The organism is Microbacterium sp. NIBRBAC000506063 (assembly GCF_017968845.1).
GTDB lineage: Bacteria > Actinomycetota > Actinomycetes > Actinomycetales > Microbacteriaceae > Microbacterium.
The window spans coordinates 508,494-565,415 of sequence record NZ_CP072876.1; the positions used below are offsets into that span (position 1 = coordinate 508,494).

Annotated in this window: 40 protein-coding genes, 1 tRNA gene, 1 other RNA gene and 21 pseudogenes (2 of these 63 running past the window's edge); 20 read left to right on the forward strand and 43 right to left on the reverse strand. The window is 70.2% G+C overall.

The genetic code is table 11. From position 1 onward, the window contains the following. Window positions 1–381: pseudogene (locus KAE78_RS02860) on the reverse strand (RidA family protein) (it extends 79 nt beyond the left edge of the window). Then, window positions 378–605 carry a DUF4177 domain-containing protein gene (locus KAE78_RS02865; protein ID WP_223171705.1) on the reverse strand — a complete coding sequence of 76 codons (228 nt, stop codon included), beginning with the start codon at window positions 603–605 and terminating at the stop codon, window positions 378–380. Before KAE78_RS02865 ends, KAE78_RS02860 begins: the two are co-directional and overlap by 4 nt. Before the next feature lie 391 nt (window positions 606–996). On the opposite strand from KAE78_RS02865, the gene KAE78_RS02870 reads away from it, so the two are divergent. The 3 genes and pseudogenes from KAE78_RS02870 (at window position 997) to KAE78_RS02880 (ending at window position 4,339) form a co-directional block, all read left to right on the forward strand. Then, a complete protein-coding gene (locus KAE78_RS02870) occupies window positions 997–3,309 on the forward strand; it encodes a transglycosylase domain-containing protein (protein WP_262927723.1) in 2,313 nt (770 codons plus the stop codon). Window positions 3,310–3,349: 40 nt separating this feature from the next. Then, a pseudogene (locus tag KAE78_RS02875) lies at window positions 3,350–4,249 on the forward strand (metallophosphoesterase). 16 nt (window positions 4,250–4,265) lie between these two features. Then, window positions 4,266–4,339 (forward strand) — tRNA-Pro (locus tag KAE78_RS02880). Window positions 4,340–4,631: 292 nt separating this feature from the next. Here the strand turns inward: KAE78_RS02880 and KAE78_RS19215 are convergent. Further along, window positions 4,632–4,946, reverse strand: a pseudogene (locus KAE78_RS19215) (response regulator transcription factor); the annotation flags it as partial. 869 nt (window positions 4,947–5,815) lie between these two features. On the opposite strand from KAE78_RS19215, the pseudogene KAE78_RS02890 reads away from it, so the two are divergent. Then, window positions 5,816–6,569 (forward strand): annotated as a pseudogene (locus KAE78_RS02890) (HAD-IIB family hydrolase). Here KAE78_RS02890 and KAE78_RS02895 read toward each other — a convergent pair. From KAE78_RS02895 to KAE78_RS02910, 4 genes and pseudogenes are all read right to left on the reverse strand, one after another. Continuing rightward, on the reverse strand, window positions 6,562–7,236 hold the full coding sequence (locus KAE78_RS02895) for a thymidine kinase (protein WP_223171708.1): 675 nt from the start codon (window positions 7,234–7,236) through the stop codon (window positions 6,562–6,564). The pseudogene KAE78_RS02890 and the gene KAE78_RS02895 sit on opposite strands and share 8 nt — an antisense overlap. Before the next feature lie 7 nt (window positions 7,237–7,243). Further along, entirely contained in the window at window positions 7,244–8,728 is a 1,485-nt protein-coding gene (gene mqo, locus KAE78_RS02900) for a malate dehydrogenase (quinone) (protein WP_223171710.1), read from the reverse strand. 33 nt (window positions 8,729–8,761) lie between these two features. Then, window positions 8,762–9,826: an aspartate-semialdehyde dehydrogenase gene (locus tag KAE78_RS02905; protein ID WP_223171716.1), complete on the reverse strand. Its 1,065-nt coding sequence runs from the start codon at window positions 9,824–9,826 to the stop codon at window positions 8,762–8,764. Window positions 9,827–9,924: 98 nt separating this feature from the next. Further along, window positions 9,925–11,208: pseudogene (locus tag KAE78_RS02910) on the reverse strand (aspartate kinase). Between the two features lie 115 nt (window positions 11,209–11,323). On the opposite strand from KAE78_RS02910, the gene KAE78_RS17205 reads away from it, so the two are divergent. Next, the gene (locus KAE78_RS17205) at window positions 11,324–11,452 is read left to right on the forward strand and encodes a hypothetical protein (RefSeq protein ID WP_262927724.1); all 129 of its coding nucleotides are present in this window, start codon (window positions 11,324–11,326) and stop codon (window positions 11,450–11,452) included. Between the two features lie 73 nt (window positions 11,453–11,525). Here the strand turns inward: KAE78_RS17205 and KAE78_RS02915 are convergent, their stop codons facing one another. The 12 genes and pseudogenes from KAE78_RS02915 to ffs form a co-directional block, all read right to left on the reverse strand. Next, window positions 11,526–12,686, reverse strand: a complete 1,161-nt coding sequence (locus tag KAE78_RS02915) for a DMT family transporter (RefSeq protein ID WP_223171717.1) — start codon at window positions 12,684–12,686, stop codon at window positions 11,526–11,528. Further along, window positions 12,683–13,275 (reverse strand): annotated as a pseudogene (recR, locus tag KAE78_RS02920) (recombination mediator RecR). Before recR ends, KAE78_RS02915 begins: the two are co-directional and overlap by 4 nt. Then, a complete protein-coding gene (locus KAE78_RS02925) occupies window positions 13,275–13,628 on the reverse strand; it encodes a hypothetical protein (RefSeq protein ID WP_223171718.1) in 354 nt (117 codons plus the stop codon). The pseudogene recR and the gene KAE78_RS02925 overlap by 1 nt, the downstream one beginning before the upstream one ends. A gap of 187 nt (window positions 13,629–13,815) precedes the next feature. Next, window positions 13,816–15,412 (reverse strand): annotated as a pseudogene (locus KAE78_RS19220) (DNA polymerase III subunit gamma and tau); the annotation flags it as partial. Next, entirely contained in the window at window positions 15,409–15,840 is a 432-nt protein-coding gene (locus KAE78_RS19225) for a glycosyl hydrolase family 65 protein (RefSeq protein WP_411155974.1), read from the reverse strand. The gene KAE78_RS19225 and the pseudogene KAE78_RS19220, both read right to left, overlap by 4 nt. Further along, window positions 15,777–17,323 (reverse strand): annotated as a pseudogene (locus tag KAE78_RS19230) (glycoside hydrolase family 65 protein). Before KAE78_RS19230 ends, KAE78_RS19225 begins: the two are co-directional and overlap by 64 nt. Further along, window positions 17,281–17,963 (reverse strand): annotated as a pseudogene (locus KAE78_RS19235) (hypothetical protein). The pseudogenes KAE78_RS19230 and KAE78_RS19235 overlap by 43 nt, the downstream one beginning before the upstream one ends. Continuing rightward, window positions 17,960–18,707, reverse strand: a pseudogene (locus KAE78_RS02950) (HAD family hydrolase). Before KAE78_RS02950 ends, KAE78_RS19235 begins: the two co-directional pseudogenes overlap by 4 nt. A gap of 129 nt (window positions 18,708–18,836) precedes the next feature. Further along, window positions 18,837–20,073: pseudogene (locus KAE78_RS02955) on the reverse strand (acetate/propionate family kinase). Next, window positions 20,070–22,178, reverse strand: a pseudogene (pta, locus tag KAE78_RS02960) (phosphate acetyltransferase). The pseudogenes KAE78_RS02955 and pta overlap by 4 nt, the downstream one beginning before the upstream one ends. Window positions 22,179–22,207: 29 nt before the next feature. Beyond that, window positions 22,208–22,645 carry a TA system VapC family ribonuclease toxin gene (locus KAE78_RS02965; protein ID WP_223171728.1) on the reverse strand — a complete coding sequence of 146 codons (438 nt, stop codon included), beginning with the start codon at window positions 22,643–22,645 and terminating at the stop codon, window positions 22,208–22,210. Between the two features lie 275 nt (window positions 22,646–22,920). Beyond that, window positions 22,921–23,016: signal recognition particle sRNA small type (ffs, locus tag KAE78_RS02970), an RNA gene on the reverse strand. Between the two features lie 182 nt (window positions 23,017–23,198). Here ffs and KAE78_RS02975 point away from each other — a divergent pair. The 6 genes and pseudogenes from KAE78_RS02975 to KAE78_RS03000 all read left to right on the forward strand — a co-directional run bounded on the left by KAE78_RS02975 (window position 23,199) and on the right by KAE78_RS03000 (window position 27,541). Continuing rightward, window positions 23,199–24,174: pseudogene (locus KAE78_RS02975) on the forward strand (AAA family ATPase). A gap of 1 nt (window position 24,175) precedes the next feature. Continuing rightward, window positions 24,176–24,598, forward strand: a complete 423-nt coding sequence (locus KAE78_RS02980; protein WP_223171729.1) for a hypothetical protein — start codon at window positions 24,176–24,178, stop codon at window positions 24,596–24,598. Between the two features lie 29 nt (window positions 24,599–24,627). Then, a complete protein-coding gene (locus KAE78_RS02985) occupies window positions 24,628–24,909 on the forward strand; it encodes a hypothetical protein (RefSeq protein ID WP_223172530.1) in 282 nt (93 codons plus the stop codon). Then, on the forward strand, window positions 24,807–25,229 hold the full coding sequence (locus tag KAE78_RS02990) for a DUF58 domain-containing protein (RefSeq protein WP_223171730.1): 423 nt from the start codon (window positions 24,807–24,809) through the stop codon (window positions 25,227–25,229). The genes KAE78_RS02985 and KAE78_RS02990 overlap by 103 nt, the downstream gene beginning before the upstream one ends. Before the next feature lie 96 nt (window positions 25,230–25,325). Further along, a pseudogene (locus tag KAE78_RS02995) lies at window positions 25,326–26,393 on the forward strand (DUF3488 domain-containing protein); the annotation flags it as partial. Further along, a complete protein-coding gene (locus tag KAE78_RS03000) occupies window positions 26,357–27,541 on the forward strand; it encodes a transglutaminase-like domain-containing protein (RefSeq protein ID WP_223171731.1) in 1,185 nt (394 codons plus the stop codon). The pseudogene KAE78_RS02995 and the gene KAE78_RS03000, both read left to right, overlap by 37 nt. A 13-nt stretch (window positions 27,542–27,554) precedes the next feature. Here KAE78_RS03000 and KAE78_RS03005 read toward each other — a convergent pair whose 3' ends face one another. Further along, entirely contained in the window at window positions 27,555–28,442 is an 888-nt protein-coding gene (locus KAE78_RS03005; protein ID WP_223171733.1) for a rhodanese-related sulfurtransferase, read from the reverse strand. 115 nt (window positions 28,443–28,557) lie between these two features. Here KAE78_RS03005 and KAE78_RS03010 point away from each other — a divergent pair, with 115 nt between their 5' ends. Continuing rightward, complete coding sequence (locus KAE78_RS03010) at window positions 28,558–29,826, forward strand: ATP-binding protein (protein ID WP_223171735.1); 1,269 nt, start codon at window positions 28,558–28,560, stop codon at window positions 29,824–29,826. Between the two features lie 10 nt (window positions 29,827–29,836). On the opposite strand, the gene KAE78_RS18255 is transcribed toward KAE78_RS03010, so the two are convergent. The 6 genes from KAE78_RS18255 to KAE78_RS03030 all read right to left on the reverse strand — a co-directional run bounded on the left by KAE78_RS18255 (window position 29,837) and on the right by KAE78_RS03030 (window position 33,274). Continuing rightward, window positions 29,837–30,118: a M20/M25/M40 family metallo-hydrolase gene (locus KAE78_RS18255; protein WP_317451836.1), complete on the reverse strand. Its 282-nt coding sequence runs from the start codon at window positions 30,116–30,118 to the stop codon at window positions 29,837–29,839. Beyond that, the gene (locus KAE78_RS18260; RefSeq protein WP_317451837.1) at window positions 30,115–30,447 is read right to left on the reverse strand and encodes a peptidase dimerization domain-containing protein; all 333 of its coding nucleotides are present in this window, start codon (window positions 30,445–30,447) and stop codon (window positions 30,115–30,117) included. Before KAE78_RS18260 ends, KAE78_RS18255 begins: the two co-directional genes overlap by 4 nt. 23 nt (window positions 30,448–30,470) lie before the next feature. Next, window positions 30,471–31,025 carry a M20/M25/M40 family metallo-hydrolase gene (locus KAE78_RS18265; RefSeq protein WP_317451838.1) on the reverse strand — a complete coding sequence of 185 codons (555 nt, stop codon included), beginning with the start codon at window positions 31,023–31,025 and terminating at the stop codon, window positions 30,471–30,473. Further along, window positions 31,018–31,767, reverse strand: a complete 750-nt coding sequence (locus tag KAE78_RS03020; protein ID WP_317451907.1) for an ATP-binding cassette domain-containing protein — start codon at window positions 31,765–31,767, stop codon at window positions 31,018–31,020. The genes KAE78_RS18265 and KAE78_RS03020 overlap by 8 nt, the downstream gene beginning before the upstream one ends. Window positions 31,768–31,832: 65 nt before the next feature. After that, window positions 31,833–32,591, reverse strand: coding sequence for an ABC transporter ATP-binding protein (locus KAE78_RS03025; RefSeq protein ID WP_223171736.1), 759 nt, complete (start codon window positions 32,589–32,591; stop codon window positions 31,833–31,835). Further along, complete coding sequence (locus KAE78_RS03030; RefSeq protein ID WP_223172381.1) at window positions 32,549–33,274, reverse strand: ABC transporter permease subunit; 726 nt, start codon at window positions 33,272–33,274, stop codon at window positions 32,549–32,551. Before KAE78_RS03030 ends, KAE78_RS03025 begins: the two co-directional genes overlap by 43 nt. On the opposite strand from KAE78_RS03030, the gene KAE78_RS03035 reads away from it, so the two are divergent. Further along, window positions 33,260–33,709 carry a hypothetical protein gene (locus KAE78_RS03035; RefSeq protein WP_223172531.1) on the forward strand — a complete coding sequence of 150 codons (450 nt, stop codon included), beginning with the start codon at window positions 33,260–33,262 and terminating at the stop codon, window positions 33,707–33,709. The two genes, KAE78_RS03030 and KAE78_RS03035, sit on opposite strands and share 15 nt — an antisense overlap. On the opposite strand, the gene KAE78_RS03040 is transcribed toward KAE78_RS03035, so the two are convergent. From KAE78_RS03040 to KAE78_RS03055, 5 genes and pseudogenes are all read right to left on the reverse strand, one after another. After that, a complete protein-coding gene (locus KAE78_RS03040; protein ID WP_262927726.1) occupies window positions 33,672–34,469 on the reverse strand; it encodes an ABC transporter permease in 798 nt (265 codons plus the stop codon). The genes KAE78_RS03035 and KAE78_RS03040 overlap by 38 nt on opposite strands. Before the next feature lie 234 nt (window positions 34,470–34,703). After that, window positions 34,704–35,711 carry an ABC transporter substrate-binding protein gene (locus KAE78_RS03045; protein WP_262927822.1) on the reverse strand — a complete coding sequence of 336 codons (1,008 nt, stop codon included), beginning with the start codon at window positions 35,709–35,711 and terminating at the stop codon, window positions 34,704–34,706. A 149-nt stretch (window positions 35,712–35,860) separates the two neighbouring features. Continuing rightward, window positions 35,861–36,295: pseudogene (locus KAE78_RS18270) on the reverse strand (ABC transporter substrate-binding protein); the annotation flags it as partial. 42 nt (window positions 36,296–36,337) lie between these two features. Beyond that, window positions 36,338–37,921: a hydantoinase/oxoprolinase N-terminal domain-containing protein gene (locus KAE78_RS03050; protein ID WP_223171738.1), complete on the reverse strand. Its 1,584-nt coding sequence runs from the start codon at window positions 37,919–37,921 to the stop codon at window positions 36,338–36,340. After that, entirely contained in the window at window positions 37,918–38,964 is a 1,047-nt protein-coding gene (locus KAE78_RS03055; protein ID WP_262927727.1) for a DUF917 domain-containing protein, read from the reverse strand. The genes KAE78_RS03050 and KAE78_RS03055 overlap by 4 nt, the downstream gene beginning before the upstream one ends. Before the next feature lie 142 nt (window positions 38,965–39,106). On the opposite strand from KAE78_RS03055, the gene KAE78_RS03060 reads away from it, so the two are divergent. From KAE78_RS03060 to KAE78_RS03070, 3 genes are all read left to right on the forward strand, one after another. Then, on the forward strand, window positions 39,107–40,183 hold the full coding sequence (locus KAE78_RS03060) for a hypothetical protein (RefSeq protein WP_223171741.1): 1,077 nt from the start codon (window positions 39,107–39,109) through the stop codon (window positions 40,181–40,183). Between the two features lie 29 nt (window positions 40,184–40,212). Beyond that, window positions 40,213–40,578 (forward strand): helix-turn-helix domain-containing protein, encoded by a 366-nt coding sequence (locus KAE78_RS03065; protein WP_223171744.1) that lies wholly within the window; start codon window positions 40,213–40,215, stop codon window positions 40,576–40,578. A 105-nt stretch (window positions 40,579–40,683) separates the two neighbouring features. Continuing rightward, the gene (locus KAE78_RS03070) at window positions 40,684–41,202 is read left to right on the forward strand and encodes a type II toxin-antitoxin system PemK/MazF family toxin (RefSeq protein WP_223171746.1); all 519 of its coding nucleotides are present in this window, start codon (window positions 40,684–40,686) and stop codon (window positions 41,200–41,202) included. A gap of 91 nt (window positions 41,203–41,293) precedes the next feature. Here KAE78_RS03070 and KAE78_RS17215 read toward each other — a convergent pair whose 3' ends face one another. Then, complete coding sequence (locus tag KAE78_RS17215) at window positions 41,294–42,184, reverse strand: amidohydrolase family protein (RefSeq protein WP_262927728.1); 891 nt, start codon at window positions 42,182–42,184, stop codon at window positions 41,294–41,296. Between the two features lie 185 nt (window positions 42,185–42,369). After that, window positions 42,370–42,876 (reverse strand): annotated as a pseudogene (locus KAE78_RS17220) (amidohydrolase family protein); the annotation flags it as partial. Window positions 42,877–43,067: 191 nt separating this feature from the next. Between KAE78_RS17220 and KAE78_RS19240 the strand changes: the two are divergent. Together KAE78_RS19240 and KAE78_RS19245 are read left to right on the forward strand one after the other, a co-directional pair. Then, window positions 43,068–43,637 (forward strand): annotated as a pseudogene (locus KAE78_RS19240) (CoA transferase); the annotation flags it as partial. A gap of 115 nt (window positions 43,638–43,752) precedes the next feature. Beyond that, a complete protein-coding gene (locus KAE78_RS19245; protein WP_411156008.1) occupies window positions 43,753–44,187 on the forward strand; it encodes a CoA transferase in 435 nt (144 codons plus the stop codon). On the opposite strand, the gene KAE78_RS17225 is transcribed toward KAE78_RS19245, so the two are convergent. The 6 genes and pseudogenes from KAE78_RS17225 to KAE78_RS03100 form a co-directional block, all read right to left on the reverse strand. After that, window positions 44,108–44,701 (reverse strand): amidohydrolase family protein, encoded by a 594-nt coding sequence (locus KAE78_RS17225; protein WP_262927730.1) that lies wholly within the window; start codon window positions 44,699–44,701, stop codon window positions 44,108–44,110. The two genes, KAE78_RS19245 and KAE78_RS17225, sit on opposite strands and share 80 nt — an antisense overlap. Next, window positions 44,674–45,222, reverse strand: a complete 549-nt coding sequence (locus tag KAE78_RS19250) for an amidohydrolase family protein (protein WP_411156009.1) — start codon at window positions 45,220–45,222, stop codon at window positions 44,674–44,676. The genes KAE78_RS17225 and KAE78_RS19250 overlap by 28 nt, the downstream gene beginning before the upstream one ends. Continuing rightward, complete coding sequence (locus KAE78_RS19255) at window positions 45,111–45,968, reverse strand: amidohydrolase family protein (RefSeq protein WP_411156010.1); 858 nt, start codon at window positions 45,966–45,968, stop codon at window positions 45,111–45,113. The genes KAE78_RS19250 and KAE78_RS19255 overlap by 112 nt, the downstream gene beginning before the upstream one ends. A gap of 25 nt (window positions 45,969–45,993) precedes the next feature. Beyond that, window positions 45,994–47,169, reverse strand: a pseudogene (locus KAE78_RS19260) (amidohydrolase family protein); the annotation flags it as partial. Window positions 47,170–47,185: 16 nt separating this feature from the next. Beyond that, window positions 47,186–47,830 (reverse strand): FMN-binding negative transcriptional regulator, encoded by a 645-nt coding sequence (locus KAE78_RS03095; protein ID WP_223171747.1) that lies wholly within the window; start codon window positions 47,828–47,830, stop codon window positions 47,186–47,188. After that, window positions 47,827–51,263: pseudogene (locus KAE78_RS03100) on the reverse strand (bifunctional proline dehydrogenase/L-glutamate gamma-semialdehyde dehydrogenase). Before KAE78_RS03100 ends, KAE78_RS03095 begins: the two are co-directional and overlap by 4 nt. Before the next feature lie 119 nt (window positions 51,264–51,382). On the opposite strand from KAE78_RS03100, the pseudogene KAE78_RS03105 reads away from it, so the two are divergent. Next, window positions 51,383–52,156 (forward strand): annotated as a pseudogene (locus tag KAE78_RS03105) (LysR family transcriptional regulator); the annotation flags it as partial. 132 nt (window positions 52,157–52,288) lie between these two features. On the opposite strand, the gene KAE78_RS03110 reads toward KAE78_RS03105, so the two are convergent. The 4 genes and pseudogenes from KAE78_RS03110 to KAE78_RS03125 form a co-directional block, all read right to left on the reverse strand. After that, window positions 52,289–52,807 (reverse strand): hypothetical protein, encoded by a 519-nt coding sequence (locus KAE78_RS03110; RefSeq protein ID WP_223172532.1) that lies wholly within the window; start codon window positions 52,805–52,807, stop codon window positions 52,289–52,291. Window positions 52,808–53,101: 294 nt separating this feature from the next. Further along, a pseudogene (locus KAE78_RS03115) lies at window positions 53,102–54,210 on the reverse strand (CaiB/BaiF CoA transferase family protein). 123 nt (window positions 54,211–54,333) lie between these two features. Then, the gene (locus tag KAE78_RS03120; protein WP_223171749.1) at window positions 54,334–55,254 is read right to left on the reverse strand and encodes a hydroxymethylglutaryl-CoA lyase; all 921 of its coding nucleotides are present in this window, start codon (window positions 55,252–55,254) and stop codon (window positions 54,334–54,336) included. Between the two features lie 51 nt (window positions 55,255–55,305). Next, entirely contained in the window at window positions 55,306–56,586 is a 1,281-nt protein-coding gene (locus KAE78_RS03125) for a hydroxymethylglutaryl-CoA reductase, degradative (RefSeq protein ID WP_223171750.1), read from the reverse strand. Between the two features lie 188 nt (window positions 56,587–56,774). On the opposite strand from KAE78_RS03125, the gene KAE78_RS03130 reads away from it, so the two are divergent. After that, window positions 56,775–56,922, forward strand: the 5' end (the start) of a protein-coding gene (locus tag KAE78_RS03130; RefSeq protein ID WP_223171751.1) for an alpha/beta fold hydrolase. The gene runs 173 nt beyond the window's last position; only the first 148 of its 321 coding nucleotides appear in the window; its start codon is at window positions 56,775–56,777; its stop codon lies off the right edge, out of view.

A 56,922-nucleotide genomic window follows, 5' to 3' on the forward strand; every position in this document is an offset into this window, starting at 1 on the left:
GCGTGCACGCCCGCCTCGCCGAAGACCTCGCCGAGCAGCTCGCTCGCGCCGTTGATGACGCCGGGCTGCCCTGTGAAGGAGGGGTCGGATGCGACGAACCCGCCGACCCGCAGGACACCGCCCAGCCGGTCGACGCCGCCCGCGGCATCCGCCGCCGCCGCGATCGCGTTCAGGGCGCACAGCCGCGCGTACTCCTTGGCGTCGTCGGCGCCGACCCCGGCGCCGACCTTGCCGGTCGCCGGCAGCGCCCCTCGACGAAGGGGAGCTGGCCGGAGGTGATGACCAGGCCGCCGTGCACGACCGCGGGGACATAGGCGGCCACGGGGCCGCGACGGCGGGAAGCGTGATCCCCAGCTCGCTCAGACGTGCGGAGACGCTCATGCGGAGCCCTCCTCGAACTGGCGGGCGGCCTGGGCCGCGGCGGCGAGGCCGGTGTTCTCCCCGGCCGAGGCGCCGCCGACGGGGCGCTTGAAGTAGGCGACGAGGCCGCCCTCGGGTCCGGTGACGACCTGGACGAGCTCCCACCCCTGCTTTCCCCAGTTGTTCAGGATGGCTGCCGTGTTGTGGATCAGCAGCGGAGTGGTCAGGTACTCCCAGGTGGTCATGGCTCTCCCGTTTTCAGCAGATCGTCAGGTTTCGAGGCGCGGAAACGAGCGCCCGCGTCAGTCCTCTCTCAGGGACTTCCCTTACGATCTAGCGTATGCCCCAAACGAATCGAACGGCGAGAGGTGTGCTCGGCGGTCTGCTCGGGATCGTCGCGCTGAGCGCCGTCGCCGGTGTACTCGTGACCGCCACCGTCACCCCCGCGATCGCCGTCTCCGGCGCCGCCGCGAAGCAGGCGATCGAGCTCTTCGACGACCTGCCGGCGTATCTGCATGTGGATGCTCCCATGGAGTCGTACAACTTCCACGCGAAGAACACCGATGACGAGTGGGTTCAGATCGCCACGTTCTACGACCAGAACCGCAAGCCGCTGACCTTCAATCAGCTCTCCCCGTGGTCATCGACGCGATTCTGTCCAGCGAGGACAAGCTCTTCTACGAGCACAGCGGAATCAACATCGGAGCGACGGCGAAGGCGCTCATCGACAACGTTCGGGGCACCTCCTCTCGCGGCGCCTCGACGATCAGTCAGCAGTTCGTGAAGAACGTGCTCATCCAGCAGTGCGAGCAGCGCGCCGTTCCCGGCGAGGAGGACTACGCCGAGAAGCTCGAGCAGTGCTGGCTCGATGCCACGAACCCCGAAGGCAATGAGGGCATCCAGCGCAAGCTGCAGGAGATGCGCTACGCCCTGCAGATCGAGAAGGACTACTCGAAGAACGACATCCTCCTCGGCTACCTGAACATCGCGAACTTCGGCGGCACCACCTACGGCATCGAGGCCGCCGCGAACCTCTACTTCGGCAAGAAGCAGTCCCGGCTGACCGTCGCCGAGGCCGCAACGCTTGCCGGCATCGTGCAGAACCCGAACACCTACCGGATCGACAAGCCGGAAGGCTCGTCGATCGACAGGGACGGCAACCCCCGCAACAGCAAAGAGGACGGCTACGCGCTGGCGAAGGAGCGCCGTGACTACGTGATCGGCCGCATGTTCGAGGACGGCAAGATCACGAAGGAGCAGTACGACGAGGCACTGGCCACCCCGGTCGAGCCGAAGATCAAGCGGGAGACCGCCGGCTGCGTGGCGGCCAAGGGCAGGGAGTACTTCTGCCAGTACGTGAAGTCGATCGTGGAGACCGATCCCGCATTCGGCGCGACCCGCGAGGAGCGGATGGAGAATCTGCGCCTCGGCGGATTCGACGTCTACACCACGCTCGACCCGCACGTTCAGAAGGCCGCGGTCGACGCGATGGCCGAGTGGGTGCCCGCCTCCTACGACGGCATGGAGCTCGGCGGCGCCGCCGTCACGCTCGAGGCCTCCACCGGGCGCGTTCTCGCGATGGCGCAGAACACGAAGTTCACCGAGCGCGCGGATCTGGGCGCGAAGGAAGGCTATTCCGGCCTCGTGTACGCGGCCGACTACGCGCACGGAAAGTCCGGTGGCTTCCCGGTCGGCTCGACCTACAAGCTCTTCACACTGATCGACTGGCTGGAGAAGGGCCGCTCGATCAACGAGGTGCTCAACGGCAGGAAGCAGGTCTTCAAGAGCTGGACCTGCAATGGTGCGCCGCAGAGCAACTCCACCATGATCGAGAACTACAACGACACCGGAGGAAGCGTCAGCACGGTGAAGCGCTTCACCGCGCAGTCGCTCAACACCGGCTACCTGGCGATGGCGACCCAGTTGGATGTCTGTGAGATCAACTCCGTGGCGGAGCGCATGGGCGTCCACCTCGCCTCCGGTGTGGGCCTCAACGCGCCAGAGCGCACCGACGGACCGGCTCTCTACGACGTGCTCGGCTCTGCCAGCATCGCCCCGATGGACATCGCCGCGGCCTATGCCACTGTGGCCAACAAGGGCATCTACTGCACGCCGCGTGCGATCGACAGGATCGTAGACCGCAACGGTGATGAGCTGCCTCTTCCCGAGTCCTCCTGCAGCCAGGTGATCTCTCCCGAGGTCGCCGCCACCGCCGCGTTCACGCTCCGTGACGTCATGGCGGCCGGCGGCACCGGTGCCGCTTCTCATCCTCGCGACGGCGTGCCTATCATCGGCAAGACCGGAACCCACAACAGCATCCAGACCATGATGGTCGCCTCGACCACCAAGACCACGACGGCCGTCTGGGTCGGGAACTCGAAGGGCGAGGTACGGCTGAACCGGCAGTACTACAAGGGGGTGCAGCTCTCCGACCTGCGTCACCGCATCACCCCGGTGATTCAGCGCGCGGCCAACGCGATCTACGGCGGCGACTCCTTCCCCAGCCCCGACAGCCACCTCACACGAGTCGTCTACGCAGAGCTGCCCGATGTGATCGGCATGACCATCGACGAGGCGACCAGAGAGCTGACGAACGCAGGCTTCCAGGTGAACGTCGGCAGCCCCGTCGACTCCGACATCGCCGCGGGCCTCGTGGCCGCACAGGACCCCGCCGCCGGCAGGGTGGCAGGCGGCGCCATGGTCACGATCTCGCCGAGCACCGGCGAGGGCGTGGCGGTGCCCAACGTGGCCGGCATGGCGCCGGCCGCGGCACTGGACGAGTTGCACGCCCACGGTTACAGCAACGCGACCCTGGGACGATGCCGAACCGATGACGGCATGGACGAGAACTCGCCCGGCGAGGTCACCGGGACCTCACCGGGTGCCGGAGAGGTCGTCAACAAGAACGCCCGCATCCGCGTGGACTACCGCGCGCCCTCGTGCCGCTAGCTCGACGCCGCCGGCACCCCGCCTCGTCGCGCTCGGCGCGATGGGGGCGGCCGGTGCCGCCGCGGCGGTGTGGGGAATCGGGATCGAACGGCACCTGTACACGGTGCGCGAGGTGACCGCCGCGGCTCTTCCGGAGGGCTCGGCGCCACTGCGGGTCCTGCATATCTCGGATGCGCACATGGCGCCCTGGCAGCACCGACGCCAGGAGTGGATGGCCTCCCTCGCCACGCTGTCACCCGACCTCGTGATCAACACCGGCGACAACCTCGGCCACCGAGACGGACTCACCGGCATCCGACGCGCCCTCGCCCCTTCGCGGGTGTTCCCGGTGCCTTCGTGCACGGCTCCAACGACCTGCACGCGCCGACTCCCCGCAACCCCTTCCGGTACCTCGGCGGCCCCTCCCGGCGCCCCGCCGCGCGGAGCCGAACCTGGACACGGCGGCCATGGACCGCTTCTTCACGGATGAACTGGGCTGGGTCGACCTGAACAACGACGCCACGCGGATGACGGTGGCCGGGCAGACGCTCGATCTCTTCGGCGTGAGCGATGCGCACCGCGACTGGGACGACCTCGAGGTGCTTCCCGAGCGCCTCCGGGCTCTGGGCTCGGATGCGGCGCGCCTGGGCGTGACGCACGCCCCCTATCGGCGCGTGCTCGATGCCTTCGTGGACCTGGGGGCGGACGCGATCTTCGCCGGTCACACCCATGGCGGTCAGGTGTGCCTCCCCGGCTTCGGGACGCTCGTGGCCAACTGCGACATCCCCTGAAGCAGGCGAAGGGGCTGAGCACATGGGGCCACGGGGACCGTCGTGTTCCGCTCAACGTCAGCGCCGGTATCGGGCACTCGATCTACTCGCCGGTGCGATTCGCCTGCCGCCCGGAGGCGACCCTGCTGACGCTGACGGCTCGATTCGGCCGTTCGCCCTCTTCGATGTAGACTCGGAGGGTTGCCACGGGGTGTGGCGCAGCTTGGTAGCGCGCGTCGTTCGGGACGACGAGGTCGCAGGTTCAAATCCTGTCACCCCGACATTTGCAAAGAGGGTTCCGCCGATGGCGGGGCCCTCTTTGCAAATTCGCGGTGCCAGGACGGCCCCACGCGCCGAGGCTCCAGTCAACGCGCAGCGTTGTCTGGAGAAGCGCGAGGGACGCACCCCTGGTGGGACAATCTCCAGGGGTCGCCGATGGCGAGCCCGTAACGGCTCGCGGTGCGAAGCCCGCGGCCCCACCTCTGCAACACGTTCCTTGAGGAGATAGGCACGACCCGCCGCCCTCGGTTCAAAGAGTCGGGCCGCCCACTCTGGTTCGACGTACTGCGAGAGCACCACCACGCCGACCTCCGGATGCGTCTTCGCGATCGCTTCCGCGGCACGAATCCCCTCATCGGTATGCTCCGGTGGCATCCGCACATCGGTCAGCACGACGTCGGGATCGTGCTCCTTCACCGCCGTCAGCAAGTCCGGAAGTGACCCGACAACATCGACCACACGCCAGTCGCGCTGTGTTTCGATGATCATCCGGACGCCCTCGCGCAGCAGGAAGCTGTCTTCGGCGATCACGAGCCTTCTCGTCATGCCGGGGAGTCTATCCCTGGTGCGGCTGACCTCCCCTCTGGCATACGGTCCGCCCCTCGACATGACCACACGCGAAGCGCATACTGATGCCCATGTCTGCTGAGGTGTCGACCGGGAGAGCAGAGCCCGCACCGGTGCACGCCGCGATCGAAGTCCTGCTCCGCATGCCGGGCCTGCTCATCCTCGGCGCCGTCATAGGTCTCACGTGGTCGGCGGCACTGCGCGCTTACATGGTGTCTCTCGCCGGCCATGCATCGGCCTTCAGCTGGTGGGGCACGTTCGGATCGATCCTCTTTCCGGGCGCGCTCAGCGGCGCCCTGCTCGCGCTTGCGTGGCGTCGCGGTTGGCAGGCCCGCCCTCGACCTGGTTCGCGTTCGCGCCCACGCCCTTGGCCCTCGTCCCGCTCTTGGAGCCCGGCGCTCTGGCCGCACTTGTGACAACCGCTTTCGGCGGCGGAGCGGCCGGCGTCGTGGCCACCGGGCTGATCGGTGGCTTCGCTCTCGGTGCGCGCGGGGCGCTCTGGATGCGCACCGTCTGCGCAGCGGTGTGGATCGCATTGATCACCGGTTTCGCACTGAGGCCTGCCCTCGACCAGCCCCGAGAGCATGTGGCTCGCCGTGCTGGTCGTCGGCCTCATGGCGGCGTTCAGCCTTGCCTGCGCTGCACCGTTTCTCGCCAAAGGCCGTGACACGCCGGGGTGAAACGATCCGCCTGATCGAAGGTTTCTCACCGCGTGCAGGCGGTCTGTTCACGAAGGGAGTTCGCGCCGATGCGCTCGGAAGGTTCAGGAACTTCGGCGAGACCCGTGTTCAACCAAGCGACTGCACTGCACCCATCCCGCAGACAGAGCACGATCTCGTATACTGGGATCTTCCGGAGGCTCCGCGCAGAGCGGGGCCTTTCCCATGAGCAGTGTTCACACAGGGAGGTCCATGGGCATCCGTCTCGTCGCCTTCGACCTCGACGACACCCTCGCCCCGTCCAAGGGGCTCATCTCGGCGCGCACCGCGCAGCTCCTGCGCGCTCTGGCGCAACGCGTCGAGGTCGCGATCATCTCGGGCGGAAACGAGCAGCAGTTCCGCGACCAGGTGCTCACCCAGCTCGACGACGCGACGCCGGACGAGCTCGACCGCATCCACCTCCTGCCCACGTGCGGCACCCGGTACCTGCGGCACCAGGACGGCGAGTTCCGCCTCCTCTACGCTCTCGACCTCTCCCCGAGCAGACGACCGCGGCGTTCACGGCCCTGCGCGAAGAGGCCGAGCGGCTCGGGCTCTGGGAGACGGAGACCTGGGGCGAGATCCTCGAGGATCGTGGCTCTCAGGTGACGTTCTCGGCTCTCGGGCAGCGTGCGCCCGTCGAGGCGAAGCACGCCTGGGACCCCGACGGCCGCAAGCGCGCCCTGCTCCGCGATGCCGTGGCCGCGCGCCTGCCGGGCCTGGAGGTGCGTTCGGGGGATCCACCTCGATCGACATCACCCGGGCGGGAATCGACAAGGCCTTCGGCATGCGCGAGCTGGCCGAACGCACCGGCATCCGCTTCGAAGACATGCTCTTCTACGGCGACCGGCTGGACGAGGGCGGGAACGACTACCCGGTCAAGGCGATCGGCATCCCTTCGATCGAGGTGACCGGCTGGGAGGACACGGCCGACAAGGTCGAGGCGCTGCTGCCGACGCTCAGCTGAGGCGTCCGTCGGACTCCCGCAGATAGCAGGTGCCGCAGAGCGACTCGTACGTCACCAGATCCGGTCCCTGTGCTTCGACACGCTCAGCAACCGGTCTGTCGGCGGCCCCGTCGATCGCGACCTGATCGCCGTCGAAGACGAAGCGCCCGCCGATGCGGCGCCCGTTGAAGACGGCCTTGCGCCCGCACCGGCAGATCGTCTTGAGCTCCTCGAGCGCGTGCGAGATCGCGAGAAGGCGTGCCGAACCCGGGAAGGCCTGCGTGAGGAAATCGTTGCGGATGCCGTAGGCCAGAACCGGGATGCCGTCCTCGACCGCGATGCGGAAGAGGTCGTCGATCTGCTCAGCGGTGAGGAACTGCGCCTCGTCGACGAGGAGGCAGGCGACGTCTTCGGGGTCGCCGGGGATCAGTCCCTCCTCGCTCTCGCGCCGGATGCGCTCGCGCTCCCGGCGGAAGAGCTCGCGGGCATCCGCATCGGGGTCGATGAGGAAGTCGACCTGCCGCGTCATGCCCAGGCGGCTCTCGATCTGATCGGCGCCCTTGGTGTCGAGGGCCGGCTTGGCCAGCAGCACCCGCTGACCGCGCTCCTCATAGTTGTAGGCGGCCTGGAGCAGAGCGGTGGACTTCCCCGAGTTCATCGCCCCGTAGCGGAAGTACAGCTTCGCCACGGCGCCGCTATCGCGCGATGCCGAGCGTGGCGGCGGTGGCAGACATGGAGGAGTCGGCGGCCGAGGGGTCGTCGTTGAGCGTTCCGCCCGCGGTCGGGATGAGCTCGCGCAGCGCGGGCTCCCAGTCTGCGTACTTTTCCGGGAAGCAGCGCTGCAGAAGACCGAGCATGATGGATGCGGCCGTCGACGCACCCGGCGAGGCGCCCAGCAGACCGGCGATCGACCCGTCGGCGGAGGCGACGACCTCGGTGCCGAACTGGAGCACGCCGCCCTTCTCCGGGTCCTTCTTCATGACCTGGGCGCGCTGGCCGGCGTTGATGAGCTCCCAGTCCTCGTCCTTCGCGGTCGGGACGAAGGTGCGCAGGCTCTCGACCTTCTTGCGGTGGTTCTTCATGAGCTCGCCGACGAGATAGGTGATCAGATCGGGGTTGGCGAAGGCGACGCGCAGCATGGGCCACAGGTTGTGCGTGCGCACCTGGCTGACGATGTCGAGCATCGAGCCCTTCTTGAGGAACTTGGGGCTGAAGGTCGCGAACGGCCCGAAGAGCAGCGATGCCTCGCCGTCGACGACACGGGTGTCCAGGTGCGGCACCGACATGGGCGGTGCGCCCACGGATGCCTGCGAGTACACCTTGGCCTTGTGCTGGGCGACGACGGCGGGGTTGGTGGTCTTGAGGAACTGCCCGCCGATCGGGAAGACGCCGTATCCCTTGATCTCCGGGATGCCAGAGTTCTGCAGGAGCTTGAGCGCCCATCCGCCGGCGCCGACGAAGACGAAGCGCGCGCGGACCTCGTTCGGCGTACGGCCGTTGACGTTGCGGTAGCGGACGAGCCAGGTGCCGTCCTTCTGCTTCTTGAGCGAGCGCACCTCGTGGTTGACGTGGAGCGTCGCACCGCCCTCGACGAGGTTGTCGAAGAGCTGCCGGGTCAGGGCGCCGAAGTCGACATCGGTGCCCGCCGGGACGCGCGTGGCCGCGAAGGGCTCGTCGCTCTTCAGGCGCTTCTGCATGAGCAGGGGCGCCCACTGGTTGATGACCCTGGAGTCCTCGCTGTACTCGATTCCCTCGAAGAGCGGCTGCCGCTTCAGCACCTCGTAGCGCTCCTTGAGGTAGGCGACGTCCTTCTCGCCGCGCACGAAGGTCATGTGCGGGGTGGCGTTGATGAAGGTCTCGGGTGCGTCCAGAACCCCGCGCTCGACGAGCGTCGACCACAGCTGACGGCTCTGTTGGAACTGCTCGTTGATGCCGACGGCCTTGGCCGGGTCCAGCGGCGCATCCCCGCTCTTGGGCATGTAGTTGAGCTCGCACAGCGCCGCATGGCCGGTGCCGGCGTTGTTCCAGGCGTTGGAACTCTCCTGCGCGACGTCGCCGAGGCGCTCGAAGGCCACGATCTTCCAATCGGGCTGCACTTCACGGAGCAGCGTGCCCAGGGTGGCGCTCATGACGCCCCCACCGATCAGGACGACATCGACGGTTTCACTCACACGCCCCATTCTAGTTGCCCGCGGCGGGCCGCCGAGCACCCGCTACACGGTCACGCGCTCAGCGACGAGCTCCGCGATCTGCACGGCGTTCAGCGCCGCACCCTTGCGGAGGTTGTCATTGCTGATGAAGAGCACCAGACCCTTGCCCTCCGGGGCGGACTGGTCCGCGCGGATGCGGCCCACGAAGCTCGGGTCCTTGCCGGCGGCGTGCAGCGGGGTCGGGACGTCGGCGAGGGCGACGCCCGCGGCATCCGACAGCACCTCGCGGGCACGGTCCGGCGTGATCTCGCGCGCGAACTCGGCGTTGATCGACAGCGAGTGCCCGGTGAACACCGGCACGCGCACGCAGGTTCCGGCGACGCGGAGGTCGGGGAGCTCGAGGATCTTGCGGCTCTCGTTGCGCAGCTTCTTCTCCTCGTCGGTCTCCTCCTCGCCGTCGTCGACGATCGAGCCCGCCAGCGGGATGACGTCGAAGGCGATGGGCGCGACGTACTTCACCGGCTCCGGGAACTCCACGGCCGAGCCGTCGTGCACGAGGCGCAGGGTGTCGCCCTGGTCGATCACGCTCTGCACCTGGCCGAGCAGTTCCTCGGCTCCGGCGAGACCCGAGCCGCTGACGGCCTGATAGGTGCTGACGATGAGGCGCTCGAGGCCCGCCTCGGCATGCAGCGCCTTGAGCACCGGCATCGCGGCCATCGTCGTGCAGTTGGGGTTGGCGATGATCCCGCGCGGACGGTCATCGATCGCATGCGGGTTGACCTCGCTGACCACGAGCGGCACCTCGGGGTCGTTCCGCCAGGCGCTGGAGTTGTCGATGACGACGGCGCCGGCCTCGGCGAAGCGCGGCGCGTGCGCGCGGCTGCCGGTGGCCCCGGCGGAGAACAGCGCGATGTCGATGCCTGCGGGGTCGGCCGTGGCGACATCCTCGATCTCGACCTCGTGCCCCTGGAAGTCGATCGTCCTGCCGGTCGAACGCGCGGTGGCGAACAGCCGCAGCTCACCGATCGGGAAGGACCGCTCGATGAGGATGTCGCGCATGACGGTGCCGACCTGTCCGGTCGCGCCGACGATGGCGAGGGAGATTCCGGAATCGGAGATGCGGGTCATGGTGGTCCTCGGCGTCATTCGGGATCGGATGCCGGCGCCGGACGCGACGAGAACGCCACGCCCGGCGCCACTGTCAGGGTTTCGGAGAGTCTAGCGGCTCAGCGACCGGTGCCGGCGTGCACGGTCGCCTCGACCTCGCCGTCCAGACCGTAGGCGGTGTGCACGACGCGGGCGGCCTCGATGAGCTCGTCGCCGGAGACCACGACCGAGATGCGGATCTCGGAGGTGGAGATCATCTCGATGTTGACGCCTGCCTCGCTCAGCGCCTCGAACAGCGTCGCCGAGACGCCCGAGTGCGTGCGCATGCCCGCGCCGACGACCGAGAGCTTGCCGATCTGGTCGTCGTGCACGAGGCTCTCGAAGCCGACGTCGGCCTGCTCGGCGGCGAGCGCCTTCATCGCCCTGCGGCATCGGCCTTGGGCAGGGTGAAGGAGATGTCGGTGCGCCCGGTGGCCGCCGCCGACACGTTCTGCACGATCATGTCGACGTTCGCCCCGGAGTTCGCGACGATCTTGAAGATCTCGGCGGCCTTGCCGGGCACGTCCGGCACGCCGATGATGGTGATCTTGGCCTGGCTGAGATCGGTGGCGACCCCGGCGACGATCGGCTCTTCCATGGTTGCTCCCTCGGATTCGCGGGGTCTGTCATGCCCTCGCCCAGAACATAGGTGCCCTCGGTCGCGGTGAACGACGAGCGGGCGTGGATCAGCACCCCGTGCCGGCGGGCGAACTCGACGGCACGGATGTAGAGGACCTTGGCGCCGTTGGCGGCGAGCTCGAGCATCTCCTCGGCGCCGATCGTGTCGAGCTTGCGCGCGTGCGGGACGACTCGCGGGTCGGCGGTGAAGATGCCGTCGACGTCGCTGTAGATCTCGCAGACGTCGGCGTCGAGGGCGGATGCCAGCGCCACCGCCGTCGTGTCGGAACCGCCGCGGCCGAGCGTGGTGATGTCCTGCGTGTCGTCGTTGAGCCCCTGGAAGCCGGCGACGATGACGATCGCGCCCTCGTCGAGGGCGCCCCGCACCCGGGTCGGCTCGACCTCGACGATGCGGGCGGAGCCGTAGCGGCTGTCGGTGCGCATGCCGGCCTGCGGCCCGGTGTACGAGCGCGCCTCGAAGCCCATCGAGTGGATCGCCATGGCCAGCAGCGCCATCGAGATGCGCTCACCGCTGGAGAGGAGCATGTCCATCTCGCGCGGGCGGGGATGGGTGTCACCTCGCGGGCGAGGTCGAGAAGCTCGTCGGTCGTATCGCCCATGGCGCTCACCGCGACGACGACATCGTGCCCGGCGCGGCGCGTGTCGACGATGCGCTTCGCGACGCGCTTGATGCTCTCGGCATCCGCCACGGACGAGCCGCCGTACTTCTGGACGATCAGTGCCACGTGTTCCACTCCCGGCAGGAATCTTCGGGACAGGTCGCCCAAGGTTCAATCTTAGGGAGAGGTCCATTCCCTCCGCGCCATGTGACAAGCGGCGTCGCAACGCTACGATGACGGCATGTCCATCCCACAGGAGACGATCGACCTGGTCTGGAACCGCGCACTGGAACTGGACTCCCCGACGACGCCGCGGCATCCGGCGACGGCGCACTGCACACGCTCATGGTGTTCCACGGCACGGTCATGAACGGCGGGCTGCTGAACGCCGTCGAGTCGCATGCCGCCGATGAGACCTACCCGATCGACGCGGTCGCCGAGGCCTACCGCTTCTTCGATCTGGAATCCGCGGCGGCCGTCATCGAGCGCGCCGCGACCGAGCAGGAGGCGCTCGAGGCGAACGAGAACGACGATATCGACGACGACGCGCTCGAAGAAGCCGAGGAGCGCATCAACGAGATGTACCACCTGGAGGACTCGGACATCGAGGATGCCCTGGTGATGCTGCTGCAGCGCGATCCAGAGGCCTTCGCGCCGACCGGGTGACCCTCAGCCGGTCGCGATCGGAGGCAGCTCCCCGGAGGTTTGCGCACGCGCAGCGTGCCGCCGGTGGCGGCCAGCCAACATCCGACGATGACGAGCGGGAAGCCGATGAGCAGGCCGCCGGTGATGCTCTCATCGAGGATGAGCGCACCGAGCACGATCGCGACGACCGGGTTGACGTAGGTGAACAGCGGCGCGCGCACGGGCCCGACCTCGGCGATGAGGGCGAAGAAGGCGATGAAGGCCACCGCTGTGCAGAGGACTCCGAGCAGGACGAGCGAGATCGTGCTGCGGACGCTGGGCACTTCGTGCTGGGTGAGTGCGGCGATCGGGGAGTAGAAGATGCCGACGGCGAAGAGGGCGACGGTGATCGTTCCGATCGAAGGCACGCCCTGCAGCTTGCTCGCGATGATGAACGGGGCGATCGCGTAGAGGAGAGCGGTGAGCATGACCTCGCCGATGGCGAGAAGCGCCGTGGGCCCGTCTGCGACCATGCCCGGCCCCGCGACGATCACGGCCACGCCCGCGAAGCCGATCGCAAGACCCGCCAGTCGCGCGGGCCCCAGCACCGAGCGGTTGCCGCCGAGCACGGCGATGAGCGCGGCGAACAGTGGCACGGTGGCGACGAGAAGACCCGTGAGACCCGAGGGAAGCGTCTGCTCTGCGTGCCCCAGGAGCAGGAAGGGTCCGGCCATCTCGACCGCGCCGAAGGCGAGCACCCAGCGCCACTGGATGAGCGCGGGGCGCAGCGCCTTCATCCGCAGCGCGAACGGCAGAAGGAGGAGTCCGCCCAGGAGCGTGCGCCCGGCGACGACGGCCGCCGGAGAGATCGTCTCGACGGCCTCCTTGATGAACAGGTACGGCACGCCCCACAGCAGCGCCATGGCCGCGAACAGCAGCCAGCCCCGCAACGAGATGGGGTTCGTCTGTGCGGCGTTCACAGCCGCCGGCGCCCCTCGAAGGCGCGGCCGAGGGTCACCTCATCAGCGTACTCGAGGTCTCCGCCGACAGGGAGGCCGGAGGCCAGGCGCGACACGGCGATCTCGAGCGTGCCCAGCAGACGGCTGAGGTAGGTCGCCGTCGCCTCCCCTCGAGGTTCGGATTGGTCGCGAGGATGACCTCCTGCACCGTGCCATCGGCCAGTCGTGTCATGAGCTGAGCGATGCGCAGGTCTTCCGGGCCGATGCCGGCGATCGGGCTGATCGCGCCGCCGAGCACATGGTAGAGCCCGCGGAACTCGCGGGTACGCTCGATCGCCGAAACGTCCTTGGCGTCTTCGACGACGCAGATGAGTGCGGGATTGCGTCGCGGGTCGCGGCAGATCGCGCAGCGCTCCTGCTCGGACACGTTGCCGCACACCTCGCAGAACCGCACGCGCTGTCGGATGTCGGTGAGCAGCTCGGCGAGGCGCGCGACGTCGAAGTTCGGCGTCTGCAGGATGTGGAACGTGATGCGCTGCGCCGACTTCGGCCCGATCCCGGGAAGACGGCCGAACTCGTCGATGAGCTCCTGGACGATGCCGTCGTACATCAGCTGAACCTCGTGGGCGGCTCATAGGGCTCTTCACGCACGAAGCTGGCGCCGAGCACCTGACGCACGACCGCCTCGCCGTAGCGCTCGCCGCCGCCGACGGGCTGACGACTCGGGGCGGCGGATGCCGGATCCTGCGGCACCCCGGACTGCGCGCGCGGAGGCGAGGGCTGCGGAGGCGCGTACGGCGGCTCGTCGTCGGGATAGGGCGGCTCGTCGTCGGGGAGCGGAGGCTCGGTGACGTCGATCGCGCCGTCCGTCGGCGGGTCGGACCGCTCGCCTCGACCTCGGCGGGTTCGTCGTCGACCGCGAGCGGCGGCACCTCGGCGGCGGGGATCTTGGCGACGGCCCACTCCGCGACGCGCGGTGCCGCGGCATCCGACGTCTTCGGCGCGCGCGACGGCGCGTCCGCGAGGGCGGCTCCTCGTCGTCCGGAGGCTCGGGCGGCGGCGCATCCGAGACGGCAGGGTTCGCGGGCGCGGTCTTCGACGGAAGCGGCGCCGGCATGTACTTCACCCGCACGCCGAGCTCGGCCTCGATGGCCGTGCGCAGGTGGTCGGAGGGTCCCGAGCCGGGCGTGGTGCCCTTGAAGGTGTCGAGGTCGCTCTTGGCGGCGAAGCCGACCGTCAGCACCTCGGTGTCGGTGTCGTAGGCGAGCGGCTGCGCGACGGTGACGGCGATCCAGGCGCCGCGGCTGAGCGACTCGAGCCGTGTGAGGATCGCGGGCCAGGCGGCCGTGAGGCGATCGAAGGTGACGGGACCGACGGGGCAGGTTCGGGCTCCGGGGTCGGCTGAGAAGTCGGCGCGGCGGCGGGTGCCGGAGGCGGCACATGGTGGCCGACTGCGGCATCGTCGCCGCGTTTCGACTCGGTCGCTTCGCGGCCTCGCTCAACGACCGGTGGTTGCGGGGTGACCGGGTCGGGTTTCGCCGTGCTCGGCGCGGCGACGGAGGGTGGGACCGCCGGGCCGCGACGGCGGAAGGGGCGGTGCCCTGCGCCGCCGGGGTGGATGCCGACGATGCCGCAGCGGCGGCCGAGGCGAGCACGCGGGCCACCATGAGCTCGAGCTGCAGACGCGGAGAGGTGGCGCCGGTCATGTCGTCGAGGGCGGCGCTGACGATGTCGGCGGTGCGCGAGAGCCGGTCGGCGCCGAAGAGATCGGCCTGCCCCGCATCCGCTCCAGCTCGTCTTCGGTGCGACCGCGCAGCACCGCGGCGGCCTCGTCTCCGACCGCGGCGATCACGATGAGATCGCGCAGGCGCTCGAGCAGGTCGTCGACGAAACGACGGGGGTCCTGCCCGGTCTGCACGACGCGGTCGACCGCGGGGAATGCCTCGGCCGGGTTCGCGCCCGCCAGGGCATCGACGATCTCGTCGAGGAGCGCGGTGTGGGTGTAGCCCAGCAGCGCGACGGCGCGCTCGTAGCGGACCTTCACCGCGTCGCCCTCGGGGTCGGACCCGGCGATCAGCTGGTCCAAGAGCGACAGTGTGTCTCGCGGCGATCCTCCGCCGGCGCGGACGACGAGCGGCAGCACACCCGTCTCGACCTGCACGCCCTCCTCGCCGCAGAGCTTCTCGACGTACTCGAGCATGGCCGCGGGCGGCACGAGCCGGAACGGATAGTGATGCGTGCGCGAGCGGATGGTGCCCAGCACCTTCTCGGGCTCGGTCGTCGCGAAGATGAACTTCACATGCGCCGGGGTTCTTCGACGAGCTTGAGCAGGGCGTTGAAGCCCTGCGGCGTGACCATGTGCGCCTCGTCGAGGATGAAGATCTTGAACCGGTCGCGGCTGGGGCGAAGGTCGCCCGCTCGCGCAGGTCGCGGGCGTCGTCGACGCCGTTGTGACTGGCCGCGTCGATCTCGACGACGTCGAGCGAGCCGCCGCCGGCCCGCGACAGCTCGACGCAGCTCGGGCAGGTGCCGCACGGGGTGTCGGTGGGCCCCTCTGCGCAGTTCAGGCACCGCGCGAGGATGCGCGCCGAGGTGGTCTTGCCGCAGCCGCGCGGCCCCGAGAACAGATAGGCGTGGCCGACCCGGTCACCGCGCAGCGCCGTCATCAGCGGATCGGTCACCTGGGACTGCCCGATCATCTCGCCGAAGGTCTCGGGCCGGTAGCGGCGGTAGAGGGCTGTGGTCACCACACCAGCCTACGGCGTGGCTCGGACACTTCGCCCGGCTCAGCGGATCGCATTCGGGTGCCCTGCTCTTCCCGCTTCGCCTGCTCCTCGGCGATGAGATCGAGGGACAGCGCGGAGGTGACCGGAACAGATGCGGACAGCAGCGTCCCGTCCTCTCTGCGCGCATCCGCGATCTGCCGCAGGGTCGGGCGGCCGGGCCGGACCGGGCCCTGACCGTCGAGCGGGATCGTCACGGCATCCGACACCTCATAGGCGGTGCCGCGCACGCTGAAGCTCACCGGCTCGCCCTCGCGCACCTCGACGGTCAGCGCGTCCTTCGTGACCGTGATGTACAGGCGCGATCCCTGCCACCGCAGCGGGAACTTCAGCGACGGCCAGTCCTCCGGGAGGCGCGGGTCGAAGCTGAGCTCGCCCTGATGGTCGCGCATGCCGCCGAAGCCGAAGACGAGCGCTGTCCACACGCCCCGGCCGAGGCCACGTGCACGCCATCGGAGGCGTTGTGGTGGAGGTCGGCGAGGTCGACGAAGAGCGACTGCTCGAAGTACTCGCGGGCCAGATCCTGATAGCCGACCTCGGCGGCGAGCACCGACTGCACGACCGCCGACAGCGTCGAGTCGCCCGTCGTCAGCGGGTCGTAGTACTCGAAGTCGGCGAGCTTCTCCTCGTCGGTGAAGTGATTGCCCTGCAGGAACAGCGCCAGCACGACATCGGCCTGCTTGAGCACCTGGAAGCGGTAGATCACCAGCGGGTGGTAGTGCAGCAGGAGAGGGCGCTGCTCGGGCGGGCTCTGGGAGAGGTCCCAGACCTCCTTCTCGAGGAACTGCGCGTCCTGCGGGTGGATGCCCAGCGCTTCGCTGAAGGGGATGTGCATCGCCTCGGCGGCGCGCTCCCACAGGTCGCACTCCCCCGGATCCAGGTCGAGACGCTCCACGAGCGCGGCGTAGGCCTCGGGGCTGTCGTGCGCGATGCTGCGGACGACCCGCGCGGCGTAGCGCAAGTTGTAGCGGGCCATGACGTTCGTGAAGAGGTTGTCGTTGACGACCGTCGTGTACTCGTCGGGACCGGTGACCCCGTGGATGTGGAACGATTCGTCGCCGTTGCTCGATCGCCAGAAGCCCAGTGTGGCCCAGAGTCGCGCGGTCTCGACGAGGATGTCGACGCCCTCGCGGTACAGGAAATCCTCGTCGCCCGTGGCCCGCACATACTTGCCGAGCGCGAAGCTCACGTCGGCGTTGATGTGGTACTGCGCCGTGCCGGCCGCATAATACGCCGAAGCCTCTTCGCCGCTGATCGTGCGCCAGGGGAAGAGCGCCCCGGCCTCGTTGAGCTGCGCCGCGCGCTTGCGGGCCGCGGGCAGCATGAGCACACGGGCGCGGAGGGCGTTCAGCGCCAGCCGCGGCGTCGTGTAGCTGAGGAAGGGAGCACGTAGATCTCGGTGTCCCAGAAGTAGTGACCGCTGTATCCGGAGCCGGACACCCCCTTGGCCGGAATGCCCAGCCCGTCCGCGCGCGCCGCGGCCTGCGCGAGCTGGAACAGGCACCAGCGGGTCGCCTGCTGCAGGTCGTCGTGCCCCTCGATCAGCACGTCCGAGCGGCTCCAGAAGCGCTCCAACCACCCCGCCTGGCGATCGAACTGCCGCTCGACCCCCTCCACAGCGACACGGTCGAGGGTGCGCCGGCACCGATCGACGAGCTCCCGCGCCGGCACCCCTCGCGAGGTGTGATAACTCACGAGCTTGGTGATCCGGATGGGGACCCCGGCCCGCGCCTGCACGCGGAAGACGTTCTTGGCGATGTCGGGCTCGACGAGCTGCCGTGCCGAGTAGTCGTTGTCGGTCTCGATGACGTGATCGGCGACGACGGCGACGGTCATGCCCGAGTCGGCGACGCGGTAGGACAGCGCCGAGCGCAGCCCGTCCTGCCAGTACTCCCCGGCACCAGCACGCGCTCGGCGATCCTCTCGGCGCGGCGCGGATCGAAGCCGGCCTTCCCCGGTCCGGTATGCGTGCCGCCGTAGACGTCCTCGCCGTCCTGCCGGTTGATGAGCTGGCAGCTCACCGTCACCGGCGCATCGGCGTTCTCGACCGTGACCTCCAGCCGCAGCACGGCGAGGTGGCGCTCCTCGAAGCTGACCAGACGCTCGTCGCGCATGCGCACCCGCTTGCCCGAGGGGTCTCCCAGACCAGGCTCCGGCTCAGCACGCCGGTGCGCATGTCGAGGGAGCGCTCGTAGTCCCGGACGGACGCCTCGTCGAACGACAGCGGCTCATCGTCCACGTAGACGCGCATGATCTTCGCGTCCGGGGCGTTGACGATCGTCTGTCCGACCTCGGCGAAGCCATAGGCCTGCTCGGCGTGACGAATCGGCCAGGTCTCATGCAGTCCGTTGATGAAGGTGCCGTGCTCGTGCGCACCGCGACCCTCGATGTGGTTGCCGCGCAGTCCCAGATAGCCGTTGCCGACGGTGAAGACCGTCTCGGAGACCCCATCCCCCGAATAGCCGGTCTCGACGAGACGCCAGGGGTCGGCGGGGAAGCGCTGCCGGTCGATCATTCGTGCTCCGAATCAAGGTCAGGGAGGAAAACGGCAAGATCATCGACGATACACGTCGCGCCGGCCGCGGTGAGCTCCTCGGCTCCGGCCCCGCGGTCCACGCCGACGACCGCGGCGCATCCGGCGTCCGCCGCCGCTCTGACGCCCGAGACGGCGTCCTCCACGGCGATGCAGTCGGCCGCGTCGAGGCCGAGCGCCTGGGCGCCGCGAGGAACATGTCCGGAGCGGGCTTCGAGGGCAGGTGGTCGCGCTCGGCGACGATGCCGTCGACCACCGCGGTGAAGAACCGGGCGAGGTCGGATGCCGCGAGCACCGCGCCCGCGTTCTTCGAGCTGGACACGACGGCGAGCGCCGTGCCAGCCGCGTGCAGCCGTTCGACGACGGCGAGGGAGCCGGGATAGGGATCGACCCCGTTCGCGGCGAGCTCCTCGGCGAAGGCGTCGTTCTTGCGGTTGCCGATGCCGCACACGGTCTCGGCGGTCGGCGGGTCCGCGGGGCTCCCCACGGCAGCTCGACGTTGCGGCTGCGCAACACGCTCGCGACGCCGTCGTAGCGCTTCTTGCCGTCGACGTGAGCGAAGTAGTCGTCGTCGGTGTAGGCGGGGGTGATCCCCCAGTCGGCGAACAGGTCGTCGAAGACGTGCTGCCAGGCGCGCATGTGCACCTCGGCCGTGGGTGTCAGCACGCCGTCGAGGTCGAAGAGCACGCCTCCCACGGCGCGGAGATCAGGGAGGTTTTCAGGCATGGGAGCCCTCTCTGAGGCAGGGTTGTCACGTCGGGCCGGCTCGTCATCGCGCCACCCGTCCAGCGTAGGGCCGTGGGCCGCCGGAACGGTAGCCCTCCGGCATCCGGGATCTGAACTCGGTGCGCACGCTCAGGAGACGGCGAGGGCGAACGCCTGCCGGGCGATCTCCAGCTCCTCGTTCGTGGGCACGACGAGCACGTCGACCGCGGAGTCGTCCGCGGAGATGCGTCGGATGCCGCGGCGCCGCGCCTCGTTGCGGGCGGCATCGATCCGCACCCCGGCGAAGCCCAGGGTCGCCATCGCCTCGGCGCGCACGCGCGCGGCGTTCTCGCCGACCCGGCGGTGAAGGAGATGACGTCGACCCCGCCGAGGAGCGCCAGGTAGGAGCCCGCATAGGCGCGCAGCCGATGGATGTAGACGTCGAAGGCGAGGACGGCGGCGGCATCGGCCTCCTCGACGCCGGAGAGGATGTCGCGCATGTCGCTGCGCCCCGACAGACCCAGCAAACCGCTGCGGCGGTTCAGCAGCACGTCGAGCTCGTCGACCGTCATGCCCGCCGTGCGGGCGAGGTGGAAGAGCGCGGCCGGATCGATGTCGCCCGAGCGGGTGCCCATGACCAGTCCCTCCAGGGGCGTGAGACCCATCGAGGTCTCGACCGAACGGCCCCCGCGCACGGCGGTGACCGAGGCGCCGTTGCCGAGATGGAAGACGATCTGCCGCAGCTCGGCGGTGTCGCGCCCGAGGAAGCGCGCCGCCTCTTCGCTCACGAACTTGTGGCTCGTGCCGTGGAAGCCGTAGCGGCGCACCTGGTGGTCGCGGGCGACCTCGGCGTCGATCGCGTAGGTGTAGGCGGCCGGCGCCAGGGTCTGGTGGAAGGCGGTGTCGAAGACCGCCACATGCGGCAGCGCGGGGAAGGCGGCCTCCGCCGAACGGATGCCGGCGAGATTGGCGGGGTTGTGCAGGGGCGCAAGGACCGAGAGCGCCTCGATCTCGGCCTCGACCTCGGCCGTCACCAGGACGGGATCCACGAAGCGGGAGCCGCCGTGCACGACCCGGTGCCCGACGGCGACCGGCGGGTTCTCCTCCAGCGACGGCCCGTAGGCCGCGAAGGCCTCGCGCATGACGTCGAACGCGCGGTCGTGGTCGGGGATCGGCAGCTCCTGGGTGCGCGTCGCGTCCAGGACGGCGGGTGCGGCATCCGCTCCCCGAAGGCGCGCACGGTGTGGGTCGCCACTCCGGTCCCTGAGCTCGCCGACGGGCCGATCCGCTCGATGAGCCCGTCGGCGAGCGTCCGCTCGGAGGACATGTCGATGAGGCTGTACTTGAGCGAGGACGAGCCGGAGTTGACGACGAGGACGACGCTCACGGAGTCGCCCCCTGCGCCTGGATCGCGGTGATCGTGACCGTGTTGACGATGTCGTCGACAAGGGCACCGCGGGAGAGGTCGTTGATGGGCTTGTTCAGCCCCTGCAGCACCGGTCCGATCGCCACCGCGCCGGCCGAGCGCTGCACGGCCTTGTAGGTGTTGTTGCCGGTGTTGAGGTCGGGGAAGACGAACACTGTCGCGCGGCCGGCGACCTGCGACTCGGGGAGCTTGGCGGCGGCGACGGCCGCGTCCGCCGCCGCGTCGTACTGGATCGGCCCCTCGACCGGCAGCCCCGGCGCGCGCTCGCGGACGAGGGCGGTCGCCGCGCGCACCTTCTCGACGTCGGCGCCCGACCCGGACTCGCCCGTCGAGTAGGAGAGCATCGCCACGCGCGGCTCGATCCCGAAGCGGGCGGCCGTGGCCGCCGAGGAGATCGCGATGTCGGCCAGCTGGGCGCTGGTCGGATCGGGGATCACCGCGCAGTCGCCGTAGACGAGCACGCGGTCGGCGAGCGCCATGAGGAAGACGCTGGAGACGACGTCGACGCCCGGGCCGTCTTGATGATCTCGAAGGCCGGACGGATCGTGTGCGCGGTCGTGTGCGCCGCGCCCGAGACCATGCCGTCGGCGAGCCCCAGGTGGACCATCATCGTCCCGAAGTAGGAGACGTCGGTGACGATGTCGGCGGCCTGACCGACCGTGATGCCCTTGTGCGCCCGCAGCCGCGCATACTCGGCCGCGAAGCGCGCCACATGGTCGGGGTCGCGCGGGCTGAGGATGCGTGCGGCGCCGATGTCGATGCCGAGCTCGGTCGCCCGGCCCCGGACCTCGGCCTCCTCGCCGAGGATCGTGAGGTCGGCGATGCCGCGGGCGAGGACGGACGCCGCGGCCCGCAGGATCCGGTCGTCCTCCCCCTCCGGCAGCACGATGTGGCGGCGATCGGTGCGCGCCTGCTCGATGAGCCCGTACTCGAACATGAGCGGGTGACCACGCTGGACTCGGCGACGCCGAGGGCGATCGTGAGCTCGGTGAGATCGACATGCGTCTGGAAGAGCGCGAGCGCGGTGTCGTAGCGCCGCCGCGAGTCCGCCGAGAGCCGTCCCCTGGCGTTCATGATGCGCACCGCCGTGTCGTAGGTGCCGTGATCGGTCGCGATGATCGGGAGTGCGGAGCCGAAGCCGTCCAGGAGCCGCCTGATCGGCTCGGGCAGCTCGAAGGGGCCGTTGAGCACGATGCCGGCGATCGCGGGGAAGGTGCCCGACTCGTTCGCCAGCAGCGTCGCCAGCAGCACCTCGGTGCGGTCGGCGGGGATCACCACGACCGCCCCTCGGTCAGCCGGGCAGGACGTTGACCATCGACATGCCGGCCACCACGACGCCGAGGGCCTCGCGGGTGAGCGACTCCGGATCGCCCGCGACGTGCCGGCCGTCGACGGCGGCCATGATCCCGCGGATCGACGGGCCACGAGCGAGCGGTCCTCGGGATCGCCCAGACGGATGCCGTCTCGGAGTGCACCGCGCGCACGGCCTCGATCGTCTCGCCGAGCCTCTCGGGGTCGGCGCGGTTCACGATCACGGCGAACAGCTCGGCCCGCTCCTGGGCGAGCTCGCTCAGCGTCAGCGAGGCGATCTGACCGACCTCGGCGGGCGTCCGCGCGGTCGTCGTCCCCAGCTGCTCGGCCTGCTCCCGTTGATCGCGGCCGCTGAGCACGAGGAGCACGGGAGCGCCGAGGTTCGCCGCGACCCGGGCGTTGTAGCCGAGCTCGGCCGGGCTGGCGACATCCGTGTAGTCACTGCCGACGATGACCACCGACTCGCACTGGGCCTCGACTGCTTTGAAGCGCTCGACGATCGTCGCGAGCGCGGCATCCGGGTCGTCGCGCACGTCGTCGTAGGTGACGCCGACGCACTCCTCGTACTCCAGGTGGACGCCGTCATGGTCGAGCAGGAGCTCGAGCACATAGTCGCGTTCGACGGCGGAGCGGGCGATCGGGCGGAAGACGCCCACGCGCGGGGTGACCCGCATGAGCGCATCGAGCACACCCAGCGCGATCGTGGACTTGCCGGTATGCCCCTCCGCGGAGGTGATGTAGATGCTGCGCGCCACGGCACCAGCCTATGGGTGCGACAGAGGGATCACGAGGCCGGGGATGTGCCGACCGTCTCGACCCGCAGCGTGAGGTAGCGCCCGGCGACGGCGCGATCGAGCGTGGCGAACGGAGCTCCGGATGCCAGCGCGAATGCCGCGAGGTAGTCGTCGGTCCACAGCTTGTGACTCTTGTCGTCCCTGGCGGAGAGCGCCCGCCAGTGCAGTTGCAGCCCGGCGGGCTCGTCGAGGAACGTCACGCGATCGTCGCTGCTGACAGAGTCGAGGACATCCCACGCTCGCGCACGCGAGAGCGTGTCCTCTCGGAGAACGCTCGGATTGGTGAGCAACCGGAGCAGACCCATCTGAGTGACGCGGCAGAATGCGAGCGACTCCTCCTTCGTCGTGCGCCACTTCTGCACGGCCTCGTGATCCGGATGCTTGCCCCAGAGCCCCGCCAACCAGACGCCGACGTCGAGGAGGATCACAGAGCGTACCGAAGGTCGTCTTCGGCGAGGATGTCGGCGATGTCCTCGTTCGTGATGTCGTACTTCTTGGCTGTGCCGCCTCCGATGACCGGCCACGGCATGCGGGCGCCCCTCCTGTGCACTGCCCCACGGCCACCTCACGCGCGACGGCCCGCGTCAGCACCTCTTTGAGCGTCTCGCCGCGCTGGGCAGCCAGGACCTTGGCGGCTTTCGCCAGGTCATCGGGGAGATCGACGGTTGTGCGCATAAACACATATTAGCATCACATACCGCAGAGAGAAGGCCCTCCGCGCACCCGACAGAGCCCGGTTACCCTTGCTACGTTTCCGTCCTGGGGAATTGGCCTGGATGCCGCCACGCGGAGAGCCGGACACCAGTCTAACCGACCCGCGCGGCCCCGACGCCGGGACTCCGATGAGCGCCCCGGCAGCCCTCCCGCCGAAAGCGGATCCGGGCGGATTCAGGGGCACTCAGGGTCGCATCAGGGTCGTCGCGGGTTACGATCGAGACACCAGGCGCACCGCGGCGCCGCGCGCACGGCGGGAAGGACAGCATGACGGCATCCGATACTCCGAACGGCGTGTGGGGCTTCACCGCCCAGACGCAGGCGATCCTCGACGCGATCGACACCGTCATCGACGGGAAGCCGGATGCCGTGCGCTTCGCACTCGTGTGCCTGCTGGCCGAAGGGCATCTGCTCATCGAGGATGTGCCCGGGGTCGGCAAGACGATGCTCGCCCGCGCGATGGCGGCCAGCGTCGATGCGACCGTGCGACGCATCCAGTTCACCCCCGATCTCCTTCCCGGCGACATCACCGGCGTCTCGGTCTACAACCCCGTCGCGCAGGAGTTCGAGTTCAAGCGCGGCGCCGTCTTCGCGCACATCGTGATCGCCGACGAGATCAACCGCTCCTCCCCAAGACCCAGTCGGCGCTGCTGGAGGCGATGGAGGAGGGGCAGGTCACGGCCGACGGGCGCACCCACGACCTGCCGAGCCCGTTCCTCGTGGTCGCGACGCAGAACCCGCTGGAGATGGAGGGCACCTATGCCCTCCCGGAGGCGCAGCGCGACCGGTTCATGATGCGCATCTCGATGGGGTATCCGGATGCCGCGGCCGAGGCGCTCATGCTCCGCCAGCGCGACACCGTCAACCCGCTCACCGCGCTCAGCCCCGTCACCAGCGTCGACGACATCACCCGACTGATCGCCTTCGCCCGCTCCGTGCACGTCGCTCCCGTCATCGAGGAGTACGCCGTCGCCCTCGCGCAGGCGACCCGCACCGACCCCGCCCTGCACCTGGGGCGAGCCCGCGGGCGACCCTGCAGCTGATCCGTGCGGCGAAGGTGTGGGCCGCCCTCGACGGGCGCGAGTTCGTGCTGCCGGACGACCTGACCGTGCTGCTTGTCCCCGTCTTCGCGCACCGTCTGCTGCCGGCGCGCGGCGCCCAGCGCGTCGGAGCCCAGCCGGTCGAGGAGGCGCTCGCCCGCATCATCGAGACCACCCCGGTGCCGGTGGCCTCACGGGGCTGAGATGGCGCTGCGTCGGCTGTTCACCGGGCGCGGCCTGGCGCTGCTGGCCGCGGCGATCGCGTGCTTCGTGGCCGCGAACGTCCTGGCCGCCCCCGTACTGGGCTATGTCGCGCTCCTGTTCGTGCTGCTGGTCGCCTTCGGCCTGGTGTCGGTGTTCCTCACGGATGCCCGCGGCGACGTCACCCGCGCCATCTCCACCGACCTCATCACGGTCGGCGAGACCTCCGAGGTGCACATGCACCTGCGTCCGCGCGGGCGCCTCATCCGCCACGCCCGCTGGAGCGACACCCTGCCGCCGGCCGTCACCGGCACCGCGGAGGGCCCGTCTCGCCCCCGGACGCCCCGGTCGACGCCCGCGAGTCGATCCCGCTGTCCTACGCGCTGCGCGGCATCCGCCGGGGCGTCTGGAAGCTGGGACCTCTGACGCTGCGCACGAGCGACCCCTTCGGCCTCGTGAACCGTCGCCAGCGGCTCGGCGGGCAGCGCACGATCACGGTCGTGCCGCAGCTCGTGCCGCTGCCGCACCTGGTCACCCTGTACGGCGCGGCGGGCGGCGCCTCGCACACCGTCTCCAGCCGCCTGGGGCAGGGAGCCGACAATCTCGCCCCCGCCGCTACGTCGCGGGCGACTCGATGCGCCGCATCCACTGGCGGGCGACCGCCCATCGTGGCGATCTCATGGTGCGCCAGGAGGAAGAGGAGGCGAGCCCCGACGCCCTCGTCGTGCTCGACCTGAGCCCGGCCCGCTGGGAGCACGCCGGCGAAGGGCCGGATCCGCGGTTCGAGCTGGCCGTGAGCGCCTGCGCGTCCGCGGCGATACAGCTGGCCGCGGACGGGTACGCCGTCGACGTGCTCGACGCGAGCGGCGCACAGCTCGGCGTGCTGCGCGGGAACGAGGAGGACGCCGATGAGCTCCTCGTCGCCCTCGCCACCGTGGACCCCGCGGCAAGGACGCGGTGCCGCGCTTCGACGGCGCCCCCGTCGGCCCGCTCGTCGTCATCACCGGGCGCATCGAGGATGCCGCGGATCAGCTGCCCAAGCATCCGTCGGCCATGACGGCCGTCCTGCTGGCGGCCGAGCCCCTGCCCGGTGCGCTCGAGGCCCTGCGCGCCACGGGCTGGACCGCTCAGCGCCTGGACGAGGTGGTGTCGGATGCCTGACAAGCCCGCCCGCCGGCGCACCTCCGTCGCGGCATCCGCTCTCGCCGTCGTCTCGGTCGTGGTGGCGCTCTGGCCGTACGCCGGGGTGATCCAACTGCGGACCTGGATCCTGCCGATCCTGTTCCTGACGCTCGTGCTCACGGTGATCGGGGCGGTGCTGCGCCGCCTCCTGGCCTCCCGGTCGCTGCCCCTGCGCGTCTGGGTGACCGCGCTCGTGCAGCTTCTCGTCCTGCTGTGCCTGCTCACGATGCTCTTCGGCCGGACGACGGCGGTGTTCGGGGTGTTCCCGACGCTGCGCACGGCCCGGCTCGTGCCGTACTTCATCGAGCAGTCGATCAGCAGCATCTGGTTCGGCAGCGCGCCGCTGGCACCGAGCACCTCGCTCGTCTTCGTGCTGACGGCCGCATTCGGCCTCGCCGCGATCCTGCTCGATCACCTGCTCGCGCACGGCCGGGTCGTCCTCGCCGCCGTGACGGTCGCCGTGGTCGGCGGAGTGCCTATGATCATCACGCGCAGTCCCGTGGACATCTGGTGGTTCGTCGCCTTCGCCGTGCTGGTCCTCGTGCTGCTGCGCCGCAGCGTCCGCAGCGAGCCGCGCGCGCCGCGTCGTTCGCCGGTGGTGCTGGCCGCCATCGTGGGAGTCGTCGCGATCGGCGCGACGGTGTTCTTCGGTCCGAGTCTGCCGCTGTCGGCGATGGGCGTGGGGCCGGGCAGCCAGGTCATGCTGAATCCGACGCTCGACCTCGGCGAGGATCTCCGCGAGCCGCGCAGCTTCGACGTCGTCACTCTCGCCACGAGCGCCGAACGTGCACCGTATCTGCGCCTGGCGACGCTGTCCGAGTTCGACGGCGAGGTGTGGCAGACCGACGAGGCCGAGACGCAGCCCCTGCGCGAGGGGTTCGGGCAGAGCGGCCTTCCGGACGACCTCGAGAGCCGGTCGACGTCGATACGGATGCAGGATGTCGCCGGCCGCTGGCTGCCGGTGCCCTACCCGGCCACCGCCGCCTACGGGCTGTCCGAGGAGTGGCGGGCGATGCCCGCCAACCGCAGCATCGTGTCCACCTCGGCGAGCGCGCAGGACCAGGACTACACGGTGGCCTCCCTCGTCGTCGATCCGACGCTCGAGGAGATGCGCGGGGATCGCCGCGGCACCGGAGTGGCACCGGCGCATCGGGCGCTTCCGGAGGACGTCCCCTCGAACATCGCCGAACTCGCCCGCGAGGTGACGCGGATGCGACGACCGACTACGACCGGCTCGCCGCCCTCCAGTCCTGGTTCCGCAGCCAGTTCCGCTACTCGCTGAGCACGCCCGTCGAGGAGGGCTTCGACGGTTCGGGGGCCGAGGCCGTCGGGCAGTTCCTCGAGGTGCGGGCCGGGTACTGCGTCCACTTCGCGGCGGCCTTCGCGCTCATGGCCCGCTCGCTCGACATGCCCTCGCGCATCGTCGTCGGCTTCCTCCCCGGCACGCCGACCGGGGAACGGCGCGGCGACGAGATCCTGTACTCGGTCAAGAGCGACGACCTGCATGCCTGGCCGGAGGTGTACTTCGAGCGCTGGGGCTGGATCGCCTTCGAGCCGACCGCCTCGCGCGGCACTCCCACGCAGTTCATCACGACCGCCGAGCGTGAGGAGGCCGACAGCGCCTCCCCGACGCCGACGCCCGGCGCGACGCCCGGCGCCGAGATCACGGCAGGACCGGAGATCGATCGGAACGATGACGCGGGGGCCATTCCTCAAGCGGGGGATCTGCCCCCGTTCGACGCCCGCCCGCTTCTGGGCACGATCGGTGTGATCCTCATCGCTCTGCTCGTCCCCGCCGCCGTCCGCCTGACCCGTCGCGCCAGACGCATGATGCGCGCGGGCCGGGGCGACGCGGCGGCGGCATGGGCCGAGCTCGAAGACACCCTCGTGGATCTCCGGATCCCGGTGACCGAGGCGGAGAGTCCGCGGGGCCGCGGCATCCGACTCCGCAGGAGGCACCGTGTGAAGGGCGAGGAGCTTCAGAGGCTCATCGAGGCGATCGAGCGCGAGAGCTATGCGGCGCCCGGCTCGGATGCGGGTGACCTGGCCGTACCGCTGCGGCGCGTCCTCCGGCAGCTGGTCCACGAAGCGGAGCCGTCCGAGCGGGCGGCGGCGCTGCTGCTGCCGCGGTCGCTGCTGCCGATGGGCTCGGGCCGCATCCCGGTGGTGTCACCCGCGCAGGCGTGACCTCTTTCTGCGCTCAGGCGTGCTCGGCGCAGGGCGCCGCATCGCAGGCGGCGCACACGACGAACTGCCGACGGCAGGAGAGGTCGGGGCAGTTCGCGGTGCGATTGGTGGGCTCGCCGCATCCGACGCACTCCCCGATGATCGCCGCGTGGTCGGTGAAGTCCACCGAGCCGCGCTTGTCGAAGACGTACAGCGACCCCTCCCACAGCCCGTCGTCGCCGAAGCGCTCCCCGTAGCGGACGATGCCGCCGTCGAGCTGGTACACCTCGCCGAAGCCGCGCGCGGTCATGAGGCTCGAGAGCACCTCGCAGCGGATGCCTCCCGTGCAGTAGGTGACGACGGGCCTGCCCTTGAGATCGTCGTACTCGCCCGAGTCGAGCAGCCGGACGAAGTCGCGCGTGGTCTCGACGTCGGGGACGACCGCATCCTTGAACCGGCCGATCTGGGCCTCAAGGGCGTTGCGGCCGTCGAAGAAGACGACCTCCTCGCCGCGCTCGTCGACGAGCCGGTGCAGTTCCTCGGGGCTCAGGTGCGTGCCGCCGCCGATCACGCCGTTCTCGTCGACGCGCAGCTCCCCCGGTGCCCCGAAGGACACGATCTCGTCGCGTACCTTGACGCTGAGCTTGGGGAAGTCGAGGCTGCGGCCCTCCTCGTCCAGGCCCGTCCCCTCGCTCCACTTGATATCGGCGTTCTTGAACGGGGCGTAGGAGCGGAAGGACCGCGCCCACGCCTTCAGCGCCGGCAGGTCGCCGCCGAGGGTGCCGTTGATGCCGTCCTTCGAAATGATGAGCCGCCCGCGCAGCTTCAGCGCCTCGCAGGCGTCGCGCTGCCACAGCCGGATCGCCTCGGGATCGGCGAGCGGCGTGAACGCGTAGAACAGGACGATCTTGGGGGTGGGCACCCGGCCGATTCTAGACGAGTGTCCTCTGGGATAAGTAAAGTAAAGATCTGGGATCAGTAAAGTAAAAGATGTGGGATTGGTAAAGCAGAGAGGGTGGAATCGGTAAAGTAGGGGTATGGCGGACTACCGGAGACGCATCATCGACAGCGAGCTCGATGAGGTGTTTCCGGCCCTTGCGGCTATCAGCCTGGACGGCCCGAAGGGTGTAGGGAAGACGGCGACCGCGATGCGCCGCGCACAGAGCGCGATTCCTCTCGACAACGACGACGCCCTCGAAGCCACCGCCAGCGACCCTGGATTCATCGACAGGGCGCGCAAGCCGCTTCTGATCGATGAGTGGCAGCGCCTGCCCGCCGTATGGGATCTCGTCCGCAGGGCCGTCGACCGCGATGGTTCCGGTGGACAATTCCTCCTCGCGGGGAGTGCCGTTCCAGTGACGGCACCGGTGCACAGCGGCGCCGCTCGGATCACCAGTTTGCGGATGCGACCCCTCGCGATCTCAGAACGGGTCGAGCAGGAACCAACGGTATCCCTCGCAGCATTGTTCCCGGGCAATGGTGAGATCGCCGGTGAGACGTCATGGACACTGCCTGACTACGTGCGCGAGATCGTCTCCTCCGGCTTCCCGGGAATCCGAAGGCTTTCACCTCGCGCGCGAAGGCTCGCCCTCGACGGCTATCTGACGCGCATCCTCGAGAGAGACATGGTCGAGCAAGGCTATCGGGTCCGCGCTCCCGCATCTCTGCGCGCGTGGCTGCGCGCCTACGCCGAGGCCACCGCCTCCACCGCAAGCTACACGACCATCCTCGATGCTGCGACCGTCGGCGAGGCCGACAAGCCGAGCAAACCCACCACCATCGCCTACCGCGACGTCCTCACGCAGCTGTGGATGCTCGATCCGGTCGAGGCCTGGCGGCCTTTCGGGGTTGATCTCGGGCGCATTGCCAAGTCTCCGAAGCATCATCTCGCCGACCCCGCACTTGCGGCACGGCTCATGGGCCTTGATGAAACGACGCTTCTAGATCTACGTGAGCACGCGACACTCGGACCTCAACAGGGCACCGCTCTCGGGCGGCTGTTCGAAGGATTGGTGACGCTCAGCGTGCAGAGCTATGCGCAAGCAGCGGAGGCACGGCTCTGGCACTTCCGCGATCAGGCGGGCACACATGAAGCGGACCTGATCGTCGAAAGGGGCGATCGCGTCATTGCGATAGAGGTCAAACTCGCAGCGACCGTGAGCCCGTCCGATGTACGGCATCTTCTATGGCTACGGGATCGCCTGGGCGACCGCCTTGCCGATGCCGTCGTGGTGACCACCGGCCAGCGTGCATACCGTCGCAGGGACGGCGTCGCTGTGGTCCCGCTTGCCCTGCTGGGGCCCTGAGAGCACCGGTCTACCGCTCGTGGAGGCGCTCCCAGGCGAGACCTGCCAGGAGCGCGGCCTGCACGTCGAGGATCGAGTCGTCGAACACCGCCGTCTCGGAATGCATGGGGGTCGATCCCTCGTCCGGGGCGACGCCGAGGAAGACGAGCGTGCCCGGCACCTCCTCCAGCACGTAGGCGAAGTCCTCGGAGGCCATGGACGGCGCCGGCAGTCGCAGCACGCCCTCCGAGCCGACCCGAGCCTCGAGCGCGGCGAGCACCCGCTCGGTCTCCGCCGGGTCGTTGTAGGTCACCGGATACGAGGGATGAACTCGCTCTCCAGCGTGCAGCCATGCGCCTCGGCGAGCGCGGTCAGCAGTTGCGGAAGCTTCTCCCTCACCGTCGCGAGCGTCTCGCGACTGAGAGTGCGGACGTTCAGCTCGATCTCGACGGATGCCGCGAGCACGTTGCCTGCGTCGGAGTCCGTGCGCAGGCGGGTCACCGAGATCACCGCCGGGTCCGTCGCCGGGACCCGGCGGGCGGCGAAGGACTGGACCGCGAGGACGAGCTCGGCGGCCACCGGCACCGGATCGACCGAGAGGTGCGGGAAGGCGGCGTGACCGCCCGTGCCGCGCAGTGTCATCCGGATCGCGCTGACACTGGCCATCATCGCCCCGCCCGGCTCACGAGCAGACCGCGCGGGGTCATGCAGTCCACGTGCACGGCGTAGGCCGCGACCGGACGCTCCCCGGCGGCGTCCAGCACGCCCTCCTCGAGCATGATGCGTCCGCCGCCGTGGCCCTCCTCGCCCGGCTGGAACATGAAGACGACGTCGCCCTCGAGATTCTCCCGGTGCGCGGCGAGCAGGCGCGCGGCTCCGAGGAGGCCCGCCATGTGCAGGTCGTGCCCGCAGGCGTGCATCGCCCCGCCGCCCGCGGCGAAGGGAAGCCCCGTCGCCTCGGCGATCGGCAACCCGTCCATGTCGGCGCGCAGCAGGACTGCCGGCCCGGGTCGCACGCCGCGCAGCACCGCGGTGACCGAGGAGAGCCGCTTCCCGACGGCGACCTCGAGACCGAGACCCTCCAGCTCGCGCAGGACGATCCGCTGGGTCTCGGGAAGGACGAGACCGACCTCGGCTCCGGCGTGGAGTTCCCGGCGCAGCGCGCGCAAGGGCTCGCGGAGCGCCCGTGCCTCGTCCTCGAAAGAGGGCGTCTCAGCCATCCAGCACCATCCTCTCGCCCAGCACCGGCACGGCGGCCAGCAGCTCCCGCGTGTAGGGCTCGGCCGGGTCGCTCAGCAGCGCCTCCGTCTCCCCGAACTCCACGATGCGCCCGTGACGCATCACGGCGGTCTCGTCGCTGATGTAGCGCACGACCGCCAGATTGTGGGAGATGAACAGCATGGTCAGACCGAGCCGCTGCTGCAGGTCGCGGAGCAGGTTCAGTACCGTGGACTGCACCGAGACGTCGAGCGCGCTGGTGACCTCGTCGGCGATGAGGATCTCCGGGTCCCCGGCGAGCGCGCGGGCGATGGTGATGCGCTGCCGCTGGCCCCCGGAGAAGGACTTCGGCAGCTCTCCGGCGCGCGCCGGGTCCAGGTCGACCTGCTGCAGCAGCTCGGCGACGCGGGCACGGCGCTGCTCGCGTGAGAACGGGCGGCCGGCGGCGAGGAGTCCCTCAGCGATGGAGTCGCCGATCGGCATCCGCGGATCGAGCGCCGAGAACGGGTCCTGGAAGACCATCTGGATCCTCCTCCGGGCCTGCTTCGCCTCGCTGCCGTGCCCCACCGTGCTGACCCCGTTCACCCGGATGTCGCCTTCGCGGATCGGCGTCAGGCCGACCGCGGCGCTGGCGATCGTCGACTTGCCGGAACCCGACTCCCCACGAGACCCAGCGTGCGGCCGGCGGCCACCTCGAGGCAGACCCCGAGACGACGTCGCGCGAGCCGTAGCGGACGGACAGATCCTCGATGACGAGTGCGCTCATCGCACGACCTCCTCGTGCGGACGATCGGCCGCGGCGTCCTGGTTCACGGGCGAGGTGCCTTCGGAGAGCTCCTGCGGCCGCAGGTGGTCGCTGATGACCGGCAGGGGCCGCGTGCGATCCGAACGCATGTCGGGGAGACAGGCGATGAGCCCTCGGTGTAGGGATGCCTCGCCTGCTCCCTGATGTGCGCTGCATCCAGCTGCTCGACGATCTCGCCGTCCTTCATCACCACGACCCGATCGCAGAAGCCGGAGACCAGGGCGATGTCGTGCGAGATGAAGACGATGCCGGCGCCCGTGGCCTGCTGGGCCCGGCTCAGCACGCTGAGCACCTGCCGCTGCACCGTGACATCCAGCGCCGTGGTGGGCTCGTCGGCGATGATCAGGCGAGGCCGGCCGGTCAGCGCCATGCCGATCATGGCGCGCTGCCGCATCCCTCCCGAGAACTGATGGGGGTAGTCGCCGAGCCGCTCGGCAGGATCCGGGATGCGGACGGCCTCCAGACCCTCCACGGCGACCCTGCGCGCTTCCGCCCTACTGAGCCCCAGATGCTGCCGGGGCACCTCGGTGAGCTGCCGTCCGATCGTCAGCGCCGGGTTGAGCGAGGTGAGCGGGTCCTGGAAGATGATGCCGACCTCCACGCCCAGCCGCCTCTTCTCGGCGGTGCCGAGCGGAGCGTCGAGGTCGATGTCGTCGAAGCGGCGCGTCTCGGCGTCGATGATCGCGGGCGATTCGAGAAGGCCCGCGAGCGCCATCGCGGTCAGCGACTTGCCCGAGCCGGACTCGCCGACGATGCCGACCACCTCCCTGCGGCGACGTGCAGGTCGACGCCCTTGACGCGCTCGACCACTCCTCCTTCGCCATCGGGGAAGGAGATGTGCAGCTTCCGCACCTCGGCCAGCGGCGCCGCAGCGTCATGCTGCTCGGATGTCGGGAGGTGGGACTTGGCCGCCCGCTGCGCGAGAACGGCGGCACGACTCGCCTGCGCCACCGCGCGCATGCCCTGCCCGGGCTGATCGCCGAGCGTCTCGGCGATCATCGTGAAGACCAGCGCGGCGAAGACCACGGCGATGCCGGGGCCGATGGCCGCCATGGGGTTCGTGTAGAGATGGCCGAGGCCTTCGTTGAGCAGGCGCCCCCAGTCGTACTCGGGAGCCTGGACGCCCAGCCCCAGGAAGGAGAGCCCGGCGAAGGCGAGGAGGGTGGTGCTCGCCGCCGCCGCGGCCTGGACGAGCAGTGGACCGGTGATGTTCGGCAGCACATGCCTGGCCATGATCCCGAACGGCCCGACGCCGACCACGCGCGCGGCGCGCACATAGTCCTGATCGGCGACGGAGGCCGCCATGTTGTAGACGAGGCGCGTGACGTTGGGGATGCCGGCCAGGCCGATCGCCAGCATCGCCCCGACGGCGGTGGCCCCCAGATCACGGTGAAGAAGAGCACCAGCAGCAGCCAGGGGAACGCCAGCAGCATGTCCATCACCCAGATGAGCGCCCGCCGCGGACGTCGCGGGAGGATGGCCGCCGTGAGGCCGATGACGAGCCCTCCGCTGATGAGCATCGCCGTCGCCCCCGCCGTCAGCAGCAGAGAGGTGCGCGTGGCCATCATGACGCGGGCGAAGATGTCTCGGCCGAGGTCGTCGGTGCCGAAGAGGTACTCCGCCCCCGCCGTGGCCCAGCGGTCCGGGATGTTGCGCAGGGTCGCCGCGTCCTCCCAGACGCTCGGCGCGATGACCGAGATGGTCGCCAGCACGACGAGGCCCACGATCGCGGTGATGCCGGTGACGCTGATCCACCGCGAGCGGCGGCGGGGCCGGGAGGACGGCGGGCCGACGCGCGGTGCTTCCAGCGTGCCGGGGGCTGCGGTGGCCATCATCGTGGCACTCACCCTTCTGCGATCGTGGTGCGGGGATCGATCGTGATGAGGATCAGATCGACGATCAGGTTCACGGCGAGCACCATCCCGGCGTACACGAGCACCATGCCCTGGATCATCGGGTAGTCCTTGGTGCCGACCGCCGAGACGAGCGTCGCACCGGTTCCGGGGATGGCGAAGATCGTCTCGATGATCACCGTCCCGGCGACGAGGCCGGCGAACAGCAGACCGCCCACCGTCAGCGTCGCGGTGACGATGTTCGGGAGCGCATGACGCAGCAGGATCACCCTCTGCGGCAGGCGCTTGGCGCGCGCGGTGGCGATGTAGGTGGAGTCGAGGACCTTGATCATCTCCACCTGCACGATGCGCGCCAGATAGGCCATCGACCCGAGGGCCAGGCCCAGGACCGGCAGCACCGCGTTTCGCGGCTCTCCCCAGCCCGCGGGCGGGAAGAGTCCCAGCCACATGCTGAACACCGCGATCAGGCCGACCGACAGCACGAAGTCCGGGATCGCGATGAGGATGCCGAGGAAGCCGGAGATGCCGCTGTTGACCGTGCGGCCGCGGCCGGTGCGTGCGACCAGGGCCGCGCCCATGCCGATCGGCAGCGCGCCGATGACGGCCACGACGAAACCGAGCGCGCCGAGGGTCAGCGTGGTCGGGAAGCGAGCGCCGATGGTGCCCGCCACCGACTGCCCGGTCTGGATCGACGTTCCCAGGTCGCCCCGCAGCAGCCCTGCCATGTAGTCCAGGAGCTGCTGCGGGATCGGCTTGTCCAGACCGAGCTGCACCCGGGTGCTCTCCACCAGCGTCGCGGGGGCCGTCGGCCCCAGCGCCGCCCGGACGGGGTCCCCGGCACCATGTGCACCACGAAGAACGCGGCGAGCACGACGATCACCAGGCTCGCGATGAGCCGTCCGATCCTCCGGATGGCGAAGTCGGTGCGGGGCGAGAGCCGGCTGCGACGCTCCTTGAGGAGCATCAGCGAGCCGGTCACCGGCCCGTACACCCGGGTGCGTGTCGTTGTCATCGTCGGCAGATCACTCGGTCATGCGGATCGTGACCGGCTGGATGTAGTCGGTGATCTCGAAGGTTGCGCCCGACATGTAGGTCGGGCGGATGGTGCCGGTGAGCAGGAACGTGTGGAAGTTCTCCACGACGATCTGCTCCGCCTGCTTCCAGTATCCGCAGGCCTCCTCCTCATTGGCCGCCGAACTGGCGAGGGCGGCGTACCCGAGGTAGTCCTCGTTGCGCGTGCCCATGAAGTTCAGGCCGCCGTCCTCGGGGAAGGCCCCGCCGTAGAAGAGGTTCTGCGTCACCGGGCTGCCGACGCCGATCTGGATCCATCCGGTGTCGTAGTCGAAGGTCTCGTAGAGGTACTCCGACCATGCCGCGCCGTCCATCGCGATGAGGTTCGTCGCGATGCCCAGCTCGTCCCAGTCCTGCGCCACGAGCTCCGCGGCCGAGGCGTGCGAGCTGGATGTGGCGTCGTAGATGAAGTTGATCGACAACGGATCGCCGTCGCGCGAGCGCGTCCCGTCCGCACCGGCCGTCCAGCCGGCCTGATCCAGCAACTGACCGGCGCGAGCCGGATCGGATGCGGGTCGCTCCCAGACCGGGGTCTCGCTGAAGCACGTGAACGGAGCCTCCGTGATCCACGAGGTCAGCTCCACCGGACGACCGCCCGAGACGACCTGCGCCGCATCCTCGTGGTTGTAGCCGAGGATGAGCGCCTCGCGCACGAGCGGGTCGCTGGTGGGGCGATCCGGTCGCTCGTTGAAGAGCATCTGGCCGATCGGGTTGATCGTGCCGGCGTACTCGAAGCCCGCCGCGTCGAGGCGGTCCTGATCCGGTCCCTCGACGGCGGCCGCGTTGAGCTCGCCGGAGATCAGCAGGTTCGCCCGCGTCGACGCATCGGTGACCACGGTGATCTCGAGACCGTCGGGAAGCCCCGCGGTCTCCGAGGTGAGTCCGTCCGGACCCCAGGTGTAGTCGTCACGGGTCTCGAAGGTGTAGCGGCCTGCCGCAACGCCCGTGAGCGCATACAGACCGGTGCCGTTCGATGACGCTTCGAGACTCGCGGGTCGGCGAGACCGGCCGAACCGACCATCCGGATGTTTCCGATGATGCTCGCGAGGAACGGGTCGGGCTGGCCGGCGGTCACCTCGAGCGTGAGACCGGAGCCGGTGGCGCTGAGTCCTGCGGGGAGGACGTCCGAGAGCACCGACACGTTGTCGGGGTCGGTGTGGTAGTTGATGTTCTCCGCCGCGATCTCCGCGTCGAACTCGGTGCCGTCGTGGAAGGTCACGCCCTCCTTCAGCTGGAACGTCACGGCCGTGCCGTCCTCGTTCACCTCCCAGGACTCGGCGAGCCACGGCAGGCGCTCGCCCGACTCGTCCGTGTAGATGAGCGACTCGTAGGCGTAGGTGATGACCTGGATCTCCTGCGGCTGGTTGGCGCTCATCGGGATGATGCTGCCGACCTCCGGGAAGACCGCATGACGGAAAGTCCCGCCCGAGACGGGGTCACCCTCGCCGGATGCTCCGTTCTCGGTGGAACCCGAACATGACGCCATTGTCATCGCGAGGGCGATGAATCCGGCCGCGACCGGTAGTGCACTCCTGCGTTTCATTGCATTCTCCTCAATCGGGTATTGGTGCGTGTGGTGCGGTCTTCATACGGGCGTCGGCGTGGCCGCGCCCAAGTGCGAGAGGGGCCCGGCCGCCTTCACCGCGATGTTCACGGTGGGGCGGGCCGAGTAGGAGATGGAGGTCTCGAGCACGTCGACGACCTCGACCTGGAGCGGATCGGCCCCGGCCTGGATCGCCTTGGCGATCGCGGCCTGCGACGCGGACTCGATCGCGGCCTCGCGGTCCTCGAGATCGGCGATCTGGTCGGCCCGCCCGCCGGCGAGCGAGATCGCCGCGCCGACGGCGTTGGCAACGCCGCCGAAGTCGGGTCGGATCACGTCCCCGATGCCGGCGAGCTGCTCGGGCACGAGGAAGCCGCCGCCGCCGACGACGACGAGGGGCAGATCCACACGGCCCAGCGAGAGTCGCTCGACCGCTTCCTCGAGCTTCGCCGAGGTGATCTCCAGCGCTCCGCTCAGCGCCGCCTTGGTCGACTTCGACAGCGCCGGGAGCGCACGCCCGGTGATGGTGGATCCGGCCAGCGCCGCGGCATCCGTCAGTGTCGGGGTGGAGCCTCCGAACAGCAGCGCTTCGCGATCGATGCGGTAGCCGAGCGACTGCGGACCGACCCGTCCCGTGTCGACATCGACGATGGTGCCGCCGCCGATGCCGACGCTGAGGATGTCCGGCATCCGGAAGTTTGTCTGCACGCCACCGATCTCGCGCGGGAGCGTGGATTCGCGGGGGAAGCCGTTGACGAGGACTCCGAGGTCGCTCGTGGTGCCCCCGACGTCGACGACGATCGCGTTGTCGGTCCCGGAGAGATAGGCAGCGCCGCGGATGGAGTTGGCGGGTCCGGATCCGATGGTGAGGACCGGGAACTGCTCGGCGTAGTCCAGCGACATGAGAGTTCCGTCGTTCTGCGCGAAGTAGGTCTCGGTGTCGAGATCCTGCTCGCGCACGACATCCAGGAGCGCATGTGTCACATCGTGGGCGACGCGGTGCAGCGCCGCGTTGAGCAGGGTGGCGTTCTCGCGCTCGATCAGTCCCGTCGGCCCGATGTCCTGGCTGAGGAAGACGCGGGCGTCCTGCCCGATGTGATCGCGGATGAGCGCGGCCACCTCGAGCTCCTGCTCCGGAAAGGACGGGCTGAAGATGCCGCACACCGCGATCGCATCGTAGGAACCGGCGAGGGAGTCGAGGAATCTGCGCACCCCGTCCCGGTCCAGCGGCGAGATCGGCGTGCCGTCGACCATGTGCCCGCCGCCGAGCATCGCCGCTCCGGCGAGGACGCTGCTCGCGAGATCCTCCGGCCAGGCGGTCAGCGGCGGCCATTCCGTCGCCGCCGGCGCGCCCAGGCGCACCATCGCGACCTTGGCGAGGCTTCTGCGGGCGACGATCGCATTGGTCGCATGCGTCGTGCCGAGCATGACGCGCGAGACCTGCGAGCGCCGGTCTCCGATCTCGCCGAGCACCTGGGCGATGCCCGCGCGGATGCCGCCGATGACATCCTCGGTGGTCGGCTTCTTCGTGCTCGCGATCACCGCTCCTGCGCGATCCAGCACCACGGTGTCGGTGTTGGTTCCGCCGACATCGACGCCGATGGACAGTTCTCGCTCGCGGGTCATCGTGCGCTCTTTCGCTCGAAGGGGATGTAGGGAAGGTCGTAGCCGAAGGCGCCGGGGCCGGCCAGCTCCAGTCCGCGCTCGGTGCGCCACAGCGGATCGCAGGCCCAGGCCAGCACCGAGACGCGCTGACCGTAGCGGAGCATCTCGGTGGAGATCGCGTGCCCGGTCTCGGCATCGACGATCGTGACGAGGTCGGGGACGCTCACGAGCACCTCGCCGTCCTCGAGCACCACCAGGTTCTCGTTCTGCAGTTCGATGCGCTGCAGCCGGCCGCGGTCCGTGCCGGTGCCGGTGATCGTGACCGAACCGCGGACGAAGCCGCCCTCGGTGCGCCGGGCGACATCGGAGATCTTGCCAGTGATGAGCACGGCGGCCTTCAGCTCCTCGGCGACGGCGCTCACCGGCTCCGAGGAGGAAAGCAGCGCATGGCCGGTACGGATCGCCTGGCTGACCGTGCCCTCGATGACGGCACCGGGCGCCGTCTCGGAGGTCAGCAGGTAGTGTGCGCCGAGGCAGATGCCGCCGGCGGCGACGACGCTGGCGCGTGCATGCCGTTCGAGCCACTTGAGATCGATCGTCTTCTTCACGATGACGTTTCCGACGACATCGCACTGCACGGAGAAGTCGCAGGGGATGCCGGCGACGTTCGGCGAGATCATGGTCGCCTCGGGGAAGGCACGCCCCATGCCGTCGGCGTCGAGGATCTTCACTCCCAGCCGGGATGCCCACCCGATCGGGGAGACGCCGTTGCTGCCGCCGATCTCGGCCGGCATGAGCGCGGTGATCTTGCGACCGGCGACGATCTCGGCCTCGCGCAGGAGCGTCTCGGCCTGCGCCGACGAGGACAGCATCTCGATGCCGACGGTGGGTGCACCGATTCCCGACATCATGATCACGGCGTCGTCCTCGGTGAGGTCCTCGACCTGGAGGAGCTCGACAGGGCCGTGCTCGCGCAGGGTGCGCTCGACGATTCGCTCCGCAGCATAGACGGCCCCGCCGCCGCCGGTGCCGAAGATCGCCGCGCCGACTGCGAGCGCCGCCACGTCCTCGGCGGAAACGTGCGTCAGCTTGCGCTGAACGGGGGTCGGAGCAGAGAGGGGAACAGAGGCCATGCATCGACAGTAGAAAGCCCTCTGTCTTCACACAATGTGTTGATAGATTAGAGAAATCTCCTAGATTGTGTTTATGGCACAGTTAACCGTCACAGATCTGCGGCGACAGGCGGATCGTCTGGGCATACGCGCCATCGCCGGCCCTTCCCGAGGCGAACCCATCGAGCGCGTCGAGGTCGTCTCGCTCGACACGCTCGGGCGCCTCCTGCCCGGCACCCTCGCCATCATCTCGGGCCAGGCCTCGCCCGCGCCCTACTTGATCGACGTTGCGGTGCGGCAGGCCAGCGCGCTGCGCCTTTCCGGACTCATCTTCTCCCCGGACTTCGCCCTGACCGAGACAGCCGGAGTGCTCGCGGCGCGCGGCGAGATGCCGCTGCTGGTCTCCACGAGCATCCACGGCACCGAGCTCGCCGTGGCGATCGACCGAGTGCTCAGCGGCGGCGCCGCCGAGAGCATGACCCGTGCGGCCTTCGCGATCGAGAAAGCCGCAGAATGCGCGGCCGACCCGCACAGCACCGCGGACGACATCCTGGCCGCGGCCGGCTCCGCGCTCGGCGCGCCCCTCTCGATGCGCGACGATCCGAACGTCGGATGGACCGACAGCAGCGCCGTCTTCGTCGGCGAGGTCCCGGTCGGCAGAATCGTCGCCGACGACTCGGATGCCGCAGCATCCGTCGCCGTCCCGGTCGTCGCTTCCCTCGTCTCCCGCGCCCTCCAGCGACGCATGCGAGAGCGCTTCGCCCGACGCAGTCGCGGGCCGACCTCATCGTCGAGCTGGTGCTGGCCGAGGCGGCCAGGGTGGATGCCTTCGTGGCCCCGCCGCGCGCCTGGGTCTTCCCCTGCAGCTCTCCCATGCCGCCGCGCTGCTGCGCCCCCGCCATCGCGGGGACCCCGAGCTGTCGCCCCGCACGCCGTGGCGCCGGCGATCGAGCTCTTCGCGCTGCAGCTCGTCGAGGAGCATCCGGAGATGTGGCATTTCGCCCGCATCCAGGACGACGCGCTCATCGTCAGCACGGAGGAGCACGGCGCCGGCGACCACCAGCGGCGCCTGCGGGAGGTCGCCGTGAGCATCCAGCGCTACGCGCAATCGCTCGCCGGCGAGGAGTGGGCCTATACGCTGGGCCTGGGCACTCCGCAGACGGGGCCGTAGGACTGCGACAGTCGGCTGCCGAGGCGCGGGTGTCCGCAGACTCGGCCATCGCGGCCGGCCGCCTCGGCGGGGTCGAGACGACCGATGTCACCGGACTTCGCCGCGTGCTGCTGGACTTCTACGCCTCACCGACGAGCCGCGGTCTCCTGCAGGACGTGCTGCATCCGCTCGACGAGTTGGGCCCTGAGCGCTCGATGACGGCGGTGCGCACCCTCGTGGCCTACCTCAGCACGCAGAACTCCCTGGCCCAGGCCGCGCAGCGCCTCATGCTGCACCCCAACGCCGTGGGGTACCGGATGCGGTGGATCCGCGAAGCCCTGGATCTGGACCTCGACGACCCCGACGTCCGCTTCGCCGTCGAACTCGCCTGCCGCGTGCGGCTGCTCGGCGAGTGAGAGACCCGCAGGGGCGACGACAGGCTCTGTCCGTCTCCGCCAAGTCGGATCTGTGGGGCGGAGAGCATGTAGACAAATACATCTACACAGCCTATCCTGGATAGCATGAGCGATACGACGACGATCCGGGTCAGCCGCACCACCCGCGACACACTCAACGATCTGGCGGCCAGGCGTGGCGAAACTCTGACCGACACCGTTTCCCGTGCCGCGCGGCTGCTCGAGCAGGAGGCCATCGGACGCGACCTCTCCGCCCGCTACGCGACGACGAACTCGCCTGGCTCGATGCTGACGCCGGGTGATGTCGTCGAACTCGACCTCGGCGTACCCGCAGGTGCCGAGGCGGGCCTGCGCAGGCCCGCCATCGTCGTCACCGCCGAGCGGATCCTCCGTGGCGAGCCGAACGTCATCCAGGTGATCCCCCTCACCCGCACGATCCGCAACAGCGGGTCCGAGATCGTCATCGAACCCGATGAGCACAACGGACTCGGTGCCGTCTCCGCCGCGCAGTGCCAGCACATCCGATCTGTCGCCACGACGCGGGTGGGCGAGAGGCTCGGCAACGTGGGCCAGGCCGCACTTCGACTGGTCCGGGACACCGTGACGATCATCATCGACGCCTGAGTCACCGCGCGCGTTTCTTCTTCACCGCGAGGTGTTCCCCTCGTCCGATGTCTCCTGCGTGCCGCCGCCTCCCGACGGTTCGGGCACGCACTCAGAGCCCACGCCAGGTCCAGCGTCCGGCAAGCAGCGTTCCGGAGACGGGGAGCTCCCGAAGCCGCTCGAATCCTGCCCCTGCGGATCGAGGTCGAGAACCGCGAGATCGGCAACATCGCCCACCGATACGGTGGTCTTTCCGCGCATGCTCCCGGCGAGGGCGAGATCGAGGGGATCCGCTGCTCCGGATGCCATGGTTCACGTCCACCCGACGACGGCGTGTGGCGGCATCGATCCAGATCCAGGGATCCAGCGGTGCCACCGGCGCATCGGAGCCGAAGCGCAGCGTCGCACCTCCCTCGTGCAGCGAGCGCAGCGCGAAGGCCCGGTCCGTGCGCCCTTCCCAGTGCCGGTCTGCGACGTCGCGATCGTCCATCGCATGTTCGGGTTGCACGCTCGCGGTGACCCCGAGGGTCCCGAACCGCGCGAAGTCCTCGCTACGGACGAGCTGCGCGTGCTCGATGCGTCCGGCGACCCCGAACTCGGCGAAGATGTCGAGCACTTCGGTATTGGCGCGGTCTCCGATCGCGTGCACGGCCGGGGCGATGCCGTGCGGGATCGCATGGCGCAGAAGGCGCCGCAGCTCCTCCGGCGGGACCGTGGCGACGCCGCAGGGATGCTCCGCGTCCGGTCCGATGCCCGGATAAGGATCCCAGCACCATGCCGTCCGTGTGTTGAGCGAGCCGTCGACGACGACCTTCAGCGGCCCCATCGTGACCAGCCCCCGGGGCTCGAGGACATCACCGGTGCGCAGCCGGGCGGCCACGGCCCCCTCGAGGTACTCGGGCCAGATCGAGGTCTCGACGCGCAGGAGATCGAGACCGGACGCCACGCGCTCGGGCCATTCCGCGACATTGTCGGCGTGCTCGAACTCGACGATGCCGACCACACCGCGCCGCGCCGCCGCCTCCGCGGCCTCCCGGAATCGCTGCGGTGTCGGCGAGCCCTCGTCGCGCAGGTGCGCCGGCGTGCGCAGCCACGGCCCTCCCGCACGAGGCCGCTGGCGTCCAGTGCGTGACCGGTGCGCTCACCGGCCAGGGAGTTCATCCACGCGCAGTGCAGATCGCCGCTGATGAGGATGATCGGGGTCGCGCCGCTGACGGCGTTGAGGGCGGCCAGACTCGGCGCATCCGGCCAGGTCCCGTCGCGGAATCCATAACCGGTGATCATGCGCCCCGGCTCGTGGTCTCCGGATGCCAGCACCTCCTGCACCCGGACGAGCACGTCCGCGGCGCTGCGCGTCTCCGAGAGGTCGAAGCGGGAACGCCGGATCACCCATTGCGTGAAGTGCACGTGCTCGTCCCACAGGCCCGGCGAGAGCACCCGGCCGTCGAGATCCACCGGTTCGGAGGACTCGTCCGCGAGCGCAGCCGGCGGGGCGATCTCGGCGACCCTTCCGTCGACGATGCGCACGTCGCCGACCTCGCTCCTTCCGAGCAGGCGGGCGTTGCGCAGCAGCAGGGACGGCATCCGATCACTCCTGGTTCTCGTGGGGCGTGCCCTCACCCTATGCGGCGGCACGCGCGTCTCGAATGGGTCTGTGCACCACCCTGTTCGGGTTTCCGTGTGTGGAGACCCCATCCTGGCCGGACGCCCACGCGGGTAGCGTGGCGACGAGAGCTTCCCCCGCAGCGTCGCCGCTCTCACTGTCCGATCGAACAGGAGCGTCCGTGACCGACCATCTCGACACCCCGCCGCCCGGCTCCTTCCTGCCGTTGCGCGGCATCCGGGTGATCGACTTCACGCGCCTGCTGGCCGGTCCCTACGCGACCATGACGCTCGCCGAGCTCGGCGCCGACGTGATCAAGATCGAGAAGCCGGATGCCGGCGACGACACCCGCGCGTGGGGACCGCCCTTCGTCGGGGACGACAGCGCCTACTTCCACGCGATCAACCGCGGCAAGCGCAGCGTGACCCTCGACCTCACCCGCGACGACGACCGCGAGCGCGCCCTCGGCCTCATCGCCGAGGCGGACGTCGTCGTCGAGAGCTTCCGCCCGGGGTCGCCGAACGGCTCGGCGTCGGCGCCGACGAGCTGCGGGGCGATTCCCCGGCTCGTCTACGCGTCGATCAGCGGTTTCTCCCCGATCGGTCCGCTGTCGACCGAACCGGGCACCGCGGTGACGGTCGAGGCGGAGTCGGGCCTCATGCAGGTCACCGGCTACGAGGACGGCGGGCCGGTGCGCTCCGGGGTCGCGATGGTCGACATCGCCACCGGGATGTCGATGATCAACGGCGTGCTCGCCGCCCTCCTGGAGCGCGAGCGCACCGGCCGGGGCCGGCGGATCGAGGTGTCGCTGTTCGCGACGGCGCTGAGCTCGCTGGGGACGGTGATCGCCGCGTCGACCGCCGGCGGCCCGGCCCCGCGCCCTGGGGCAGCGCGCATCCCTCGATCGTGCCCTACCGCGCCTTCCCGGTCGCGGACGGGCACGCGGTGCTCGGGCCACCAACGACCCCATGTTCGTGCGGCTGGCCGCGGCGCTGAACCTGGAGGAGGAGCTCGGCCGTGCGGAGTGGACCCGCAACGAGGGACGCGTGCGCGACCGCGACCGCCTCGAAGACCTCTTGGCCGCCCGGCTGGCGGAGCTCGCCCTCGACGAGGTCGTGGAGCGGCTCCAGGCGCATCGGGTGCTGGTCGCGCGCGTGCGACGCGCCGACGAGGCGGCCCGCGGCGAGCAGGCCGAGGCGATGGGGATGGTCTACGAGGACGACGGTGTGCTCATCGCCCGCTCAGCCTCGGCACGAACGGAACTGTGCCGCTCGGGCCGGCACCGCGTCTCGGCGAGCACAACGCGGATCTTCTGGGCTCGGTTCAGCGCTCGTAGACCAGCTCGCCGCGGATCCAGGTCTGCGCGGCCCGCACCGCGGAGATCTCCTCCTCCGCCACGGTGAACAGGTCCCGGTCCAGCACGACGAAGCTCGCATCGAAGCCCTCAGCGATGCGCCCCACGCCCTCGAGCGGTGAGAGCGTGGCCGCTCGGCCGGTGTAGAGCAGCACCGCCTGCGCGGCGGTGATGGCGGCATCCGCCCCGAACTCCACACCGTTGTAAGCGCGGCGGCGCACCGCGGCCTCGATCGAGAGCATCACATCATCCGCCCCGCTCCACGCCGTCGCCGGACGATCCGAGGACAGCGCGAGCGGCCCGACCGTGCGATAGAGACGCTCGATCGGATAAGCATCAGCAAGCTGCACCTCGTGCAGCGCGGTCTCGTAGCCGTCGTACTCGGCGAAGAAGAACACCGTGTGCGTGGCGACGCCGAAGCTCATACGGGCATCGCGCAGACGGGCGGCATACTCCTCGCTGATGATCGTCGCATGCTCGATCCGCACCGAGGGGATCCCGTCCAGCCAGGGGTCTTCGTCGGCGAAGAGCTCCATCACCCGGTCGAGGGCGCGGTCGCCCATCGCGTGCACCGCGAGCTGCACGCCGTTGCGTCGCGCCCAGGCCCCGCGGCGAGAACGTCCTCGTCGGAGGCCACACGCAGTCCGTGGTCGCAGGAGTCCGGGTAGGGCTCGTGCACCCAGGCGGTCCGGTTCGAGTAGGCGCCGTCGAGCACGACCTTCACGCCGGCGACGCGGATGTCGCCTTCGCGGTCGCCCGGGGCGAGGTCGGCCAGCGGCTGCTCCGGATCCCACCCGGGGTAGAGCGCGACCTTCGTGCGCAGGCCCGCCGCCGCGGCGGCACGGAACGTGCCGAGGGGGTCGTCGATGCGCGTGGAGAGCAGGTCGCACACCGCGACGATCCCGCGGGAGGCGAGCTCCTCGCCGATCGCGAGGAGGGCGGCAACCTGCTCCTCGCGCGAGGGTGCGGGCATCACGCGCGTGACGGCGGCGGTGGCGGCGATCTCGGTGAGGACGCCGTTGGGCTCGCCATCGGCGTCGCGCTCGAAGCGGGCTCCGCTCGGATCGGGCGTGTCCGCCGTGATCCCGCGAGCTCCAGCGCGCGCGTGTTGCACACGGCGGAGTGCGCATCGCAGCGCCAGACCATCACCGGCTGATCGCGGGAGACCCGGTCGAGATCGGATGCCGTCGGCATCCGCGCTCCGGGGTACTTGGTCTCGTCGAAGCCGCGGCCGAGGATCCAGGCGTCCGGGCCGGCGCCGAGGGCGGGATGGGTGCGCAGCGCGGCGAGGAGCTCCTCGACCGAGGTCACCGCCGGCGGGAAGCACTCCACCGAGTGCCCGTTCGCGATGACGAGCGCCGGATGCGTGTGGCTGTCGATGAGGCCCGGCAGCACGGTCCGCCCGCCGAGGTCGACGGCCTGCTCGTGCGCGACCGTGTCGGCGTCGCCGATCCAGGTGAATCGCCCCTCCTCGACGCGGAAGGCGGAGACGAAGTCGTCCTCGCCGGTTCCCGTGAAGACCTTCGCGTTGGTGAACAGCGTCCCGATCTCCGGCGCGCCGCTCACAGCGACCGCCAGGTGAAGCGGCCGCCCAGCAGCGTCGCCGACACGGGCATGTCTCGCAGCTCGTCGCGCGTGCAGGCGGCCGGATCCCGATCGAAGACGACGAGGTCGGCGGGCGCTCCCACCGCCAGTCGCGTGCGACTGCTGGACTCCATCGCGACCCCGAGGTCGAGGCGCTGCTCCGGGTGCCAGGGTTCGCGGTCTCCGCGACTGCGCACCGTGGCCGACGCGAGGGCCTGCCAGGGTCCAGCGGCGAGACGGGCGCATCCGAGCCCAGGCGCAGCGCGGCGCCCGCGCGATGGAGGGAGCCGAAGGCGAAGGCGCGGTCGGTGCGCCCGGCCCAGAAGCGGTCGGCGACGTCGCGGTCGTCCATGGCGTGCTCGGGCTGGACGCTGGCGATCAGTCCGAGCGGGGCGAAGCGGGCGAAGTCGTCCTCGCGCACGAACTGCGCGTGCTCGATGATGCCCTGCATGCCCAGCGCGCCGAAGACGTCGAGCACCTCGGAGTTGGCGCGGTCGCCGATCGCGTGGACGGCCGCCTCGATGCCGGCGCCCCGGGCGCGCTCGAGCAGGCGCCGCAGCTCCGGCATGGGCACGCTCTCCATCCCGCAGGCGTGCGGGTGCGAAGGATCCAGCCCCGGATAGGGGTCCCAGCACCAGGCGGTGCGCGTGTTCAGCGAGCCGTCGACGACGACCTTGAGCCGGCCCATCTGCAGCAGCCCGCTGTCGTGGAGCACATCTCCGGTGCGGAGACCGGCGGCGATCGTCTCCTCGAGACGATCCGGCCAGACGGCCGCGTCGACGCGCAGGCTCGTCACCCCCGCATCGATGCGCGTCCGCCAGTCGCCGAGGTTGTCGGCGATCTCGTACTCGACGATCCCGACGACACCACGGCGCGCGGCGGCATCGGCCACCTCGCGGTAGGCGGCCGGAGAGAGGTGCGCGACCTCGTCGAGGCGGTGCTGCGCCCGCATCCAGTCGCCCTCGAGGATCAGGCCCGTCTCGTCCGGCGTCATGCCCAGTCGGGCCGCGCCGGCCGAGTTGACCCAGGCGCAGTGCAGATCGCCGCTGACGAGGACGACCGGGTCGTTCGGTGCGACCGCGTCGAACGCCTCGAGCGACGGCGGCGCGGGCCAGAGCCCGTCGCGGAAGCCGTAGCCGATGAGCACGCCGTCGGTGCGCGGCGCGTCGCTCTCGAGCGCACGGCGCACCACCGCGAGGACCTCGTCGGCGTTCGCGGTTCCGGTGAGGTCCAGCCGCCTGCTGCGGATGACCCACTGCGTGAAGTGCACATGGGCGTCCCACAGCCCCGGTCCGACGTAGCGGCCGTCGACATCGACGACCTCGCCGGCGGCATCCGATCGTCCCGGAGGGGTGATCTGCGCGATCCTCCCCTCCTCGATCACGATGTCGACGAGGGTCTGATCGGCACGGCGCGCGCCTCGCAGCACGACGGAGGGCGTGGTCATCCGGATCCTTCCGAGGTCAGGAGTGCGGTGCGGTCTGCGCCGCGTGCACCTGGGTCATCCGCGCCGCGAGGGCATGGTTCTCATAGGGCCCGGAGGCGCGCAGCGCCGCGACGATGCGCTCGACGACCTCCCGCGGCTTGTCCTGGCTCATCTTCTCCTTGGCCTCGAAGCGCTCCACCCGCAGCCGGAACCCGACCGTGCCGTGCACGATGCGCGCGGCGTAGTCGGCGTTCTCGAGCGTGCGGTTCATCAGGAAGGGCTCGGGCAGCTCGCGCTCGAAGTGCTCGACGAGCTTCTCCAGCACGTGCAGGTTCTCCTCGTCGGAGAGGATCTCGGGCGTGCCGTAGAGGTGGGCGACGGCGAAGTTCCACGTGGGCACCGCCGGCGACATCTCGTACCACCCGGGTGAGACATAGCCCTGCGGACCATAGACGACGACCATCGTCTCGTGCCGGCCGAGCTCGTGCAGGCCCTCATCCGGCCTGCCGACGTGACTGACGATCGAGAGGGACCGCTCGTCGTCCTCCAGCAGCACCGGGTAGTGCGATGCGACCAGACCCCGACCGGGCACATGCGTGACGATCGTCGCCCAGGGATTGTCGCGGATGAGGGCGCGGATGTGCGTGGCGTCCTCGACGGCGTAGTCGGGGTTCGGCCTCATGCAGTCCTCCTGGCGGGCTCCAGCAGCCCGATCTCGTAGCGGTGGGGCGTGCCGAAGCGGTGGGCCGTGATCGACACCGCCTGCTCTCGCACGAAGGGCAGCATCTCCACGCGGCCGGCGGCGACGACCTGACCACCGTACACGGCCACCGCGGGAGAGCCCCCGGTGTGCGCGGCCACGCCTGCGACGTCTCCGCCGATGAGCCGGATGCGGCCCCCGGTCTCGGCGAGCGCGGCGGCACGGCGGCCCCACGCGGCGGCGTCTTCGACGTGGTGCGCGACGCCCTCGCCGGTCAGCCATGCGCTCACCTGGCGGGCAGTCTCTCGGCGACGCTCACCGTCACCGCGGCACCCGTGCGGACACCGGCGGCGACGACGCGGAGAAGCTCGACGACGCGATCGCCCTCGAACCGCACGGTGACCGGCAGTGCCTGGTAGCGCAGCGCATTGTGCTCGGTCTCGAGCCCCGTCGCATCGCGCACGGCGCCGAACTCGTCCCGCCAGGCGGCGACGTCCGTCGAGAGCGCGGAGCGCAGCCAGCGGGCGTCGGCTTCGTCGCTGCCGAGCGCGGCGCGGAGGACGGATGCCGTGAGGGCGTCGCCGTCAGCATCCGGCGCCTTCACCTCGGCGTCCTCCCACGTGGAGAGCCCGAAGAGGTAGCTCGGACCGCCGGCCTTGGTGCCGGCGCCGACGGCGGCCTTCTTCCAGCCGCCGAAGGGCTGGCGTTGGACGATCGCACCGGTCGTGCCGCGGTTGACGTAGACGTTGCCGGCCTCGACCGCGGCGAGCCAGGTCTGGATCTCCCGCTCGTCGAGGGAGTGCAGGCCGGAGGTGAGGCCGTAGTCGATCGCGTTGACCAGCTCGATGGCGTCCTCCAGCGTCGCGGCGGTCATGATGCCGAGGACGGGCCGAAGTACTCGGTGAGGTGGTAGGGCGAGCCGGGGCGACGTTCTCCTTGACGCCCGGGCTCCACAAGGCGCCGTCCGCGTCGAGCTTCTGCGGCTCGATGACCCACTTCTCGCCGGGCTCGAGAGTGGTGAGGGCGCGCTTCAGCTTGCCCTCGGCCGGCCCGATGAGCGGGCCGATGCGGCTCGGGCCTTCCCAGGGCATGCCGACCTGGTAGGCGCCGACGGCGTCGATGAGCTGGCGGCGGAAGCGCTCGGAGGTAGCCACCGACCCCACGAGGATTACGAGCGAGGCGGCGGAGCACTTCTGGCCGGCGTGGCCGAAGGCCGAGTAGGCGACGTCCTTGGCGGCGAGGTCGAGGTCGGCGCTGGGGTGACGATGATGGCGTTCTTGCCGCTCGTCTCGGCCAGCAGCGGCAGATCGGGGCGGAAGCTGCGGAAGAGCTCGGCGGTCTCGTAGCCGCCGGTGAGGATCAGGCGCTCGACGGCCGGGTGACTGACCAGGCGCGTGCCGAGGTCGCGGCCGTCGAGCTGCACGTAGTGGAGCACCTCGCGCGGGACGCCGGCCTCCCACAGCGCCTCGACCATGACGGCGCCGGAGCGGCGCGCCTGCCGGGCGGGCTTGATGATGACCGGGGAGCCCGCGGCGAGCGCGGCGAGCGTCGATCCCGCGGGGATCGCGACCGGGAAGTTCCACGGAGGGGTCACGACCGTGAGTCCGACCGGCACGGGGCTGGCGCCGTCGACCTCGTCGAGCGCGATGGCGCTCTCGGCGTAGTAGTGGGCGAAGTCGATCGCCTCGGAGACCTCGGGGTCGCCCTGCTCGACGATCTTGCCGCACTCCGAGCCCATGACCTCGAGGAGCTCGCCGCGGCGGCGCTCCATGATGTCGCCGGCGCGGTGGAGGATCTCCGCCCGACCCTTCGCGCCGAGCTCCCGCCAGGCGGCGCCGGCGGCCACCGCCGCCTCGATGACCTGGTCGACGGCCTCGACCGTGGAGTGGGTGTTCGCCTCGACGGTGTCGTTGCCGAGCGTCGAGTCCTTCATGCGGGAACGGATGGCGCCTGCCCAGAGCCGGTTCGCAGCGAGACTCGGGTCGCTGTCGGGGGTGTTCTCGAACCCGCCGCGCGGGGCGGGCTCCGGCGCCGCGGAGCGGTCCTGCCGGCGATTCGGCTCCGGCACCTCGGTCGGCATGGTCTCGATCGAGGCGAGGAAGCGGTCGCGTTCGCGGGCGAACAGCGCCGGTTCGTCATCGAGGTCGAAGACGGCCGACATGAAGTTCTCCTGAGAGGCGCCCTCCTCCAGGCGACGGATGAGATAGGCGATGGCGACGTCGAACTCCTGCGGGTGCACGACGGGCGTGTAGAGCAGGAGCGAGCCGACCGTGCGGCGCACGACCTCCGCCTGCGCCGAGGCCATGCCCAGCAGCATCTCGAACTCGACCCCGTCGGTCGCTCCGCGCTGCTCGGCCAGGAGCCAGGCGAGGGCGATGTCGAAGAGGTTGTGACCGGCGACGCCGATGCGCACGTTCGCGGTGTGCTCCGGACGCAGCGAGTAGTCCAGGACCGCCTTGTACGACGCATCCGACGCCTGCTTGGAGTGCCAGGTCGCCAGGGCCAGCCGTGGGTCTCGGCGTCGACCTGCTCCATCGGCAGGTTCGCGCCCTTGACCACGCGCACCTTGATCGGGGCGCCGCCGGCGGCGACGCGGGCCGCCGCCCACTCCTGCAGGCGGATCATCGCGGCCAGGGCGTCAGGCAGATAGGCCTGGAGGACGATGCCGGCCTCGAGGTTCCGGAACTCCGGCTTGTCGAGGATCGTCGTGAAGACCGCGAGGGTGAGGTCGAGGTCCTTGTACTCCTCCATGTCGAGGTTGATGAACTTCTCGCCGGCGGCCGCGATCGTGTAGAGCGGGCTGAGTGCCGCCACCGCATGCTCGACGGCCTCTTCGAACGCCCAGGGCTGTGCGGAGCGACGGTCGAGGAGACCTTGATCGAGACGTAGTCGACGTCGTCTCGGGTGAGGAGCCTGCGGGTGCCCTCGAGGCGTCGGGCGGCCTCTTCCTGCCCGAGGATCGCCTCGCCGAGGAGGTTGATGTTGAGCCGGACGCCGTCGTCCTTGCGGATGTGGGCGATGGCCTTTCCGAGCTTGGCGTCGGTGGCGTCCACGATGAGGTGACGGACCATGCCGCGCAGCACCCGGCGGCTGATCGGGACGACGATGCCCGGCAGGATCGGGGCGACGAAGCCGCCGAGGCCGATGAGCGTGCGCAGCGTCCACGGCAGGAAGGCCGGGGTCAGCGGCACGAGGTCGCGGAGGTTGCGGGCGGCGACGCCGAGGTCCTCCGGACGCACGACGCCGTCGACGAAGCCGACCGTGAAGGCCAGGCCGTTCTCGTCGCGGAGGACGCCGGCGAGACGTTCCGCCGCCTTGTCGACGGGATCTCGCGGCTCTCCTCGAGCCAGCGCTGGACGAGGGCGACGGCGTCGTCCGCCAGCTCGGTCATCTGGTCGGAAACGATCATCGACATGGGGTCTCCTTGCTGAAGGGCACGCCTGTCGTGCCGGGGCGCTCCTCCCAGTGTCCTCCCGGTGATACTTTATGAAAAGCGCACGTAAACGATGATGACCGTTCGGTTTCATCGAATGAATGGAGGATGCCGTGTTCGAGCTGCGACGCCTGCGCCTGCTGCATGAGCTCTCCCTGCGCGGCACGATCGCGAGCGTCGCCGAGGCGCTCTCCTACAGCCCGTCCACGGTCTCCCAACAGCTCTCCCAGCTCGAGCGCGAAGCCGGAGTGCCGCTGCTCGAGCCCGTCGGGCGCCGTGTTCAGCTCACCGACCACGGACGGCGCCTGGCCGCCCATGCCGCCCGCATGCTCGAGCTCGACGAGGAGGTCCGCGCCGACCTCGCCCGCGCCGGGCACTCGCAGGTCCGAGTGCGGATCGCGGTCATGCCCACCGCGGCCCACGCCCTCGTGCCCGCGGCGCTGACCAGACTCGCCGCCGATGCCCCGGGCTGCGCCTGGAGGTCGTCGAGATGGCGCCCGAGGAGGCCCTGTTCGAGCTCTCGGCACGGGCCTTCGACCTCGTCGTGGCCGAGCAGTACCCGGGGCAGGCGCGCGAGTACGGCGAGGGCGTCGAGCGCACCCTGCTCGGGTGGATCCCATCCGGATCGCCGTGCCACGGGAGACCCGGCCCAGCATCTCAGCGACCTCCGCTACCGCGAGTGGATCCTCGAACCGCGCGGCGCGGCCGTGCGCCAGTGGGCGGTGCAGCAGTGCCGCGGCGCCGGCTTCGAACCCGATGTCCCCTACGAGGCGACCGATCTGACGGCGCATGTGCGCCTGGTCGCCGCCGGCCACGCCGTCGCGATGCTGCCCGATCTCATCTGGAGCGGAGACCGCGCGAGCGTGAAGCTCATCGACCTGCCGGGCCCCGGTGCGCGAGATCTTCGCGGCCGCCCGCTCGTCCTCGCACGGAAGTGCGGCGATCGAGAGCGTGCGGACGGCGCTGGCCGAGGCCCTGGCCACGCACGTCGCACGGTGAGCGGACGGTCACGTCCAGGACACCTCGGCGGTCGCCAGCACGACGTCCTCGTCGTCGAGCGCCGTGACGCGGGTCGTCCCGGCATCCGTCGATCCGGCGAGCCGGATGCGGCGATCCACCAGCACGGGTGCGATCGCCCGCACCGTCAGCGTCGCCGGCATCCGACCGGGCGCATGCCGGCGGGCCGCGTCCATCAGGAGGATGCGCGTGAGCGGCCCATGCACGAGGAGGTCCGGCAGGCCTTCGACGTCGCGCGCCCAGGCACGGTCGTAGTGGATGAGGTGCGTGTTGAAGGTGAGCGCGGAGAAGCGGAAGAGCTGCCGGGCGTCGAGGACGAGCTCATCGACCCAGTCGGCCTTCGCCGCGGCCTCCGCATCGGTGCGCGGCGGGCGCACCGGCGCGGCGGGGTCCGCCGCCTCGAGGAAGACGTCGTGCCAGACGCTGCGCACCGCGACCTCGCCGCCCATGGCGAACTCGCGCTCGATGTCGGCGAAGACGAGGCGCCCGGTCGATCCGGCCTTCTCCACGACGGGGCCGGCGGTCGCGGTCTGCGTGACGGCGTCGCCGATGTGGATCGGATGCAGGAACGCGGTCTCCTCGCCGCGTACATCCGTCGCGGCAGGTCGATCTCGGGCAGGACGCCGTCACGGGCCGGGGTGCCGTCCGGACGCAGATCGGCCATGGCGACGGCGAAGGGGAAGAAGAACCCTCCCAGCCGGGCGGCAGCGCATCGCCCTCGGCGCGTGCCGGCTCGGCCGCGGCGAAGGTCCCGCGATAGGCCTCGACCGTCGCGGTGAGGATCTGCTCGGTGCGCACGACGCTCACGGCAGCACTCCCGCGCCCCGCAGTTCGGCGATGCGCTCGGGACTGTAGCCGGCGAAGGTCGTGAGCACCTTGTCCGCATGCTCGGCGAGACGGTTCGCCGTCCGTGCAGGGGTCGCCGGTGTCGCGCTGAGCTTGATGGGCTGGCCGAACATGCGCAGCGTGCCGAGATCGCCGTAGTCGGCGCTGACGATCATGTCGCGCTCGGCGGTGCCCGGATCGTCCACGACCTCGCCGATCGTCTTGATCGCCGTGAGGGGACGACGTCGCCGGCCAGCTCCTCCAGCTCCGTCTTCGTGCGGCCTGTGAGCCAGCCCGCGACGATCGGCTTCACCCGCCGTTCGTACACCTCGGGGTCGAAGCGCTTGCGCATCGTGTCGATCTCGGGGTCGTCGGCGACCTCGGGTGTGCCGAAGAGCACGCAGCTGGCCCGCCAGAGCTTGTCGGTGTAGGCGCCGAAGAAGACCTGCCCGTCGGCGCAGTCGAACAGTTCGTAGGGGCGGACCCAGGCGTGCTCGTTGCCGGCCGGAGAGGCGACCTTGCCGCCCAGGGTGTAGTCGACCACGGCGGTCTCGGTCAGGGCCAGGATGCTGTCGACCTGGGCGACGTCGACGAGCTGCCCCTCGCCCGTGCGCTCGGCGTGCCGCAGGGCCGCCAGCGTCCCGATGACGGCGAACAGGGTCGCGGAGAGGTCGCCGATCGTGACACCGACCCGCACGGGCGGCTGACCGGGGTAGCCGTTCATCGACCACATGCCGCCCGCGGCCTGAGCGGTGTTGTCGAAGGCGGGTCGGCGACTGCGCGAACCGGTCTGCCCGTAGCCGGAGATGGCGACGTAGACGAGCTTGGGGTTGATCTCGCGGAGCACGTCGTAGCCGACGCCGAGCTTGTCCATCGTGCCCGGGCGAAAGTTCTCCACCAGGATGTCGGCCGAACGCACGAGGTCCTTGAGCACCGCGGGTCCCTCCGGCGTGGCCAGGTCCAGCCCGACGCCGAGCTTTCCCCGGTTGTACTGGGCGTAGTAGGCGCTGAACTCCTCCTCTCCGTCGCTGAGGTAGGGCGGGAAGCCGCGGGAGACGTCGGGGTCGCGCGGATTCTCCAGCTTGATGACCGTCGCGCCGAGGTCGGCAAGCGTCTGGGCGGCGTAGGGCCCGCCAGCACGCGGGACAGGTCGAGGACCACGACCCCGGTGAGCGCTCCGGGTGAGGGCTGGGCGTTCTCGTTCATGTCGTCATGCCTCCTGGATCGATGATGAGGTCGTCTCGTCGAGACCGGCCGCGGCCAGCGCGGCGGCCACCCGCGAGGGCGCCCGGATGCCGCGGACCCGTGCGAGCCACTGCGTCGTCGCGGCGAGCGCCCGAAGGTCCAGGCCGGTCTCGATCCCGAGTCCGTGCAGCATCCACACGAGGTCCTCCGTGGCGAGGTTACCGGTCGCCCCCTTCGCATAGGGGCATCGCCCCAATCCGCCCGTCGAGGCGTCGAACTCGGCGACGCCCAGCTGCAGGGCGGCGTGGACGTTGGCGAGGGACTGCCCGTAGGTGTCGTGCAGGTGGAGCGCGAGATGCTCCACGGGGACGCCGGCATCGCGCACGGCGCCGACGACCCGCCGGGTCTGCCCGGGCGTTCCGACGCCGATCGTGTCGCCGAGAGCGATCGTGCGGGCGCCGGCCGAGTGGAGTCGCGCGGCGAGATCGGCGACGACCTCCGTGGGGACCGCCCCTCCCAGGGGTCGCCGAAGGACATCGACACATAGGCCCGGGTGCGCAGGGAGTGGTCGGATGCCGCGGCGATCACCTCCTCGGCGCGCTCGAGCGCGCCGGCCAGCGAGGCGTTCAGGTTCGCCCTGGCGAAGGACTCCGTCGCGCTGACCACCACCGCGACCTCGTCGAAGCCGGCCGCCCTCGCCCTGTCGAAGCCGCGGAGGTTCGGCACGAGGGCCACGCCGCGCGCGCCCCGGGGGTCTCGAGCGCGGCGGCGACGTCTGCGGCATCCGCCAACTGGGGATCCAGGTGGCCGGAACGAAGCTCGTCACCTCGAGGTCGCGCACCCCTGCCGCGTACAGACGGCGACAGAACTCGACCTTCACGCTCGTGGGCACGATGTCGGCCTCGGCCTGGAGCCCGTCGCGGGGTCCGACCTCGTAGACGGTCACGCGCGGGGCAGGCCCGGCTCGGGAGTCGGGGGATGCGGAGGGCGGGAATGCTCATGCCCGGTCGCCGACCGCGCGCAGCTCGGCCAGCACCTCCTGCGCGTCCTCGACGCGGATGCGGCGCTCGGCGACGATCCGTGCGGCGACGGCGCCGATCTCCTCGACCGTGGCACCGGCGCTCGCGGCGATCGTGCGCGCGTGCAGGGTCATGTGTCCGCGCTGGATGCCCTCGGCGGCGAGAGCGCGGCAGGCGGCGAGGTTCTGGGCGAGGCCCACGGCGGCGATGGCGGCGGCGAGCTCCCTGGCCGTCTGCACGCCGAGCAGCCTCACCGCCGCCTGCGCGGTCGGATGCGCGCGGGTGGCGCCGCCGACGAGACCCACGGCCAGCGGCACCTCCAGCGTGCCGACCAGGTTGCCGTCGGCGTCCTTCTCGAAGGAGGAGAGGGCGCTGTAGCGGCCGTCGCGGACGGCGTGGGAGTGGCATCCGGACTCGACCGCGCGGGTGTCGTTGCCGGTGGCCAGGACGACGGCGGTGATGCCGTTCATGATGCCCTTGTTGTGCGTCGCGGCCCGGTAGGGGTCGGCGGTCGCGAAGGCGCTCGCTGCGACGATGTCGTCGACGACCTGCGCACCGCCGAGCAGCTCGGCGTCGAAGACGGCGCGCGCGCGGGCGAGACGACGCTCGGCCTTGTTGGTCAGGATGCGCAGCAGCGTGCGGGCGCCCGCGATCTCTGCGACGCGCGGTGCGAGGGCCTCGGCCATCGTGTTGACGGCGTTGGCGCCCATCGCGTCGCGCACGTCGACGTGCAGATGCACGATGACCTGGGTGCCCCTGTCCGTGGGCAGGACGCGCACCGACACGTCCTGCGCGCCGCCGCCGAAGCGGACGAGCACGGGATCCTGTTCGTTCGCGAGCGCGAGCAGCTCGTCGCGCGCCTCGAGGAGGCGCAGACGCGTCGCCTCCGGGTCGACCGCGTCGAGCACCTGGATCTGCGCGATCATGATGTCGCCGGAGTGAGAGGTGCGGAAGCCGCCGTGCACGCGGGCCATGCGCGCCGCGTTGGACGCCGCGGCGACGACGCTCGGCTCCTCGGAGGCCATGGGGATGAGGCGGTCGACGCCGTCGATCGTGAAGTTGGTGGCGATCCCGACCGGGATCGAGATCGTCCCGACGACGTTCTCGATCATGTGGTCGGCCTGCGCCAGCGACAGGCCGCCCGCCGGCTGCAGAGCGGCGAGAGCGTCCTGCTCCAGTCCGGCTGCCTCAGCGACCAGCGCGAGGCGCTCCTGCGGGGTGTGGTCGCGAAGACCTGGGATCCGGCTGTTCGTCGGCATTGGCCGACCTCCTTAGACATTCTCTGCGACGAGTCGTCTGGTGATGTTCGTCAGAGAAGACGTTAGAAGTGCCCGCGAGTTGCGACGATGGACTGAGCGCTCATTGATCAGCACTCTCTGTGTGTTCTTCTCACATGCACTTCACGATCTGCACCGCTCTAGGCTCGGTGCTGACGAAAGGACATTCGATGCCGTTTGCAGAGTCCGATGGGGTGCAGCTCTACTACGAGACCAGCGGAGATCCCGCCAACCCGACGCTCGTGCTCATCTCGGGCGGCGGAGCACAGATGCTCAGCTGGGACGACCGGCTCGTCGCGATGCTCGTCGCCGAGGGTC

Coding starts and splice junctions, on each gene's coding strand:
- KAE78_RS02865 (WP_223171705.1), bottom strand. CDS start 605: ATGACCACCTGGGAGTACCTGACCACTCCGCTGCTGATCCACAACACG.
- mqo (WP_223171710.1), bottom strand. CDS start 8,728: ATGGGGCGTGTGAGTGAAACCGTCGATGTCGTCCTGATCGGTGGGGGC.
- KAE78_RS02905 (WP_223171716.1), bottom strand. CDS start 9,826: ATGACCCGCATCTCCGATTCCGGAATCTCCCTCGCCATCGTCGGCGCG.
- KAE78_RS17205 (WP_262927724.1), top strand. CDS start 11,324: ATGTCCATCCCACAGGAGACGATCGACCTGGTCTGGAACCGCGCACTG.
- KAE78_RS19225 (WP_411155974.1), bottom strand. CDS start 15,840: ATGCGCGACCATCAGGGCGAGCTCAGCTTCGACCCGCGCCTCCCGGAG.
- KAE78_RS02980 (WP_223171729.1), top strand. CDS start 24,176: ATGGCGCTGCGTCGGCTGTTCACCGGGCGCGGCCTGGCGCTGCTGGCC.
- KAE78_RS02990 (WP_223171730.1), top strand. CDS start 24,807: ATGCGCCGCATCCACTGGCGGGCGACCGCCCATCGTGGCGATCTCATG.
- KAE78_RS03010 (WP_223171735.1), top strand. CDS start 28,558: ATGGCGGACTACCGGAGACGCATCATCGACAGCGAGCTCGATGAGGTG.
- KAE78_RS18260 (WP_317451837.1), bottom strand. CDS start 30,447: ATGACACTGCGCGGCACGGGCGGTCACGCCGCCTTCCCGCACCTCTCG.
- KAE78_RS18265 (WP_317451838.1), bottom strand. CDS start 31,025: ATGGCTGAGACGCCCTCTTTCGAGGACGAGGCACGGGCGCTCCGCGAG.
- KAE78_RS03035 (WP_223172531.1), top strand. CDS start 33,260: ATGTCCATCACCCAGATGAGCGCCCGCCGCGGACGTCGCGGGAGGATG.
- KAE78_RS03050 (WP_223171738.1), bottom strand. CDS start 37,921: ATGACCCGCGAGCGAGAACTGTCCATCGGCGTCGATGTCGGCGGAACC.
- KAE78_RS03060 (WP_223171741.1), top strand. CDS start 39,107: ATGGCACAGTTAACCGTCACAGATCTGCGGCGACAGGCGGATCGTCTG.
- KAE78_RS03070 (WP_223171746.1), top strand. CDS start 40,684: ATGAGCGATACGACGACGATCCGGGTCAGCCGCACCACCCGCGACACA.
- KAE78_RS19245 (WP_411156008.1), top strand. CDS start 43,753: ATGTTCGTGCGGCTGGCCGCGGCGCTGAACCTGGAGGAGGAGCTCGGC.
- KAE78_RS17225 (WP_262927730.1), bottom strand. CDS start 44,701: ATGGGCGACCGCGCCCTCGACCGGGTGATGGAGCTCTTCGCCGACGAA.
- KAE78_RS19255 (WP_411156010.1), bottom strand. CDS start 45,968: ATGCGCCCGTCTCGCCGCTGGACCCTGGCAGGCCCTCGCGTCGGCCAC.
- KAE78_RS03095 (WP_223171747.1), bottom strand. CDS start 47,830: ATGAGGCCGAACCCCGACTACGCCGTCGAGGACGCCACGCACATCCGC.
- KAE78_RS03125 (WP_223171750.1), bottom strand. CDS start 56,586: ATGCCGACGAACAGCCGGATCCCAGGTCTTCGCGACCACACCCCGCAG.